Annotated in this window: 44 protein-coding genes and 1 other RNA gene (2 of these 45 cut by a window edge); 12 read left to right on the forward strand and 33 right to left on the reverse strand. The window is 38.6% G+C overall.

Going from position 1 to position 57671, the window contains the following annotated elements; genetic code table 11:
• The 3 genes in view from H4J62_RS04505 to H4J62_RS04515 are tightly spaced (each overlapping or abutting the next) and all read right to left on the reverse strand, a layout consistent with a single transcriptional unit that may run on beyond the window.
• Positions 1-178 carry the 5' end (the start) of a MotA/TolQ/ExbB proton channel family protein gene (locus tag H4J62_RS04505; protein ID WP_146798594.1) on the reverse strand. The gene continues 347 nt to the left of window position 1, outside the view, so only the first 178 of its 525 coding nucleotides appear in the window; it begins with the start codon at positions 176-178; its stop codon lies off the left edge, out of view.
• Positions 178-1521, reverse strand: coding sequence for a MotA/TolQ/ExbB proton channel family protein (locus tag H4J62_RS04510; protein WP_070374084.1), 1344 nt, complete (start codon positions 1519-1521; stop codon positions 178-180). Before H4J62_RS04510 ends, H4J62_RS04505 begins: the two co-directional genes overlap by 1 nt.
• A complete protein-coding gene (locus tag H4J62_RS04515) occupies positions 1521-2303 on the reverse strand; it encodes a DUF3450 domain-containing protein (protein WP_070374085.1) in 783 nt (260 codons plus the stop codon). The genes H4J62_RS04510 and H4J62_RS04515 overlap by 1 nt, the downstream gene beginning before the upstream one ends.
• A gap of 449 nt (positions 2304-2752) precedes the next feature.
• On the opposite strand from H4J62_RS04515, the gene H4J62_RS04520 reads away from it, so the two are divergent.
• From H4J62_RS04520 to H4J62_RS04530, 3 genes are all read left to right on the forward strand, one after another.
• Entirely contained in the window at positions 2753-3538 is a 786-nt protein-coding gene (locus H4J62_RS04520; RefSeq protein WP_182217993.1) for a TSUP family transporter, read from the forward strand.
• A 22-nt stretch (positions 3539-3560) separates the two neighbouring features.
• Positions 3561-4166, forward strand: coding sequence for a primosomal replication protein PriC (priC, locus tag H4J62_RS04525; RefSeq protein ID WP_182217995.1), 606 nt, complete (start codon positions 3561-3563; stop codon positions 4164-4166).
• A 99-nt stretch (positions 4167-4265) separates the two neighbouring features.
• Positions 4266-4529: a late competence development ComFB family protein gene (locus H4J62_RS04530; RefSeq protein WP_070374088.1), complete on the forward strand. Its 264-nt coding sequence runs from the start codon at positions 4266-4268 to the stop codon at positions 4527-4529.
• A 568-nt stretch (positions 4530-5097) separates the two neighbouring features.
• Here the strand turns inward: H4J62_RS04530 and ffs are convergent.
• From ffs to pspA, 11 genes are all read right to left on the reverse strand, one after another.
• An RNA gene (gene ffs, locus H4J62_RS04535) (signal recognition particle sRNA small type) lies at positions 5098-5194 on the reverse strand.
• A gap of 170 nt (positions 5195-5364) precedes the next feature.
• Complete coding sequence (locus tag H4J62_RS04540; RefSeq protein ID WP_182217997.1) at positions 5365-6222, reverse strand: DUF3014 domain-containing protein; 858 nt, start codon at positions 6220-6222, stop codon at positions 5365-5367.
• 145 nt (positions 6223-6367) lie between these two features.
• Positions 6368-7021, reverse strand: coding sequence for a maleylacetoacetate isomerase (maiA, locus tag H4J62_RS04545; protein WP_182217998.1), 654 nt, complete (start codon positions 7019-7021; stop codon positions 6368-6370).
• A 33-nt stretch (positions 7022-7054) separates the two neighbouring features.
• On the reverse strand, positions 7055-8605 hold the full coding sequence (tyrR, locus tag H4J62_RS04550; protein ID WP_182218000.1) for a transcriptional regulator TyrR: 1551 nt from the start codon (positions 8603-8605) through the stop codon (positions 7055-7057).
• 110 nt (positions 8606-8715) lie between these two features.
• Positions 8716-9054: a 4a-hydroxytetrahydrobiopterin dehydratase gene (locus H4J62_RS04555; protein ID WP_146799733.1), complete on the reverse strand. Its 339-nt coding sequence runs from the start codon at positions 9052-9054 to the stop codon at positions 8716-8718.
• A 9-nt stretch (positions 9055-9063) separates the two neighbouring features.
• Positions 9064-9876, reverse strand: coding sequence for a phenylalanine 4-monooxygenase (gene phhA, locus H4J62_RS04560; RefSeq protein ID WP_182214954.1), 813 nt, complete (start codon positions 9874-9876; stop codon positions 9064-9066).
• 230 nt (positions 9877-10106) lie between these two features.
• Complete coding sequence (locus tag H4J62_RS04565) at positions 10107-11150, reverse strand: YcjF family protein (RefSeq protein ID WP_182214952.1); 1044 nt, start codon at positions 11148-11150, stop codon at positions 10107-10109.
• Between the two features lie 259 nt (positions 11151-11409).
• Positions 11410-12840 (reverse strand): YcjX family protein, encoded by a 1431-nt coding sequence (locus tag H4J62_RS04570; protein ID WP_182214950.1) that lies wholly within the window; start codon positions 12838-12840, stop codon positions 11410-11412.
• A gap of 132 nt (positions 12841-12972) precedes the next feature.
• On the reverse strand, positions 12973-13419 hold the full coding sequence (gene pspC, locus H4J62_RS04575) for an envelope stress response membrane protein PspC (RefSeq protein ID WP_182214948.1): 447 nt from the start codon (positions 13417-13419) through the stop codon (positions 12973-12975).
• Positions 13416-13628 carry an envelope stress response membrane protein PspB gene (pspB, locus tag H4J62_RS04580; RefSeq protein WP_182214984.1) on the reverse strand — a complete coding sequence of 71 codons (213 nt, stop codon included), beginning with the start codon at positions 13626-13628 and terminating at the stop codon, positions 13416-13418. Before pspB ends, pspC begins: the two co-directional genes overlap by 4 nt.
• Positions 13629-13684: 56 nt before the next feature.
• Positions 13685-14353, reverse strand: a complete 669-nt coding sequence (gene pspA, locus H4J62_RS04585) for a phage shock protein PspA (protein ID WP_182214946.1) — start codon at positions 14351-14353, stop codon at positions 13685-13687.
• 191 nt (positions 14354-14544) lie between these two features.
• Between pspA and pspF the strand changes: the two genes are divergently transcribed.
• From pspF to H4J62_RS04615, 6 genes are read left to right on the forward strand one after another with little or no spacing between them, the layout of a single operon-like run.
• Positions 14545-15636 (forward strand): phage shock protein operon transcriptional activator, encoded by a 1092-nt coding sequence (pspF, locus tag H4J62_RS04590; RefSeq protein ID WP_182214945.1) that lies wholly within the window; start codon positions 14545-14547, stop codon positions 15634-15636.
• Between the two features lie 9 nt (positions 15637-15645).
• Positions 15646-17271: an ABC transporter substrate-binding protein gene (locus H4J62_RS04595; RefSeq protein ID WP_259364600.1), complete on the forward strand. Its 1626-nt coding sequence runs from the start codon at positions 15646-15648 to the stop codon at positions 17269-17271.
• Position 17272: 1 nt separating this feature from the next.
• Positions 17273-18301, forward strand: a complete 1029-nt coding sequence (locus H4J62_RS04600) for an ABC transporter permease (protein WP_182214943.1) — start codon at positions 17273-17275, stop codon at positions 18299-18301.
• Positions 18291-19184 (forward strand): ABC transporter permease subunit, encoded by an 894-nt coding sequence (locus H4J62_RS04605; protein WP_182214941.1) that lies wholly within the window; start codon positions 18291-18293, stop codon positions 19182-19184. Before H4J62_RS04600 ends, H4J62_RS04605 begins: the two co-directional genes overlap by 11 nt.
• Complete coding sequence (locus H4J62_RS04610) at positions 19184-20173, forward strand: oligopeptide/dipeptide ABC transporter ATP-binding protein (protein ID WP_182214940.1); 990 nt, start codon at positions 19184-19186, stop codon at positions 20171-20173. Before H4J62_RS04605 ends, H4J62_RS04610 begins: the two co-directional genes overlap by 1 nt.
• Position 20174: 1 nt before the next feature.
• Positions 20175-20957 carry an ATP-binding cassette domain-containing protein gene (locus H4J62_RS04615; protein ID WP_182214938.1) on the forward strand — a complete coding sequence of 261 codons (783 nt, stop codon included), beginning with the start codon at positions 20175-20177 and terminating at the stop codon, positions 20955-20957.
• A gap of 76 nt (positions 20958-21033) precedes the next feature.
• Here the strand turns inward: H4J62_RS04615 and yeiP are convergent, their stop codons facing one another.
• The 9 genes from yeiP to H4J62_RS04660 form a co-directional block, all read right to left on the reverse strand.
• The gene (gene yeiP, locus H4J62_RS04620) at positions 21034-21606 is read right to left on the reverse strand and encodes an elongation factor P-like protein YeiP (RefSeq protein ID WP_182174511.1); all 573 of its coding nucleotides are present in this window, start codon (positions 21604-21606) and stop codon (positions 21034-21036) included.
• Positions 21607-21701: 95 nt separating this feature from the next.
• Entirely contained in the window at positions 21702-22622 is a 921-nt protein-coding gene (locus H4J62_RS04625) for a M14 family metallocarboxypeptidase (protein ID WP_182214937.1), read from the reverse strand.
• Between the two features lie 463 nt (positions 22623-23085).
• Positions 23086-25662, reverse strand: coding sequence for an exo 1,3/1,4-beta-D-glucan glucohydrolase (locus tag H4J62_RS04630; protein WP_182214935.1), 2577 nt, complete (start codon positions 25660-25662; stop codon positions 23086-23088).
• Between the two features lie 14 nt (positions 25663-25676).
• Positions 25677-26948 (reverse strand): sugar MFS transporter, encoded by a 1272-nt coding sequence (locus H4J62_RS04635; protein WP_182214933.1) that lies wholly within the window; start codon positions 26946-26948, stop codon positions 25677-25679.
• Positions 26949-27341: 393 nt separating this feature from the next.
• The gene (locus H4J62_RS04640; RefSeq protein WP_182214931.1) at positions 27342-27854 is read right to left on the reverse strand and encodes a tyrosine-protein phosphatase; all 513 of its coding nucleotides are present in this window, start codon (positions 27852-27854) and stop codon (positions 27342-27344) included.
• A gap of 48 nt (positions 27855-27902) precedes the next feature.
• Entirely contained in the window at positions 27903-29525 is a 1623-nt protein-coding gene (locus H4J62_RS04645) for a glycoside hydrolase family 30 beta sandwich domain-containing protein (protein ID WP_259364599.1), read from the reverse strand.
• Between the two features lie 156 nt (positions 29526-29681).
• A complete protein-coding gene (locus H4J62_RS04650) occupies positions 29682-30449 on the reverse strand; it encodes a sugar-binding protein (protein ID WP_182214928.1) in 768 nt (255 codons plus the stop codon).
• Between the two features lie 200 nt (positions 30450-30649).
• On the reverse strand, positions 30650-31471 hold the full coding sequence (locus H4J62_RS04655) for a LytTR family DNA-binding domain-containing protein (protein ID WP_182214926.1): 822 nt from the start codon (positions 31469-31471) through the stop codon (positions 30650-30652).
• A gap of 15 nt (positions 31472-31486) precedes the next feature.
• Positions 31487-32653, reverse strand: a complete 1167-nt coding sequence (locus tag H4J62_RS04660) for a sensor histidine kinase (RefSeq protein WP_182214924.1) — start codon at positions 32651-32653, stop codon at positions 31487-31489.
• A 409-nt stretch (positions 32654-33062) separates the two neighbouring features.
• Here H4J62_RS04660 and H4J62_RS04665 point away from each other — a divergent pair, with 409 nt between their 5' ends.
• Positions 33063-34973, forward strand: a complete 1911-nt coding sequence (locus tag H4J62_RS04665) for a methyl-accepting chemotaxis protein (RefSeq protein ID WP_182214922.1) — start codon at positions 33063-33065, stop codon at positions 34971-34973.
• A gap of 154 nt (positions 34974-35127) precedes the next feature.
• On the opposite strand, the gene H4J62_RS04670 is transcribed toward H4J62_RS04665, so the two are convergent.
• From H4J62_RS04670 to H4J62_RS04700, 7 genes are all read right to left on the reverse strand, one after another.
• Positions 35128-36120, reverse strand: coding sequence for a glycosyl hydrolase family 17 protein (locus tag H4J62_RS04670; protein WP_220465903.1), 993 nt, complete (start codon positions 36118-36120; stop codon positions 35128-35130).
• The gene (locus tag H4J62_RS04675; protein ID WP_182214921.1) at positions 36113-37000 is read right to left on the reverse strand and encodes a glycosyl hydrolase family 17 protein; all 888 of its coding nucleotides are present in this window, start codon (positions 36998-37000) and stop codon (positions 36113-36115) included. Before H4J62_RS04675 ends, H4J62_RS04670 begins: the two co-directional genes overlap by 8 nt.
• Positions 37001-37093: 93 nt before the next feature.
• Positions 37094-40540 (reverse strand): hypothetical protein, encoded by a 3447-nt coding sequence (locus tag H4J62_RS04680; protein WP_182214919.1) that lies wholly within the window; start codon positions 40538-40540, stop codon positions 37094-37096.
• Positions 40541-40639: 99 nt separating this feature from the next.
• A complete protein-coding gene (locus tag H4J62_RS04685) occupies positions 40640-42052 on the reverse strand; it encodes a family 16 glycosylhydrolase (protein ID WP_182214917.1) in 1413 nt (470 codons plus the stop codon).
• 156 nt (positions 42053-42208) lie between these two features.
• Positions 42209-43537 (reverse strand): glycoside-pentoside-hexuronide (GPH):cation symporter, encoded by a 1329-nt coding sequence (locus tag H4J62_RS04690; RefSeq protein ID WP_182214915.1) that lies wholly within the window; start codon positions 43535-43537, stop codon positions 42209-42211.
• A 138-nt stretch (positions 43538-43675) separates the two neighbouring features.
• Positions 43676-46660, reverse strand: a complete 2985-nt coding sequence (locus H4J62_RS04695; protein WP_182214914.1) for a TonB-dependent receptor — start codon at positions 46658-46660, stop codon at positions 43676-43678.
• 76 nt (positions 46661-46736) lie between these two features.
• Entirely contained in the window at positions 46737-49406 is a 2670-nt protein-coding gene (locus H4J62_RS04700) for a glycoside hydrolase family 16 protein (RefSeq protein ID WP_182214912.1), read from the reverse strand.
• A gap of 908 nt (positions 49407-50314) precedes the next feature.
• Here H4J62_RS04700 and H4J62_RS04705 point away from each other — a divergent pair.
• Positions 50315-52474, forward strand: a complete 2160-nt coding sequence (locus H4J62_RS04705; RefSeq protein ID WP_182214910.1) for a putative Ig domain-containing protein — start codon at positions 50315-50317, stop codon at positions 52472-52474.
• Positions 52475-53376: 902 nt separating this feature from the next.
• On the opposite strand, the gene H4J62_RS04710 is transcribed toward H4J62_RS04705, so the two are convergent.
• Positions 53377-54138, reverse strand: a complete 762-nt coding sequence (locus tag H4J62_RS04710; protein ID WP_070374125.1) for an ABC transporter permease — start codon at positions 54136-54138, stop codon at positions 53377-53379.
• The gene (locus H4J62_RS04715) at positions 54135-55061 is read right to left on the reverse strand and encodes an ABC transporter ATP-binding protein (RefSeq protein ID WP_182214908.1); all 927 of its coding nucleotides are present in this window, start codon (positions 55059-55061) and stop codon (positions 54135-54137) included. The genes H4J62_RS04710 and H4J62_RS04715 overlap by 4 nt, the downstream gene beginning before the upstream one ends.
• Positions 55062-55402: 341 nt before the next feature.
• On the opposite strand from H4J62_RS04715, the gene H4J62_RS04720 reads away from it, so the two are divergent.
• The gene (locus H4J62_RS04720) at positions 55403-57319 is read left to right on the forward strand and encodes a S9 family peptidase (RefSeq protein ID WP_182214907.1); all 1917 of its coding nucleotides are present in this window, start codon (positions 55403-55405) and stop codon (positions 57317-57319) included.
• 254 nt (positions 57320-57573) lie between these two features.
• On the opposite strand, the gene katG is transcribed toward H4J62_RS04720, so the two are convergent.
• A protein-coding gene (gene katG, locus H4J62_RS04725; RefSeq protein WP_182214905.1) for a catalase/peroxidase HPI crosses the window boundary here: on the reverse strand, positions 57574-57671 show its end. 2125 nt of this gene lie beyond the right edge of the window; 98 of the gene's 2223 nt are visible here — the last part of the coding sequence; its start codon lies off the right edge, out of view; its stop codon occupies positions 57574-57576.

A 57671-nucleotide genomic window follows, 5' to 3' on the forward strand; every position in this document is an offset into this window, starting at 1 on the left:
CATCCCAACGATTGACGATATCGTCTTTCATTGCAGGATAAATTCTTGATAAGAACCAGTAGCGTTCAATCATCATTACCCACATCAGTAAGAGAGCGAAGGCAACAACATATAATACGTTACCACCTGTCGCAATAAAACTCCTGACAGATTCCCAAAGCTCTATCAGGAATAACATTATTTAGACTCCTTCTCAGCAATGGCAGCAATTAATCCTGCGCTTTGCTCATCAAGCTTTTGCAATACTGACTTACTTTTACCCGCAACAACGCTGTGGATTAAGATAAGTGGTAATGCACAAATTAGACCTAATGCAGTTGTTACAAGTGCAAGAGAGATATCACCAGCCATTATTTTCGGGTCGCCTGTACCAAACAATGTAATCGTTTGGAAAGTCATAATCATACCGATTACTGTACCTAATAGACCCATTAATGGAGCAATAGCAGCAAACATTTTGATTAAGTTGATACCGCGATCGATTTTCGGTGTTTCGCGTAAAATAGCTTCATCAAGTTTAAGTTCAAGTGTTTCAGCGTCAACATTTTTGTTTTCGTGATAAACCTTGATTAAACGTCCTAGTGGATTGTTATCATTAGGCTGTTCAATATTCTTTTCTTGAGTCTTGATGCGAGAGCTAATAGTCGTTAAGAAAATCATACGCTCTAAAGCAATTAAGAAACCAATAACAAGTAATACTGTGATTGCATAACCAACAGTGCCACCTTCATGGTAGAACTCCATAAGAACTTTCTTACGAGTTTCAAGGGCTAAGATACCGCCACGTGAAGGATCTACGTATAGAGGATGATAGCCAGAAGTTTCACCAAAGAAATCAGAAGCTGTGCTAGAAATATAACCCGCTGGCTGTTTAGCCAAAGGTTGAATTTGACCAACTTCATCATTGTAGTTTAAGAAACCGTCAGCAGATACTAAGTTAAAAGTACCAATACGTGTAACAGTTTGCGTAGAGGTTGAACCATCTAAGCTTGTTACTTCAGCGCTAAACTGTGAAATTTTACCCGATTGAGTCATTTCAGTTTGTAAAGCAATCCATAACTCTTCAAGTTGCTCAAGTTCAGGTATTTTCTTAGAGTTGGCAATAACATCTAATGTTGCGCCACGTCCAGGAAATTCAGCACTTACAATTGATGTTACGATTTGACCGTAAGCATCAGCGGCAGCAGCACGAGTAACACCAAACATTTCGCCAAGAGTACCTTTAGCGTTGTCTAATTCAACTGAACGTTGCGCGATAGTAATATCGTTAGCAGCATATTCTTTAGTTAAACGGTCGTTACGTGTATTTTGATTAGCTAATTCTTTCTTAGCTTTATTCAAAAGTGCTTGCTTGTCTGCACGAGCTGAAGTGAACTCTGCTTCGCGCGCTTTATCAAGCTTGCCTTCAGAAATTCGATCGTTTTTAACTTGCTTTAATAAATCATCCAAGTCATTAGCTACGGCTGAAGTTGCTACAGTCATTGACGCAGCAAGCATTACAAAATTAATAATTTTTCTCATTATTTCGCTCCCGCTGCAAATACTGGTAATTTAGTTAAATCTTTTGGTAATTGGTTACGCGCCATAGCGATTGCATCTTTAGTAGGCTTTAAGTATTCATCGCCTAATGCTTCCCAACCGCGTGTTTCATTGTTCCAAACCCAAACATTTTTCATGTCTAGTGATTGAGCAACTAGAGCTACACGGCCCATATGAACGAAGTCAGCAGTAATTGTACGGTCGCCTAAATCAAGCTCACCTTGGTAAGCTGCAAAAACAGTACCGTAGTTTGCTTCAATTTCGTAAGCTTCAAGTACTAAACGAAACTGTTCAGATACCGAAATATCAGAAGCGCCTAGCACGTCACGTAAGTTAGCAACGCGCTCTTTACGGTTTTCAATATTCACAGGAATATCTAACGCTACAAACTTGTCTAACGTATCAATCATCTTATACATAAGAGGAACGATACCTTGTTTAGTTTTGTCAATACCAGCGATCTGATCTTCTAAAGATTTGATATTCGCAAGTTGGTCATTAACCATCAATTGAATGTGATCATTGTATTGAGATAAAGTTTCAGCTTCATCAACAGTTAAACGATATTCACCTAAAAGCTCAATAGTTTGTTCATAAATACTATTGATTTTTTGTTGTGATTTTTTAGAAGCTTGAAAAGTGCTAGCTTCTGCTTTTTGTAGTTCTGATAATGCATCTGCAGAAGCGAAGTTGCTTGCTGTTAATGCTAGTGCGCCAATTATCGTCGAAGCGATAAGGCTTTTCTTGTTGCTAAATTTGGACATAGTTCCCAACCAATTGCTATTGAATGTGGATAACATGGAGATGTTAACGCAAATTTAATAATCTGCCATTTTAAGTTTTTATTTCTCTAGAATAAAACAATGCAATACTCCCAGACGACAGCGTTGCTGTCAACTAGGTACATAAAAAAGGCTGCTAATTACCAGCAAATTACATAAATTTGCTGGTTTCGTTACAAAAAATAAACATTAAGTTAAAAAAATCGTAAGTGATTTGCAGTAACTTTCTGAATAAATTAGGCGACTAAACAAACACAATTTTCTGTAAATATATTTGCTCCTATTAGTTTTACTAATTCATTCGTACTAAGTCAAATTTATTTATTGAAATATTGATAATATTTATAAAAAAAAGGTTGGTAATTTGACATATTTAAAGATTAAAACCGTGCTACTATTCGCCTATAGCACTAATTTACCTATATTTATTTATGTTTATAGATTCAACTTTTAATTTTGAAATTTGGTTTACTTTATGTGCCATTGGATTTATCGCAGGGCTCATTGATGCAATAGCTGGCGGTGGTGGTATGCTAACTGTTCCAACATTACTCTCGGCCGGTTTACCACCACATCTTGCTTTAGGTACCAATAAGCTTGCCGCTACTTTTGGTTCATTAACCGCTTCAGTGACTTTTTATCGTAAAAAGCTATTTGATCCCAAATTTTGGCGTTTATCTATTTTATATACGGCGATAGGTGCTGTTGCGGGCACGTTTGCTGTTGGCTATTTGTCAGGTGATTTTCTAGAAAAATTTATTCCTATTGTTATCGTTATCACTGCCATTTACACCCTGTTTTCTAAAACCATTGTCACTGAGTTAAAGGGCCTACCTGCGTTAACTTTTCGTTTAAAAATCACCCAAAGTATTCAGGGTTTACTCTTAGGATTTTACGATGGCTTCGCCGGCCCTGGAACCGGGGCATTTTGGACCGCATCCTCAAGTGCACTCTACAAAATAAACATATTACTGAGCTGCGGATTGGCGCGTTCAACTAATTTTGTCAGTAATTTCTGTAGTTTATTAACCTTTATTTATTTTGGTTATGTTAATTTTATTATCGGTATTTCGATGGGTATATTTATCATGCTAGGTGCTGCTGTGGGTGCACATTGGGCAATAAAGTTTGGTAACCGCTTTATTCGTCCTGTTTTCATCATCGTCGTTATTTCTATGTCAGCAAATTTAACTTATCATGCGTGGTTCACTCAATAACAAGGTCAAGAGGTCGTCAAATATGCAATTAGCAATCGACAGAATTACAGCTGTTTTAGATAGTCTAGCTGAGCAGGCTAAAATTATTGATACTGAAAATCAGCAGACTAAATCACATTATCTTTTAAAAGATAAAGATATCTTTTCAGAAGCTTTATTTGCCACCAATAGTGATAAAATAGGCGCATATGTTGATGAGGTACGTGGTAAAACTATCGAATTAGCTCGGTTATTAAAGAGTGGAAAAAAAGAACTATCGCAAAATAGATTACAAGGTATTGAGCAACAAATATCATCAATAATCAATGCAATAAGATCAAACAAAGGGCTTCATCAAGAAGCACAATACCGATTAACAGCGATAAACGCTAGGCGCTATAAGAAAGCGGCAAAAGAACTCTTTAAATCCAGTCAAGCGCTCTATCAGCAATTAGCAGAGCACCACGAGTTTGAGCGCCGCTTACTTGCTATGCTCAATGAAAGAGAGCAACTTCGTCAAAGCGCAACGCCTGCCAAAGCAAAGAAAATATTGGATGAAGTCCTTGCCCTTCACCAAAGGTTAGGTCGATGTCGTCAAGCTATTTCAAAAATAGAGCGCGAAATAGAAGTTTCAGAAAAACCGCGATGATATCTGTTAAATAACTCGCTTTTTGCTTCATCTCGCATTAATCTTAAATAATAACAAACAATAAATTAATCTATTATTTAATCGTAAAAGAGGGCTGGAATGAGAATATCTGATGACATTCATAACTATTATGAAAAACTAGTCGTACAACATTTTGCCGCGCTAAAATTAGAAGAGAAATATGAAGCTGATTTTATTGCTGACCTAACCTGTGTAGTGCTAAATCAACTACCCACTCGTTATATTAGACATGAAGTTGATATGTCATTCTACTTACCTGCTTCAGAACGTTTTGAAATGGAAAACAATGTAAAAGTTGCGATTAGTAAGGCAATAGAGTTTATGAAAACTCATAACACTTAACTACTGTTCTTTGATTTATTAAGAAGGCAAGTGGTCAAGTCAATGCTCACTTGCTTTTCTTTTACCCTTAAGCATTCCCTTTAAATGATGACCTGCCCTTATATTAAACCGTTAAAGTTTTAATACCGATTAATATTCATTTTTTAGCCATTAACTAGCTAAATGCTTTTCACTTCATCAGAAACCAGCTAACCCACTCAAATGGCCTTAAAAGTATAAAGACATAAATAGACCTGCATTATCCCTTTGCACTCATTTTTGAGCGTTTCAGTGCTTACAAGTAGGATTTATAAATGTGTGATGACATTAGCAAATAATTTATTAACGGCTGACAAGTATCATACCCCCTTTAAATGACATTGCTGCCAGTAAAATCATCTGTCGGTAAGTTGATATTTTCTTGGCTTGTTTGTTACGGGATATTCTTGGAACTTTAGATGGAATTATTTCGCTAGCGATAAATACCGGCTCGAATGTATAAATGGGGAATTTTAGTCGTAAAGAGTTGGTACTGAAAGTTGCAAGGTAGCTAAAGATTGTAAGTGATTGATAAAAAGAGTGGTGGCAACCCTAGCAGCCACACCTCGGCACATGAGTCGTCTGCTGCGGTTGCTTCCTTCCGGATCTGGCCGAGTTCACAGAGTATCATTGCGAGGGGACCGAAAGGGTCACCATAGAAAGTTGTCGTTCTCACTTCAACGGCGCGAATTATGGCTAAAGATTTAGCTTGATGCAAGCGCTAGTTATATAAATAAAATCGTTCGCTGTTTTTTTAACCACACTAGCAGGTATATAGCTAAAATCACCTTAAAATTAGCTTGGAATTACCTTTAAATTATGGACGCTCGCGTGCCAACCGTTCATTAATTTCTAATAAGACTGATTTAATCACCAATAGGTTTTCTTTACCTAAACGTAATAACAGTTTGTCGGCAGCATCAAGGGCTTCTATTTTTTCATCTTTAAAGCGAAACATCACACTGGGGCGAACTAAGTCTAATGATTCTTTTGGAATTTCCATATCCAAGACCTTGGTAATAGCATCATGTAAAACCTCAGTAAAGTTGTCGTCTGGATAGCCTAGCTCTGCATAAGCTTGATCAATCAAAGGCTTCATTTCAAAGTACGACTGCACCAGTGTTTCACTGTCAAATGAACGCAGTAAATCAACATAAAGTGTAAAACGTCGCGCTGCTGACTCATCCCACTTCCAATCACTACTTGCCCCGTTGCTAACCTCATTTGCTAAAAATTTAGTATTAGGTTTAATTAACGGACTATGAGCGTAAGCGATATTACCTTGTGCAAAATTATCAGTGAATACCACAAAACGGCGGATCATATCTTTATCAATGACCAACTTTAACAGTTCTTTACGCCAGGTAAAACTTGGTAGCTTTTCTTGTAACCAAACATCACTTTCATTTAAGGTTGGTAATATCGGTTCAGGCTCAATAGCAACGACGGGTTCTGTCACAACTAAAGGAAAAACTTCTTCTTCAGTTAATATCGGCTCTACTATAGGCTCGGGCGGAATTTCAGCTTTAACGATAGCCACTGGCGCCACTTCAACAACTTCTTGTTCGGTTGTCGATGACATATATAACCAAACTAAGGCGGCTATCACTATAGCAATAATAACGGCAATAATGCCCCAGGAGGTTTGTTTACCTTTTTGCGCTTGATCTTCCATAGGTACCTAATATTCAATTTATCTAAAGAATGCATGATGAATAACCATTGCAACCCGTTTTCATCTAAGTTGCAAGGGAATACGTGATCTAAAATAACTTTTATTTGAAATTGAGTTTTTATCTTTTTATATTATTACTTAACAATTATAAAATAGCATCGTCTTGATTTTCTGGTAGTGCTTTTATAAAAGCGGGTAACTGGTTGCAACGCTCAACAATGGCATTAATAAGCGGAAATGCTGACATATCTACTTTAAAACGATTTGCATTGTAAACTTGTGGAACAAGGCAAAGATCAGCAATAGTGACATCATCACCATAGCAGTATTTTCCTGATACCTTTTGTAGTTTTTCTTCAAAGGCAGCAAAACCTATGCTCATCCAATGGTGACTCCAAGCTAATTTATCTCTATCTTCAGCACCTAGTGTATTGACGAGATATTGTTGTACACGTAAGTTTGTTACTGGGTGTACTTCACACGCGATATCTAAGGCAAGTGCTTGCACTTGTGCTTTAGCATAAATACTTTCAGGATAGAGCTGTGGTTGAGGGTATTTATTATCAAGGTAATCAAGTATTGCCATACTTTGATTTAGCACCAAGTCGCCATCAACTGTCTCATCAATTAACGTTGGAACTAAATGGGTTGGATTAAGTGCAATATAAGCTGCACTGTGCTGTTCACCGCCATTGTTAACTAAATGAACGGGTACAGATTCACAATCAATGTTTTTCAAGTGCAAAGCAATTCTTACTCGATATGCAGCGGACGAACGCCAATAACCAAAAAGTTTCATTTTATATCTCTATTTGTTATCTGTATGAATTATTTAAATTTTAACGGTTTTTTTATTGATGTCATATTCACGTAATTTATTTGCAATGGCGGTATGGCTTAATCCTAATTTTTTCGCTAATTGTCGAGTACTAGGATAAGCCGGGTATAGTTTTCTAAGTAAATCAGCTTCAAAACTTTTAACCGCAGCATCTAAAGTTCCTTCAAATTCCTTTTCTAGATAACCATGTTCACGTGTATATGCAGGTAATTGCAGATGAGAGGTCATCACAATACTGCCTTCCATTAATGATACCGCACGAATTAATACATTTTCGAGCTGACGAACATTACCTGGCCAAGGATAATGTTCGATAAAATCACGACAGTCATCTGACATAGTGACAATCGTTTTACCAATACGTTGACCAAATTTTACAATAAAAAATTCAGCCAGAGGGATAATATCCGAACGTCGGTCACGTAATGAAGGTATATTTAGTCCAAGTACATTTAAACGGTAGTAAAGGTCTTCTCTAAAATCGCCGGTAGAAACCATGCTAAGCAGGTCACAGTTGGTTGAGCTAATGATCCTGACATTGACCCTAATCTCTTCCTCGTCATTGACGCGACGAAAAGTACCATCTTGAATGACACGCAGTACTTTAGTTTGTAATTTAGGTGACATCTCCCCCACTTCATCTAGAAATATTGTGCCACCGTCTGCTGATTCAAATAAACCCCGTTTAGCTTTATTCTCGCCTTTTGAACCTGCACCAAAAAGTTCTGTTTCTGCATCGTCATCAGGTAATGCTGCACAGCTTAAAGTCATAAAAGGTTTGTTACTGCGATCACTCGCGGCGTGACAAGCATGAGCTAACAGCTCTTTGCCCGTGCCCGTTTCACCAACAATGAGCATTGAAGAGTCAAGGAGTGCCATGCGTTTTGCTTCACGAATAACTTTACGCATCGAGCCACTACTTGCTTGTATACCGGCAAAATTATTTTCATTCGCTTGTTTAAAAGCACTTATTTGTTGGCCTAAACGTGCTTCTGATTTTAAAATTAATACCGCACCCGCTAAAACGGGGATACCGCTTTGATCGGTCACATGGATAGGCATGATATCAGCCACAAAGTCATCATCTTGAAACTTTAAGCGACGCGTTTGAGCAAGTACTTCATCGGCATCTAACCAGCGATTAAAGTTAAAGCCTTTTAACCAATTGCCAACATTATCGCCAATAATTTCATGATCTTTACAGCCCATAATACCGGCAGCTACGGTATTTACAATACGGATATCACCTTTTGCATCAATAGATATAAAGGGATCAGGAAAAGTTTTAATGAGCGTGGAGAGTTCATTGCGCTCACGTTCAGAGGGCATAAAAGGTGTTGTTTTTACATCATTCACGCCTTCAATTAAACGTAAACGTGGCATAAAAGTTTGTAATTGGCTAAATTCTAAGTCAGGTATGTTGATAAAAATTTCGCCTGGCTGCTTTAGTTCAATGCCACGTAAATTGATTTCATGTTCAACAAATATTTCTAATACTTCTCGGGCAATGCCGACTCGATCGCAACAAACAATTTCTAAACGCATTTACCTTACCTTAATAGCCAAGTATTCCTGTTCGGTATTGTAAACTAATTTGTACAACAAAAAAAAGCCCCCTGAGGTAGGAGGCTGCTATTATCTAATGTAAGCAAATATTACAAAAGTTTGTCAGTTTTTGCTGCACAAATAAAATCATTACGGTGTAGCCCTTTAATAGCATGTGTCCACCAAGTAATTTTTACTTTGCCCCACTCTAATAAAATCGCTGGATGATGGAATTCTTCTTCGGCTAATGCAGAGACTTTATTTGCAAATGCCCATGATAATTTATAGTTCTTAAATTTATACTCACGTTCAAGCATCATAACCCCGTCACGTACTTCAGGGATCCAGTCTGGTATTTGTGCTAATAGTACCGGTAACTCTTCATCACTCACTTGTGGCGCGCCAACTTGGCATGCTTCACATTTTTGTACAGATAATTGCTCAGTCATTATTTTTCCTTAACTCACATTATTAATTTCTTTTGCTGGAAACTTCGCTGGGTGTAAGCCTAAGGCTTGTGCTTGCTCAACCAACTCCATAATATCAGCCACTTCAAACTTTCTTAAATCATCTAAATCACTTACTTTATTCAGCATATAATAAATAGGCTGCATAACATCTATTCGATATGGCGTTCTTAATACGTCAAGTATGTTAAGTTTTTCACGTTCAACAATCTCGCTTTCAGTCGCGTGAATGGTTTCGCTCGGTGAAGACAAAATACCACCGCCATAAACTTTAATACCCTCAGGGGTATCTAATAAACCAAACTCGACCGTAAACCAATATAAACGAGCTAAAAATACTCTTTGCTCTTTAGTCGCATTAAGACCCATTTTTCCATAAGCCTCAGTGTAATCAGCAAACGACTTATTGGTTAATAAAGGACAATGGCCAAATATTTCATGAAAAATATCAGGTTCTTGCAGATAATCAAACTCTTCTCGGCTGCGAATAAAAGTAGCTACTGGGAATTTTTTTTCTGATAACAACTTAAAAAACGCACCAAAACCAATCAATGCCGGTACTGGCTCGCACTGCCAACCTGTTGTTTCTTTAAGTACTTTACTAACTTCTGCCAACTGTGGAATTCGGTCATGTGGTAAATTTAATAATTTTGAGCCTAATTTATATTCGTCACACGCTTTGTTTTCAACACATTTTAATTGACGAGTGATCAATTCCTGCCAAACGCTATTTTCTTCATCTGACCAATGAATGTGACCATTTTCATCAGCAACTCGCGAAATATACTTCGTCGCCATCCCCATGATATTACCTTATTTTAATTTTTATCATTATTCACTCACCAATGAGTGAGTCATGTTCTTCACTGATAATAAAACAAGCTTGACGGGAAAAATACCAAACGCTAACTGACTATTATTTAACCAGATAATAATAGCGTATAGAAAAAATTACAAAAATGTAAATACAAAAACAATAACAAATAAAATCAATAAGATAAAAACAACTTATTTATGCCTCACAAGGAATAAAACTACCTTATTAATAATTTTTTTACCTGACTGAGTATTTTTTTCCTCACTTGAGCTATTTTAGGGGTGTTTTCTTCAAAAGGAATGGGTCGACAAAGCTTAATAGTTTGAATACCCAAGCGTGACGTTAACATACCCGCGCCGAGTCCTTGTGCCATGCGCGCAGATAATTTACCTAATAGTTCAGCACCAACCAAGTCAGCTCCTAAATCAATGACTAACTCACTCGCGCCGGCATAAGCCATGTTAATGAAAACTTGTTTAATTAATTTTATTCGACTCCAGTAGCCAATTTTTAAACCATAAAGGCCGGCAATTTTGTCAATCATCCGTAAATTTCGCCAAAACATTAGCATCATATCAACAAGAGCAATCGGGCTTAAAGCAACTAATACTACGGCTTCTGTTGAAAATTTAGCGACTTCATCTAATGCTTTCTCGTCAACTTTTGAGAGTATTTCACGGGAGTATAATTGGAGTAACTCTTCATCACTGTATTCCTCTTTGACCAACGACTGCCAACTTTTTTCATGCTCAGACATCAAATCACAAGGTAAGTTTGCTGAAATACTTTCACATAAAGCTTTTGCGTCAATATGTCGAGGGGAAGCTAAGTCAGTTGCTAATATATCTTTTGCTTTTGCTTGTGTACTTTGCTGGCGTTTAAATTGTCTTAATGCTGAATACTCTCGTATCGCCGTTGAACCAACAATAACTGACAAACCAAAGAGCAGAACACCATACAGACCAGCTAAAATAGGAGATTGAGCAAAGCCCTGTTGAAAAAATGTAAAGGTTTCTACCATAACAACGCCAGCAAAAACAGTGCCTACAACCCGCCATAACCAACGAGGCCTAGTTTTTTCCTGTGGGTTATCATCATTTAAATACCCTTGCTTAATCAACGATAAATCTTCTGATGCCTGCCAATCGTCATTACCGACAATAACTTGTTGGCCATTTGAAGGTAAATGACTTTTCTTTGTCGTTAACTCATCATTTTCAAAAAGAATTTGCTGTTGATATTTTTCATCGAGTTCATTCATCTATTTTATCTCCAAGCAAAATGGTATTACTTGCTTTATTCTTATATTTATCAAGGTCGATCATTTTATTTATCACCGGGTAAAAACTGCATCACTTGATCCATGCGTATCGATGGCTGGTAAGCACTATGCTTAGCGGCCAACACATCAATAATCATTTCATTTCATTTTATCACCAAGTAAAAACTGCATTACTTGGTCCATACGTATCGATGGCTGGTAAGCACTATGCTTAGCGGCCAACACATCAACAATCATTTCATTTCATTTTATCACCAAGTAAAAACTGCATTACTTGGTCCATACGCAGGTGAGGTAGACATTCATGTTGTCCAATCGGATCCATCGGAGCAAAGCTAATAAAATTAAAAGTCTCTTGCTGCCAATAATCTTGTTCGGGTAATTTACTCGGCACCGCCCCCGGAAAAACCGTAATTAGCTCTCCATTTTCAGAGCGTTTGCCACGAAGCACAGGAATGTCTTGCCCTTGGTAACGACTCGTTCCTGCTTGTGTCGTTTTAACAGAAGCTAGTGCCAGTGTTTTCATTTCAATAACATCATAATTTAACTGATGTTTAGTTTGATAAACAAGCTGGTCGAGTAATTTTACTAAGTTATGGTGTTGCTCTGGCGTAACATGGTCAGCTTTGGTCGCAGCAAATAATAACTTATCAATTTTTGGCGCAAACAAACGAGAAAACAAACTACTTTGACCATAGCTAAAGCTTTCCATGATCATGGTCATCGCTGTTTTCAAATCAGCAAAACTCTCAGGACCATTATTTAACGGAGTTAAACAGTCTGCTAATACAATTTGTCTATCGAAATTAACAAAATGTTCTTTATAAAAAGCTTTAACAACACGTTCTTTATATTCAATAAACCTTGCTCTTAGCATACCGATTAAACAGTCATCACTGGCATTTTGATAAGCATTTTTATCCATTGTTTCAAAAGCAGTGAAAGGGAAAAATTGCAAAATAGGCGCATCTGCTAATTCTCCAGGTAAAATAAAGCGTCCAGGCTGAATAACCGACAAACCAAGTTCGTGACGAAAGTGTAATAAAAGCTCAGTATATTCTTTTGATAAATCAGCCAACCTTTGCTCATCGACCTTGGCAAAGGGATCTATTTGATTCACTTTTTCTATAAAGCTTTCTGCTGATTTAAACCTAGGTTCGGTAAGCAATAATGCTGTTGTTTGTTGTGACCACTGTTCAAACGTTTGATTTAACATCGGTAGATCAAGTAACCACTCTCCTGGATAATCAGTAATATCTAGGTATAAAGTTGCTGTATCACTGGCATATTTCAACAATGACTCTTTGGGCTTATAACGAATAGCAAGTCGCATCTCACTAATACCATGGGTCGGCTCAGGCCATGTTGGTTCATTTTGCGAAAAAGCTGACATTGCTCGGTCATATTCAAAACGGCCAATGTGTAAATGCTTTTGAGGCACTCGTTTAGCGGCAATGAAGCGCCCTTGATGAACAACATTAAAAAAACCAAGCTGTGAATGATTGCTTTCATTAACGAGTTGGTTGACTAAAGAAGTAATAAAGGCTGTTTTGCCACTACGACTGAGACCTGTAACGGCCAAAGTAACGTGTTGGTCGAGCGTTCGATTTAATAAATCACTCGCTTTTTGCTTTAATTTATTCAGCTTTTTTTTATTTATAAATGCCATGAATTATCTTACTGAAAGTTATATTAATATTTAATGGATACACTTAATCACAAAGACAAGTCGTACGCTTAACTATTTGTTAAGCGAACAAGCTAAAAAAGCGGCAAAAGCCGCTTTTTAATTTTTTGTTGATCACAACTTATTGATTTCTCGAGAAACAGTAAACTCAGGTGAGGTAACATAATGCTCCATCGCTCGAACTTCCCTTTCTAGGGATTTAAATTTATGTCTAATATCCTGAAAAGCTTGTTTAGGCGGCTCTCCAGATTGCCAAATACGCGACTTCACCTTGATAGACTCAGAAGAAAGTTCTTCTTCTGTGTGCATGGTAGCTGATGCATATTGTGATTGTGCTGGTTGTGGTTTTTTAGCGGTAGCGCCTGGTTTTTTATCTAAAATAAACCAACCAGCAATATAAATAACCACAAACCAACCCATACCTAGTAAAACACCCGAAACCACTAGAATACGCACTAACCATGTTTCCCAGCCAAAGTAATCAGCTAGACCAGCACAGACGCCAGCAATTTTTCCTTGGCTCGAGTTTCTGTATAATTCACCACGGCGCTTGTCTGTCATACCTTGCTTCTCCAGTCAGGTGTTTCAGCATCTAAAATAGCTTCAAGCGTTTTAATTCTCTCGGTCATTTTATCGGCTAATTCAGAAAGTTCAGATAATTGCTTGTACTCTTCTTCACTAAAACCTTGGGTTATCTGGCGCTTACTTCGGTAATGTAAAATCAACCAAATAGGGGCAACTAACAACATAAAAATGATGACAGGAACCATTATAAGTTCTTCCACAGTACTTCTCCTTATAAGTTATTCAACACAAACTGAGTTATTTAGTTTTTCTTATCTGATTTCATTTTAGCTTTTAATTGCGCTAATTCATCATCAATATTTTCATCAGATTCTAAATCAGAGATTTCATCTGCTAATGATTTGCTCCCTAAATCAAGGGACTCAACTTGTGATTCGATATCATCAATTTTACGTTCATAACTATCAAAGCGACTCAGTGCGTCATTAACTCGACCACTATCGATATTCTTTTTAACTTTTAAACGAGACGTCGCTGTTTTTTCTCGCATGATAATTGCTTTTTGTCTTACTTTTGCATCCGCTAATTTTTCTTGTAACTGAGAAACTTCACTTTGTAATTTAGCAATATGATCATCAACGTGGTTCAACTCATCTAAAAGTGACAATGCATTCTCTGCACACTTTTTCTTTTCAACGAGCGCCGCTCTTGCTAAATCTTCACGGCCTTTGCTTAAGGCTAGTTCAGCCTTTTCTTGCCATTGTTGCTCATCTTTTTCAAAACGAGTCGCTTGACGAGATAAATCTTTCTTATCTGCTAAAATTTTAGCAGATGACGAACGTACTTCAACTAAAGTATCTTCCATTTCTTGAATGATCAATCGTACCATTTTTGCAGGATCTTCTGCTTTATCTAACAGGTTGTTAATATTCGAATTAATAATATCTGTAAACCTAGAAAAAATACCCATAACAACTTCCTCATTCAATAATTTAATTTAATGTTACTGATATCCTTTATTCATGTTTTGCGCCAAGTTTTACTATTAACTTAACTTCATGTTTTAAATAAAGTTATTATAATTAAAAAAAACACTTCAAACCTGGTGATTAATAAAATACACTATTTGTTAGTGAAATAAACCAATTATTAGGTCAAGTAATGTCGCGTTTTAACCAAAAGGATAATCTTCTTGGACAAGCAAATAATTTTCTTGAAGTTTTAGAGCAAGTCTCACAAGTAGCGCCTTTGAGTAAACCTGTGCTTATTATTGGAGAAAGAGGGACAGGTAAAGAGCTTATTGCGGCTCGGCTTCATTACTTATCTAAACGTTGGGATCAAAATTATTTAAAGCTTAATTGTGCGGCATTAAATGAAAATTTATTAGAAACAGAATTATTTGGCTATGACAGTGGTGCATTCACCGGCGCGAGTAAACGCCATGAAGGTCGTTTTGAGCGTGCGGACAATGGCACCCTCTTTCTTGACGAAATAGCCAATACCTCGGGTTTAATTCAAGAAAAACTATTAAGAGTCGTTGAATACGGTGAGTTTGAGCGTGTGGGTGGCTCAAGAACTATTAATACCAATGTGCGCTTAATTGCCGCAACCAATGAAGACTTACCCACCTTAGCCGATGCGGGTGAATTTAGAGCAGATTTACTTGACCGACTTGCTTTTGATGTTATCACCCTACCACCACTTCGAGAACGTACTGAAGACATCATGATGTTAGCTGAAAGCTTTGCGATTAACATGGCGCGCGAATTAGAATTTGAGCTCTTTAGCGGTTTTACTGAAAAAGCGAAACGTGCCATGCTTGAATATCATTGGCCTGGAAACGTACGAGAATTAAAAAATGTTGTCGAGCGTAGTGTTTATCGTTGCAATAACCCACATTTACCCGTGCATGACTTAGTCATTGACCCGTTTGAGTCACCTTACCGACCTTCTCAGCGTATTAAAACCCAAGACAGGATATCGGTAGCAGCGCCGAGTGTTGATAAAGAGAACAAAGAGGAAAAACGCCAAGAGGTGATCCATCAACAGTTACCCGTTAGTCAATCATTGGTCTTCCCTTTATCATTAAAAGACCTTTCTCAAGACTATGAGATTGATTTGATTCAATCAGCTTTAGAAAATTGTCAGTATAACCAAAAGAAAACTGCCGACGCACTCAAATTAACCTATCATCAACTAAGAGGTTACTTGAAAAAGTATAACTTATTAGAAAGTGCAGTAGACGAAGGGTAGTTGAGTTATATGTCGATATTCGCTGTTAAAAAACATTTATTGAAGATAATGACCTTGCCATTTTTATGTTGGATAACGGCATGTGATATTGATAATGATCCCTCATTAACTGACCATAGTATTGTCTATTGCTCTGAAGGCTCTCCTGAAAGCTTTAATCCGCAAACGGTTACCTCTGGTACCACCATTGATGCTACGTCTAATCAACTCTATAACCGATTAATTTCATTTAGAGGCGAAGAAAACACTATTGCTCCGTCGTTAGCAAAGTCATGGCATGTGACGCGTGACGGTAAAATGGTTACTTTTTATTTACGCAAAAATGTTGCCTTTCATCAAACCGATTATTTTACCCCAACACGTTTTTTTAATGCCGATGATGTACTGTTCAGTTTTAACCGTATTTTATTACCTAAGCACCCTTTTCATCAAGTTTCAGGTGGAAAGTACCCTTTTTTTCAAAGTGTAAGTTTTTCAAATGTCGTTGAAAGTATTGAAAAAATCAATGAGTACACTATACGTTTTAAGTTCAAATACGCAGACAGTTCAATTTTGGCTAACATTGCCAGTGACTTTGCCGTCATATTATCAAAGGAATATGCTGACACCTTAGTGTTAAAAAATATTAAGCGAGAAATAGACACGCTGCCCATTGGTACGGGTCCCTTTAAACTAAAAGATTATCGTCCCGGCGCCTATATTCGCTATGCCCCCCATAAAACGTACTGGGATCAACCAAGTACTTTAGAGCAACTTATTTTTGATATAACGCCCAGTAATACAGGGCGATTAACAAAATTATTAGCGGGTGAATGTGATGTAATTGCTTTCCCCATTGCTCATAACAAAATAAAAAGTAAACCTGAATTAGAGCTACAAGCGGTGACTTCTTTTAATGTCGGTTATCTTGGTTTTAATACCTTAAAGCCACCTTTTAATAATGTAAAAGTACGTCAAGCCGTTGCATTAGCCGTTAACAAGCAAGCCATTATTGATACTGTCTATCAATCTAGAGCCGATATAGCACATAGTTTATTACCAACAACCTCTTGGGCTTATGATAAGAATACTTTACCGCAAACATTTGACTTAGCTGAAGCTAAAAGATTACTAACTGAGGCTGGCTTTCCTAACGGTTTTACTATGAATCTCTGGGCGTTACCGGTACAACGGGCATATAATCCAGACGCGGTTACTATGGCAAAGTTAATTCAAGCCGATTTAAAGAAAATAGGTATTAATGTGTTAATTGAAAACTCTCTCGATATGGGCTCTTTTCTTGAACAGCTGTCAAAAGGTGAGCATCAGAGTGTTTTATTAGGCTGGTCGGCGGATCACCCAGACCCAGACAACTTTTTTACACCACTGTTGAGCTGTTCATCAGCTAGAAGTGGTAACAACAGAACATTTTGGTGTCATAAAAAGTTTGATAACTTAATACAGCGAGCATTAGAAACAACAAATGTGGCCCAACGTAAAAAGTTTTATAGTCAAGCGTTAGCGATTATTTCAACTGAAGTGCCGTTAATTCCCATTGCTCACTCTAAACGATTTCAAGCAAGGAAAAACATTGTTAAGGGTGAACTATTATCTCCCTTTGGTGGCATCGACTTTAGCAGGGTGAGTAAAAACTAATATGCTGATATTTACCCTACGCCGTCTAAACTTATTCATTTTCACCATGTTTCTACTGACATTACTGTCTTTTAGTTTGAGCTTTTTATTTCCTGGTGAACAATTAATCAATATTTCTGGGCAAATCAATGCGACACCTAAGCAATTGATAGTTTTAGCTGAGCAGTATCAAACAAATAATAATATTGCTCAGCAATACTTTTCGTATATAAGTCATCTTTTCCAGGGAGACTTAGGTATTTCAATGGCCAGCCAATTGTCTATAAGTAACGAGATCATGCGCTTTTTACCCGCGACAATTGAACTGTCTTTAGTGGCACTTTTCATTGCTATGGTCTTTGGTATTCCTATTGGCTTTATTGCCGCCATTAAACACCGTAAAGCTACCGATAATATTATTTTAACTATTTCTATGCTGGGTTATTCAATTCCTGTTTTTTGGTTAGGCCTATTAGCCATTCTTATTTTTTCTATCCAATTAGGTTGGTTGCCATCAGCAGGACAGCTCAGCTTAGTGTTTGAAATAGAACATGTTACTGGCATACAGTTTATAGATATTTTATTAAGTGACAGTCCTTATAAGTGGCAAGCCTTTCAAGATGCCAGCGCACATATATTTCTACCTGCGTGTGTTATCGCCCTAGCTCCAGCGACCATCTTTGTACGCTTAGCTCGCACGGCAATGATGGATGTGCTCGACAGCCAATACATACGTGCGGCTAAAGCAAAAGGGCTAAGCTTTAAGCAAATTATTTATCATCACGCGATACGAAATGCTATGGTGCACGTTATTCGAGATGTTGGTTTACAGTTTGCTAACTTAGTAACTATTGCCATGGTGACTGAAGTTATCTTTAGCTGGCCAGGCATCGGCCGATGGTTAATAGAAAGTATATTTCAGCGTGACCATACTTCAATTCAAGGTGGGCTTTTAGCGCTTTCTAGTTTTATTTTTATTGTGCATATTGTCATCGATTTTATCTATGCAGCACTTAATCCTTTAGCAAGAGAGAGTCGAAATGGCGCGTGATAAAATATACTTAGAGGAAGAGTTTCCTTCACCATTACTGCAACTTTGGCATAATTTCAAAGTAAAACCCGTAGTGATGATAGGTTTTAGCTGTTTTATTTTCTTAACAATTCTCGCTTTATTTGCACCTTTTATTACACCTTATACTCCCGTTGAAAATCACTTAGATTTTTTATTACTGCCACCAGCATGGCACGAAGATGGTAATGTCAGTTTTTTATTAGGCACCGATAATTTGGGTCGTGACATGTTGTCTCGCTTAATGCACGGCACATCACTGACTTTTGGCTTAAGTTTTGTTGTAGTGCTTATTTCTTTAGGTATTGGTGGTGTTATTGGCTCGGTATCTGCTTTAACATCAGGAATAAAATCAAGTTTTCTTAACCATTTTCTTGATGTAATTTTATCTATTCCTTCTTTATTGCTAGCAATTGTTATTGTCGCTATCTTGGGGCCAGGGTTGAGCAATACCTTATGGGCGATTATTATTGTGCTTATCCCACAATTTGTTCATATAACCCGTAATGTCGTTACTCAAGAGTTCAGAAAAGACTATGTTCTGGCTTCACGATTAGACGGAGCAAGTTCATTTAGAATTTTATATCACTCTGTTTTTCCTAATGTTTTAGAGAAATTAATTAGCCAAGCAACGTTAGCCCAATCTGCTGCGATACTCGATATTGCTGCATTAGGCTTTCTTGGATTAGGCGCACAAATTCCCATGGCAGAATGGGGGGCGATGCTAAAAAACGGTATCGATTTATTCTATATTGCCCCGTGGACGGTTTATCTACCTGGTTTGGCGATTCTTTTTGCCGTGGTGGCAACTAATTTAGTTGGTGAAGGCATGAGACACGCCCTTAAAATCAGTAAGGAAGCTTAATGAACCTTCTCGATATCAGAAATTTGTCTATTGTGCTGAAATCAGCGACCAACCCTATTTTAGCGGTTGATCGCGTCAGTTTAACCATGAAAGAGGGTGAAGTTCGTGGTTTAGTTGGAGAGTCTGGTTCAGGAAAATCTTTATTGGCTCAGGCTATTATCGGCGTACTTGATGAAAAATGGCATGTTGACGCTGATAGGTTTCACTGGCGAGGAAAAGATTTAATGCGCTTATCTGTTGATGAACGCAAAGCCATTATTTCAAAAGATGTCGCGATGATATTTCAAGAGCCGATGGCGTGCTTAGACCCAACGATGACCATAGGGATGCAACTTACCGAGGCGGTTGATGGCGAACAATTAACCGGTTATTTTTGGCAAAAAAATCAACAACGTAAAGAAACCGCGATTAGTCTCTTACATAAAGTCGGTATTAAGCAGCATAAAATTTGTTTAAAAAAATATCCTCATCAGCTTAATGAAGCGTTATGTCAGCGAGTAATGATCGCCATGGCACTCGCTAAACGCCCTATTCTCCTCATTGCAGATGAACCCACCGCGGCAATGGAGAGTACCAATCAAGGGCAAATTTTTCGCCTATTGGCGAGTTTAAACCAATTAAAAAACATGTCGATATTATTGATAAGTCATGACCTTGAGAATGTCACACATTGGACAAATACCATTACGGTGATGTACAGCGGACAATTTGTTGAAGCGGGTACCACCAAGCACATATTTGAACAACCGTTTCATCCCTACACTCGAGCACTCGTTGATAGTAGTCCAAAGTCAAATAGTGGCTTGCCAGCAAAATCACGGTTAATGGCGCTACCTGGCAGTATTCCTATTTTACAACATTTACCTATAGGTTGCCGATTAGGCCCAAGATGCCCTAGAGCGCAACAGGCCTGTGTTGTAGCACCTAAGGTAACAAACTATCATGGTCATCAATTTAGTTGCCACTTCTCGCTAAAGGGAAGTTATTAATATGCCAATATTATTACAGGTTAATAACTTAAGTAAGTCGTTTAGAATAGGCAGAAAATGGTTTAATCAAAAATATTTTACCGCACTCGAACCGATTTCATTTGAGGTACAAGCTCACCATACCTTAGCTATTGTTGGAGAAACCGGATCGGGTAAATCAACCTTAGCAAAATTATTGGTTGGTGCGGAACTGCCTTCAACGGGCAGCATAAAACTTAATGGCCAAACATTACAACCTGGAGACTTTAAGCAAAGATGCCAGCATGTACGGATGATATTTCAAGACTCTGGGACAACATTGAACCCAAGCTTAACCATTGGGCAACTACTGAATGAACCTTTGTTGATCAATACCAAATTAAATGAAGAAGACCGCCATTGTCTAATACGAGAAACATTACAAAAAGTAGGTTTGCTCGCTGAACATATGAATTTTTATCCACATATGTTCTCTGGTGGTCAAAAACAGCGCATATCATTAGCTCGCGCGATAATATTACAACCACAGGTGATTATATTAGATGAGGCCTTAGCTTCTCTCGACCCTTCGCTGCGCTCGCAAATGATTAACCTGTTGCTCGATTTACAAGAACAGATGGGACTCGCTTATATTTTAATTTCTCATAACTTAGGTATTGTTAGGCATTTTAGCGATAAGATAATGGTTTTAAGCAAAGGACAAGTGGTAGAGATGGGCGACACAGCAAAAATTCTCAGTCGACCAAAACATCAATATACCAAGAAACTTATTCTCAACCAAAGATTCCAACTGTTACACCGCTAACAACTAACCTAATGGTTAGATCAATAAAGCCAGCAAATGCTGGCTTTATAAAAGTGGAGATAAAGTAAACGAGACTTTATTTCTCAGCGCGTCCCATAAATTTACGTTCTTCAGTGTTCACTTTGATTTTATCACCGATTGAAATATGTTCAGGCACCTGTACGGTTAAGCCCGTAGATAAAATTGCCGGCTTAGTGCGAGCTGTTGCCGAACCACCTTTAATTGATGGGTCTGTTTCAGTAATAACCAGTTCAACACTCGGGGGTAAATCAATACCAACCGCAGCACCATCAACAATAATAATTGATAAACCTAAGGTATCTTCACAAATAAATAGAGCTTCGTCAGCAATACTTTCTTTGTTAAGGTTGTATGGCGTGTAATCTTCATTGTCCATAAAGACATATTCATCACCATCGATGTATGAAAACATCGCGGGACGTCGGCTTAGGTCAGCGAAGTTCAGCATATCTGAGTCTTTAAACGTCTCATCAATCTTACCGCCAGTGACAACATCGTACATACGCATACGGTATAAACTACCACCGGCACGACCTTGAGGAACTGAACGCTCTATATCTCTTACAATAAATACTTTTCCGTTATGCTCTACCGCAGCATTTTTCTTTATATCACTGGCCTTTGGCATGGATAATAATTCCTAAAATTAAATGTCAGAGAAAAATAGCACGAACTTAACATTATGAAAATGTTTTAGTGTGCAAATTTTTCGGTTTTATCAGGTTATTCACTTTTTAAAATATAATCTAAACCACCCGTTATAGCAGCCACTTGCGCTAGAATGCAGTTTTCATCATCAACTTTTGGGCTGTCGGGGTAAACTTCGGTGGTGGTTAAGAATTTAGCATTGGTTAAGCCCATACATAATCCTAACTCGCGCGCAGCATAATTAATAACGCCCGGCTGTTCAAGGGGTACACCGATCAATTTACCGCTTTCGTCAGCAGGCGCTATATGGGTAACTTCTTCAACAGCATCAATAATCGCTTTTTGAAAGTCAGCGACTGGCTTCACGCTATCGGCGACTAAATAAAAGCCATCAGGGATTTGCCATTCTTTTTCTTCTATCGCATCTCGAGCACAAAGTGCTGGTCGAAATGTTGAATTATCGGTGTCAGTCGTTTCGTGTAAATCTATATGTACAAAAATATCACTGTTGAGCTCGGCAACATACTTCATTATCGCTGCTGACTCTTGGGCTGGGCTGTTTTGATAGAAAGAACGATTGGGATCTATCGCTTTGCAATTCCAACGGTTAACTGTTTCATAACCCCAAGGGCTGATACAAGGCGCAACGACAATATTAAAGTGTTCCGCATATTTGCTGGCTTGTGTTTGGGCAAAACGTAATGCCCCCTGCACTCCACTGGTTTCATAGCCATGAACACCACCGGTCACTAAAACTGTTTTTTTATTGTCTTGCCAGTTTTTTGTCTTAATCACATACAAAGGATAACGACTTTCATCAAGCGATAATGCGCCATATTGAAGAACATCAAAATCTTCTTTTAACGCGTTTATCTTTTCAACGACTTCATCTTGATATGAACGGGTTACCGTTTGTGCTTTAAACCACTGAACATTTTCTTTTTCAGTCCATTTTTTGCCTGGCGTTCCAATCGGATAGTTTTCTTCTTGATTCATTTGATTTTCTTTTGATATTGTAAATATTATCAGCAAGTTTACACGCACATAGCGACAACCGTAAGGTCATTATCAATAAATACGCTGATTCGACCAGAAAAAAGGATAAAGCTCAACAATCAGCCTTATCCTTATCCTTATCCTTATCCTTTAAGTTAAATAGACTACTGCGGGCAGTTCAATGGCGCGCTAGTCGCTTTATTTGACACTAATCGAATATGGTCATTATCAATAAATACGCTGATTCGACCAAAAAAAAGGATAAAGCTCAACAATCAGCCTTATCCTATCCTTATCCTTTAAGTTAAATAGACTACTGCGGGCAGTTCAATGGCACGCTAGTCGCTTTATTTGGCATTAATCGAATATGGTCATTATCAATAAATACGCTAATTCGACCAGAAAAAAGGATAAAGCTCAACAATCAGACTTATCCTTATCCTTATCATTTAAGTTAAATAGACTACTGCGGGCAGTTCAATGGCGCGCTAGTCGCTTTATTTGGCACGAATCGAATATGGTTAACAGATAAATTAATCGCGCCCGAGGTACGCAATTCAAAAGGCACAGCAACTTTACTCAGCTGCAGACCTTTTTCAGCAAAGCAATGTAAGCTAATAGCAATATCTTGCCACTCACCCTGCTTAGATGCCGCTAATTGTGCTTGAATATTATAACTTGCCTGACAATTTGCGGTATCGCCAAGCGTTTCACAATTCATGGTGATATAAACAGGCGCATTAATATCACTGTCTCTTTTAACTGAAAATGTTAAGTCAGCATTTTTTTCGAGTTCACTAGTAAGATCTTCTCTAAAACCGTTGCTGTTAATAAATTTAACTCCCGCACTCGCTGCGCCAGTGGTCTTAAGTCGAAATGAATCTTCTTGTATCTCTTTATCAACCGTTCGATAAGAAATTCCTTTAAGTGATTCACTACTCGACTCTATTTCAATGTTTTGTTGTTGAGAAAACAATAACATTTTCCAAGGCGCTATCGCCTTACCTAAGAAAATATCGGTAATTAAATGCGTATTAAGCGCCACATTAGATTGCTCAGACAAGTCAGCTAATAAAGTGTCGTCTTGGTAGGTTAAACCATAGCCATATGAAAATAATGGTTGGTAGTCTTCGTCAAAACGATTGACAATTTGTGTTGGTAATTTAGGCCAAGAGAAAGACAATTTACCGGTAAAGTCGTGTTGGATATTATCAGCTGGGCTTTTCAATAAAACATCTGCGATTGCCTTACCCTCAGAGCCCGGTAGCCACGCAGCGACAAATGCATCGCTAGCATTGAGTTCAGCATTGACCCACATAGGTCGACCACTAATAAAAACAGCAACAACAGGTACTCCTTTTGCTTTAAGTGATGTAAGTAACGCTAAATCTTTTTTATGACCGCGCTGATATTCAAGGTTATCAATATCACCATGCCCTTCAGCATAAGGTTCTTCACCAAAAACGACAATCGCTACATCGGGTTTGTTTGTGTAACTGCCATCAACACTCAAGGTTACTTGACCACCTGCGGCACTGACTTGTTGTTCTATCCCAGAATAAATAGAAGAGCCACCGATAAAGTCTGAATTTTTATTACCAGTTCCTTGCCAAGTAATACTCCAGCCCCCAGACTGTTTACCGATATTATCAGCGGCATCGCCCGCTACTAAGATATGTTGCTTAGGTGATAAAGGTAAGAGCTGTCCGTTGTTTTTTAACAACACTAAGGATTCGCGAACCGCCTGACGAGCAACTTCGCGGTGCGACTCCCCGCCAATTAAAGCGATGTTCCCTGATAAAACACGCTTGGCAGGACTGGGCTTTTCAAAAAGCCCGGCGCGGACCTTTACCCGTAAAATACGCGTTACGGCATCATCAATACGTGACTGCAGAATATCGCCTTGCTTTACTTGTGCAATTATATTGTCATAAAGTGGTCGCCATGCTTCTGTTGGCACCATAAAAATATCTAAGCCAGCATTAACCGCTTGAGCGCAATTTTCTTTGATACAGCCTTTAACTTGCCCGTGACCATTCCAATCACCGACAACAAAGCCGTCAAAACCCATTCTATTTTTCAAGACATCGGTTAGCAAATATTTATGACCATGGACTTTATCTCCATGCCAACTATTAAATGAAGCCATTACCGACTGAGCACCCGCAGTTAAACCGCCAACATAGCCTTGGGCATGCACAGTAAAGAGCTCTTGCTCGCTCGCTATGTTTTCGCCTTGATCATCGCCACCTTGCGTACCGCCGTCACCGATAAAATGTTTAATGGTACTGATCACGCGTTTATCACCTAAAAAATCTTTATTGGCATGACCTTGTAAACCTTTGACGACTGACGCTGCGTATAAGCGAACAATTTCAGGATCTTCTGAGTAGCCTTCATAGGTTCTTCCCCAACGATCATCTCTAACCACGGCAACAGTTGGAGCAAACACCCAATCAATACCGGTAACCATGACTTCGGTCGCGGTTATTTCTGCTATTTTCTCAATAAGTGTCGGATTATTTGCTGCACCCAAGCCAATGTTATGAGGGAAAAGTGTCGCCCCGATAACATTATTATGACCGTGCACCGCATCAGTGCCCCACATCGTTGGAATTGTTGAACCGTCGAGTGAATCATCAACAGATGCTTGATACATTTTTTCAGCCAATAAAACCCAATCTGCAGGGGTAGAATGCTTATTATTATTGGGGAAACCCCCACCACCATTTAAATATGAGCCAAAACCATAGGTTCGCATATCCTCGAGGGTAATATCACGAATTTCTGGTTGGATCATTTGCGCCACTTTTTGTTGCAAGGTCATATTAGCGAGTAAGTCAGCTACTCTTTGCTCGACTTGCGCATCTTTTTTAACGTCACTTTCAAGTTGAGGCCAAATCTTATCGGCTTTATTGCTATCAATAGCTTGTGTCTCTTGCCCCGTTAACGTCGAATTTTCAGCAGGGCTGCAACCAAGAATTAATAACGAAAGCGTGATAAGAAACCAATTTTTTTTGTTAAATTTTAAGTATTTCATTGCGTTCATATTCATTATTTTTCTGTGACTACCTTGCTACCCTTCAAACCGTAAAAGACGATATAGACGTAACAAAACAAAGGTAAGATAAAAGCAAACTGCACACTAACACTATCCGCTAACAGGCCCTGTAATACAGGGACGATGGCGCCACCAACGATCGCTAAGCAAAGGATGCCCGCTCCCTGGCTGGTGTGCTTTTTAAGGCCACTTAACGCCAAACTAAAAATAGTTGGAAACATAATAGAGTTAAATAACCCTACTAATAAAATTGCCCACATCGCTATGCTGCCAGAGCTTAAAATAGTGGTGGCAATTAAAACCACTGAACAAAGCGCATTAAAGGCTAAGGTTTTACCCGCATCAATTTTTTGCATGACTGCAGCGCCAATAAAGCGCCCAACCATAGCTCCGCCCCAATAATAAGTAAGGTACTTTGCCGCTTGAGTTTCTTCTAAACCGGCGATATCAGTTTCGCCTAAAAAGCTCACCAAAAAGCTGCCAATTGACACTTCTGCGCCAACATAAACAAAAATACCGATAGCACCTAAAACTAGATGGCGATACTGCCATGCCGACCCTTCAATTTTTTCTCCGTCAACCACCTCAGCACTTTCAATATGTGGAAGTTTTAAGAAAGCAAAAATAGCAGCAAGCACTAACAAGGCCGCCATCAGTCCTAAATAAGGCAGTTGTACCGATTCAGCACTGTTCGCTGACATTGAATCAGTGACTTCGTTTAAAATTAATAAAGCGCCAAAATAAGGTGCGATAGTTGTGCCTAAAGAATTAAACGCTTGGGTCATGGTTAATCGTGACGAAGCGGTTTCTTTTTTACCCAGTAAGGTCACATAAGGATTTGCAGAAACTTGCAAAACGGTAATACCACTAGCTAAAACGAATAAAGCCGCCAAAAAAACAGGATAACTATGTAAAGAAGCGGCGGGATAAAACATTAAACAACCCAAAGCCGCAATCACTAAACCGACCACAATGCCTTTTTGATAGCCCATTTTTTCGACAAACCATCCTGCAGGCAGAGAAACCAAAAAGTAAGCACCAAAAAAGCAAAATTGCACTAGCATAGACTGTGCATAACTTAACGAAAAAATGGCCTTTAAATGGGGGATCAAAATGTCATTTAAGCAGGTAATAAATCCCCACATAAAAAACAATGATGTCAGTGAAATTAACGCAAAGCGAGTAGAGTTATCTCCACCAAATCCATTAGATGAATTCGCTTGTGAGGTTTTGCTTTGATCTAAAGTAAAAGATGTTCCAGCCATTGTGGTGAGGTCCTATTGCTTAAAAATAAACACAAAGAATTTAGCTACGTCAGGTAGCAAGTTTATTCTTTATATCGCTTAAAATTGGTGTTGTTAATAACAAACCTATATCAGGCTTTATTATTTATCTATTTTTATTATAATTTGTCAGTAAAACCGCGAGACCACGGCTTACTGTCATTAATTTATCTTGAGTGATACAACAAATAGTTGCAATTTAAATGAGGTGTAGTGGGTAATCAATGCGTTAAAAGCGAATTTAAATAACACCGTAAGTTGAATTAACACGATAGCAGACAAAATTAAATCGCTAAAGGGTTTAACTAATTACCTCTGAGCTAAGTTAACATGAAATCAGTACTCTTCTGGCTGCAAAGTGGCTTTATATTGTTATCAAAATAGTGTCTCGGCTTTTGTTAACTGACGATTCAAATAATCTCGTTGTTTTTTAATTTTCAAAGCTTTAGGTTTCACTTTTTGTACTTCTGTAACAATTTTATCGACTGGCCAACCTAGTGCTAATAGTAATAGAGCAATAACAGTTCCCGTTCGGCCTGTGCCTCCTTTACAATGAATAGCGACCGTACCTTTATTCTTCAATTCATCGACTATGGTCGTTTTATTTATTGCCCATTGCGCTTCAAAAGCAGTACTCGGCGCTTCATCATCAATAATTGGCAATTGTAGCCAACTAAGCTGATACTGGCGACAGAGTTCAGGTAAAGAAAGTACCTTGTTACTTGCCATTTCTTCATCAAACATTAATGTGATCAGCATTGAAACACCCTCTTGCTTCAACTGCTTAAGTGATTGTTCAAGGCTAACTAATTTAGTGCCAGGACAAGGGGTAAATATCAGCTTAGCACCGTTATCCAGCGCTATAACTTCAAAGGGATGTTTATTCACTTAATCTTTACTCTTATTAATTATATGGCTTGTTAAAACGATTAAAAACTAAAGCTTAACACGTACTGTTTGCACGGCATTAGCGGCAATAGTTACTTGCGCATATTGACTACCAATTTGTAATGAATAATTTATTGGTGCTTTAGTGGTATTAAGTAACTGTACACTGACCAAACCATTGTCATTAATCGCAGCGCTGGCGTGTAAAGCATCTTTGTCTAAGCCTTCTAACTGCTGATTAACCTGTAATGCCGTATCACCTGGTCGAATGGTTTTACTAAATTGTGCTAATACATAATAAATCGGGGTGTAATAAACCTCACCTGTGTCAGTATCAATCATGATAGGTGCACCACAAAAGTTACCTACGTGATTAGGCCCACCATGCTTATCGAGTACGATATTCCAATCTATCCAGCCCTCTAACCAATGATCTAAACTAACAATAATATTACGTGCATAACGATGAACGGGGGTGTAAATCGGATGATCCTCAGGTTTAGGTGCCCAAGTTGCAGTGTACGCCCAGTCGGTCGCATTTTCGTTCCACCAAAAATCATCATTATTGAACCAGTTACTTTCTTTAAAGCGGACAGGATCTAAGATACCTGCTGGTGCATCTTTACCTAGATCATCAATCGTGCCTTCGGTATGTATAATTGAAAACTCTGGAAATTTTTCATGAACCCGGTCAAACACATCTTCATTAACTTGATTACTGCTTTCGTACCAATGAACGGCTGTACCATAAACATACTCAGACGTTTCTTTATCCCCGAGTATTTCATCAGTCCAATGCTCCATTTCATCACGATTTTGGTCATAAATAAGTAATTTAACCGCTTTGTGCGCACTCGCTTTTAATTTTGGTCCTAAATGGTCCTTAATAAAAGTATTTTGGCTTTTAGGCTTAAAATGCATACTTTCCCATTGACCACTGTTGCCATGCGGTTCATTTACTGGCGTTAGTGCCCAGAGTTCAATACCTTCTTGCTGATATGCATCGAGGTACTTAATAAGATAGTCTGCATAAGTAGCGACGTACTGTGGTTTTAATTCGCCGCCCGTCCCTTGGTGATTATTTTCAGGTGTTGGCTTAACATAATAGTCTTCAATTGTTTTCATCCAAGGTGGCGCAGTCCATGCGGAAGCGACAATTTTTAAATCTTTATCTACTTGCTGATTTTTTATCGCGTAAGCTTCTTTTATCATTGGCAACAAATCAAATTGCTCATCTTTAATACCAGGGTAATCTTGAGCGCTAAAACCATCGCTATCTACCGCGATACTGAATGATGTTAAGTTAGCGTCATCTTTACGTTCTGCATATGAATAGCGACCGTCCACGGCAAAGTCTGTTGCGCCAATATGCGTGCGTGCTATTGAAAAATTAGCGCCCTTTTCGCCATAAATATTTTCCATCACCTCTGCTCGCTTATCTTTAGTTAAGTGTGCAAGCACAAAAGCGGAAGATTCAGTGAACGATGTACCAATACCAACAATCTTTTGTTTTTTAATATCTGGTCTTACAACAATAACCTTGCCCGTAGCTGTACCTTGTTGAAAGGTTAAATTCTGCTGTGGCGCTATTTTATCACCGGCTTCGCTAGTCAGTAATATTTCTTGGGTCATTAAAAGCTGGTAATTAATATCGGTGGTGTCTTTATTCATTTGAGTTGCCTGATTTACCGGTGCACAACTCATTATGGTGAGAGAAGTGATTGTTATAACAAATAACTTATGGATGAATTTTTTTTCAATATTGTTCATTTTATAATGCTCATGTCTAGGAGAGGGAAAAGAAAAACTTAACGCTTATCTAAGCGATTATTTAGCCAAGATAAGCTTACCGAACATACCCGCATCTATCCAACCACGATCGGGCGCTCCACCCTCTGCAGACTCAGAGCCAATAAAATTTTCACGTAGTTCACTGCCGTCGTTATCACAATAAGCCACCATGAGTCCCATCACTTTGCCAGCAAACAAGGCGACTGGTTTGTTAATACTGCTTGAGTCTGTTGTGGTATCTTGATATTCATCGTTATAAATATCGATGCTTAGTTCCCAAATAACCGTATTGCCTTGTTGTTTCCAGTTGCTTTGAACATGATGTGAATAGTTCTGCGGCTTTTTGTTGGTGCCTATATCTATGGCTTGGTTATCAAGAGACATATGGTAGGCAAGTGCATTATGGTTATATTGGTGATCACCGCCAGAGAAATCTTCATCAATAAAAATCTCTAAGCAATCGTCATCCCAATATTGGCTCAAGGGGTCGCGATGGGTATCAATGAGAATGTCATCAATAATTTCAGCCATAATATATAATTTAGCTTGCGTCCAAACCACTTTGTATCGGCCTTGAAAGTCTTCTTTTGAAAATTCTGGACCTAACCAACGTTGATCTAAATTTTGCCACTGTGCCAATTGCCAAACACTTTCATTGGCAATACCATCAACACTTGGTGCTTTTTCAGCATGTGGTGCATAATAATTAAGTCGATTAGCCGCGTGACTATCGGCTGCATAGCAAGGCACTATTAATGCCATAGAAAAAATGGACGCAATAATTATCTGTTTAATACTTAACATTTAATATCCCTTAATTAACAATGACTGTTTACCCAAGTGAGTAACATCTACAGTTATATCAATCATCTAATGAGCGGCTATTTTTAACAACCGTATTACGATAAAGGGGATTTTAGAAGCGGTAGGCTGGTCAATATAAGGCAATAACAAGATCACTTAGATAAAAAATGGCATATTGACCACGAGTCGTCGTCAATATACTACATGTCAGTTAAAAAACTCTTGATCACTTCTCGATAATTACGGCTCACTTTAACTTGGTCATATTCACCTAATTTAAGAAAAAACTCACCTTTGGTATGCGGGATCACTTTTTGAATATAATTAAGATTAACAATCGTTGAACGGTGCACACGTTTAAACATTTCAGAGTCTAAATCTTCTAGCAAATTTTTCAAGGTGCAGCGTTTAATATGAGTAACGCCTTGCGCATGAACACAAACATAATCTCCTGCTGCGTCAACCCATTCAATATCGGTTTGTTTTAACAAGGTTATATCGTCTCGGTCTTTAATGACGATTTTACGCTCAACTTTGTCGGTATTAAGCTTAGGAAGGCTGATACTCTGCGAAGAAGCATTATCAGGGTTTTCCATTTCATTGATTGAGTCTATCGCACTAATAATGCGAGATTTGTTTAAAGTGTCTTCATCACTTTCACAACGAACCAACGCACGCTGAATGGCGCGCTGAATTCGTTCGTCATCAATAGGTTTAAGAATATAGTCAACGGCATGCACATCAAACGCATCTAAAGCATATTGCTCAAATGCGGTCGTGAAAACCACCATAGGAACAATATCAGATTGTAATTTTTTAATAACGCCAAAACCATCAACACCTGGCATCTGTATATCTAAAAAGAGTAAATCAGGTGCTAAGGCCATCGTCGCTTCAATCGCTTCACGGCCATTTTTACATTCTGCAATAATTTCTATTTCAGGAATTTTATTTAACTTTGCACGCAAGAGATTAAGCGCTAAAGGCTCATCATCAACAATAATTGTTCTTAACTTATTCATAAATTTAACTCACCGTCATTGAGTTTGGTACTGGCTAGCAGGTGTTATTTCATCAAGCGTTTCAAAAGGCAGCTTAATGATAGTTTTTAAACCACCTGATGGGATAATATTAAGGTTAAATACGTAGTCATCTGTATATAACACTTTAAGTCTTTCATCGATATTACGCAAGCCGACACCTCGACTCCTTTTTCCTTTCATTTTACTACCGTCAACCGCGGTTCCAGAACCGGTATCACTTAACTCTAACACCAACATTTTATCAACAACGTCAGCCCATAGACTAATAGTGCCACCCTCTTCATTTTGAGCGATAACATGTTTCATTGAGTTTTCAATAATAGGTTGTATTAATAAACTCGGTATTAAAGCTAACTTTGCTTTATCAGAAATTTTAAAATCTAATTTAAGTCGCTCGCCAAAACGGGTTTTCTCTATTTCTAAATATAAGTTAAGTGCGATAATTTCAAATTCTAACGCAATTTTAGTATCAGGGTTATTGTCTAATGAATAACGTAAAAACTTACTTAATTGAACGGTCATCCGCTGAGCTTTCTCTGGAGCTTCGCATTCGATCAGAGAATTAATGGCATTGAGGGTGTTACAAAGAAAATGAGGGTTGAGTTGGTAACGTAACATTTTTATTTTTGCATCTCGGGCTACCGATTGCGCGTTCACTCTTTTTAATTGCTCTTCTTTAGCTTCCGCTGCCTTTGAAAGCAACATTTTATGCTCAAATTGCAACAATTGATAATAGCGAATACCATGAAAAAAACCGGTCCAACAAAAGAAAATAAAAATACTACTAAAATACCAGCCGCCAAACTCGTCCCAATTACCGGCAGAGCTGGTCAGTTCTATATAAAGTTTGACTCGGATAAGTGTCCAAATAAAGGAAATACAAATCACTGAAACGATGGTTATCAGTACGCGGGTAAAAATAGGTGAGTGCCAACACCTCATGAAAATCCAATACAGTGGCAATGAACAAAATATCCCCACAACAGACTGCCAAAAAGTGTGATTAAGGTGCTCGACATCGATTTGGACATACCAAAGTGTCAGTGATATCAGGCTAATTAATGAAACGAAAGACCAAAAGCAGATTTGTAAAACCCAAAATAGATACTCTGGCTTTTTTGAAATAAATTTATTGAAACGTAATAGTGGGTTGTCAGACATATTTGCTCCGAAATCATCTGATATTATACTACCCCTTCCACCACTGATGGTCGAATAAAAATTTCCTTACTATCGTTGCTAAAGACCGTTTCATCTCATTAAGGTAAAAATAGCTTAACTTAACTTAACTTACTGAGTCATTAAGTCAGTAAGTTAATCGATAGTTCATTGCCATCAAAAAATATTTTTGCTATTCAAATAAAGTGATTTTATATTTAATCAGCTGAAATAATTAGCTATCTTGAAAGAAAGTTAAATTGTTGTGGTTTTAAATGGTGCGACTACATGGATATGTTAAGCTCAAGCAAATTGAGAGCGAATCTATTTTAAAACCCTTATAAAAAGGATTTTATGGACAAATCGCCGTAACCGAAAAGTTTGTGGAAAACTTGCAAATAGGATCTATTTAATGAGATTTTTAACCACCCTTTCTATCCGATCTAAGTTAGTCATTGCTATGTTAATGGCCGTTATCATATCGACCAGTATTGTTGGCTTTGTTGGCCACTCAAAAGCCAAAGAACTGCTTATATCCAGACTACAACAATCAGATTTACCTAATCTCCTGCTGCGCGTTCGTAATGCAGTCGACGGTGAAATTTCTGAAATGAAAGTGTTAACAAAATCTATTGCCACTAACCCTTTTCTACTTGATTGGATAGAGTCTGGTGCCAGCAAAGACAATGAAGCTAACGTTATTAGCATGCTGAGTAACATCGCTAAAGATAACAATTTAAGTAATGCTTCCTTCGCCGATCGAAAAACAGCTAAATATTGGAACCAAGATGGCTTTCTTCGTGTTCTCAAAGATGACAGTCTTGATGGTTGGTTTTTTGCATTTACCAATAGTAATAAAGAAGAGTCGGCAAGTACCTACGCTTATCCGAATGGTAATGTAGATGTTTTTATCAACTATCAACAACTTAATGGACGAGGTGTTTCTGGATTATCTAAATCATTTAATGACATGGTTAGTTACCTAAACAGCTTTAAAATTGAAGAGTCAGGTTTAGTGTATCTTGTTGATCACTCGGGGTTGGTAAAAATTCATCAAGATAAAGCAAAAAGTGAAAAGGCGAACTTGACTGATATATATAAAGATATAAATTTTCAAACGCTGTTATCAAAAGAACAATTTTCTTTTCAAGAAACAGAAAGTTTAATCGTGGCGACAAGCTATATCTCAAGTTTGGGTTGGTATGTTGTTGCAGAAGTGCCAAAGGCTGAATTGTACTTAGCGTTGAACGAGTCACGAAATTATATGCTGATTTGGTTTGCCATTATTGTCGTAGTGTTTATTTTGATCAGTATCATTTTTGCAAAAAGTTTAACGCAACCTATCAATGACCTCGCTGGATTATTTAAAGCCTTGGGGGATGGTGAAGGCGACCTTAGTTACCGACTAAGTGAAAGCGGCAGCGAAGAAGTCTCACGTTTGGCCCATGGTTTTAATACTTTTATCAGTAAAATACACTCGGTAGTTAATGATGTCGCTAAAACATCAAAAGATGTCCGCCAAGCATCGTTAGATGTTTCCCAAGATGCAGAGCAGTCAAAACTCGATGCTGAAGGTCAGCGTGACATCGCCACACAAGTTGCAACGGCTATTAGTGAAATGGGTTCAACCATTACAGAAATTGCAGCAAACGCCGCACATGCGGCTGACTCGACCAGCGAAGCGATAACCCAAGCTAAAAATGCACAAGTTGTTGTTAAAGAATCAACTGAGAATATTTACCAGATGGCACAAAATATGGATTCTGTGTCTGTTACCATTGAATCTTTAGCGAATAAAAGCAACGCTATTAGCAGTGTGCTTGATGTTATACGAGGAATTTCAGAGCAAACAAATTTACTGGCATTAAATGCCGCGATTGAGGCTGCTCGTGCAGGCGAACAAGGTCGTGGTTTTGCGGTGGTCGCTGATGAAGTTCGTAACTTAGCGAAGCGCACCAGTGAGTCCACTGATGAAATTAATAAAATGATCAACCTTTTGCAATCAGAGTCTCAGCGAGCCGTTGATAGCGTGAGGGAAAGCAAAGTGACCGCCGAAGTTGGCGCAACGGATGCTCAACAGACAACAGAGGCACTTGAGGAAATTGTTGCTAATATTCAGCTCATTTCAGATCTAAATACTCAGGTGGCCACAGCAACAGAAGAGCAAGCAGCCGTTGTTGGTGAAATTAATATTCACGTTCATACGATAAGCGATAGCACAGAAAACAGTGCGCAAATATCAACCCGTATAGCCTCTTCAAGTGAATCACTTACTGCAATGGCAATGAATCTTGATAGCTTGGTCAAACGCTTTAAAATATAAGGGAAAGGTTAATGGCTTGGGTGAATAAGGGATTTTCAATCATTTAGTCTTTAATTTGACCAATAAAATAAAACCCAACGACTTTGACCGAGCAATATTTGCTGACAAAATCCTTGGGTTATTACTTTTATTGACAGTTAAACTTTAACGAAAACTAAGCAACAGCATTGTTTTTGTTAATGTTTATAACCTCGTTTGGATAAATATTTTTCATCACTAACTTAGGCGTACGGTCGACTTTAAAGAGTCCCCAATGTTTTTCAGGTTCTAATTTATCAGGAGATCCTTTCCATGGTTCATCAAAGGCTTCAAAGACAAAGGTCAGTATTTTTTCTTCTGTCGTCCAAGCAAGTAGTTGCTGATAATATTCTGCCTGTAGTACTTCGTTAGCATTCCAAGGCTCTATGCCCCGTCCATTTGATGCCGTTGTCCAACCCGCTTCGGTAATTATCACCGGTTTGTCAGGATAATGATGGGCAACACTGTAATAATTTTGTTTGGTATATTCGAGTGCATCTTCCATCGTTCTGTATTCCCAGGCAGGGTAAGTATGAATGGAAATAAAATCTAGTTCAGCAACCAAGGGCTCAAGTTTGTATGTCCAAGGGACATAGTTTTCACAAAAAGTTACCGGTTGATGAATTTCTTTTTTAATTTGTTTTACATAGTTTACTAAACTATCGACAGGTACCATATGGTCTGTCCATTCGACACTCGCTTCATTACCGACAGAAACTGAAAATACGATATCATCATACTTTTTGGTAAGTGCGATCATACTATGAATTTCATCACAATTTTTCTGACGATTAGCATTAATAACTTCTTGACTAAAATCAGCGCCCCAAGGACAGTTAGGGTTACTCATTTCTGCTGCCATATCGACGCCTAGCATTACTTTGAAATGCAGTTTTTCAGTTTTAATAACATCAAGAACAAGTTCGGCGTGTGGTCCACAATCGTAAAGTCGAAGGTAGCTCCAGTTTTTTTTCAAAATAAGTAAGTCTTCTTTAACTTCATTATAACTTGGGTAAAGACCTTCTCTTGGATTTTGCCCGTCACGATAGCCAGAATAACAAATAGCATTTTCATGAAGCAATTTCATCGAACTGATTGTTGCTATTTTATCACTGTGTTTTTTAAACATACTTTAATTTCCCGTTTTTATCCCAAAGACCCCAATGCGCGCCAACACCGCCTTCATCTTTAACTTTCCAAACCTCATCAAATGATGAAAAATAGAAGACCGCTATATTTTCTTCTTCTGCCCACTGATAAGTACCTAAAAAGTACTTAATGGCGTTTTCATAAGATGGCACAGCACCCCACTCTGCTGGACCTTCGTTCGGCCAGCCAGTTTCAGTGATAATAACTTTTTTACCCTTGCCAGCTTTAATTGCACGGCGATACATGTCTTTCATGTAAAGAATGGAGTACTCAAGGGCACAGCCTTCCCAAAAAGGATAACAATTCGCTAAGATCAAGTCGCAGGCGTCGGTAACCTTGGGATGTTCTTCAAATTCATAGTAAGCGTCAACATAGCCTACTTCGATACCCGGTAATGCTGCTTTTACACGATTAATGTAAGCGATTAATTGTCCTTCACTTAAGTCTTCACGCAGTAGGACTTCATTGCCAACGGCAACAATATCGGCATAACCTTGTTGTGCAACCGCTATCAGGTTGTTGATTTCTTTCTCATTATTTTCTAAATCATCATCTAGCCACGCACCGACTAAGGTTTTTAAACCTTGCTGCTTTGCTATCTTGGGGATATTTTCATTACCATCAGTACAAGAAAAAGAACGGATCCAGTTAATACTAGGAGAAATAATCGCCATACGTGCCGATATCTGTGCCTCGCTTATCTTAGTGCCAGGCCCTTGCCCTTCGGTATAAGGGCTAAAGGAAATACCATGAATTTTATTATCAAGTACCCCATTAACAGCACTTTGTAAGTCTTCTCTAGAAGAATGACCAAGATTCATTCCAGCCAATGACATATGCTTATTGTATTTACTCGACATGCTCGTCTCCGATAACCATCGTTATATATAATTGACGGGGTATTGATACCCCGCCTTTAATCAAACAACCAAAAAATTTATGCTAAATCATGATTAATAGAATAAATTATCAGTTGACATCGTTAAGGTTAATTGCTGTATTTGACCGCTTCTAAGAAACAGCTCAGTGCTCTCTTTAGCAGGTAAACTCAACGCTGAAAATGTGTGCTGTTTACCGTCTTTATAAGTCACCATTAACGAAGGTTCAACTTCATCGTTAAGCTGGTAAACAATTGGAACCTGACACCAAGTAAAGGCGAGTCCCATTGCTGGCACCGTTATTTCTTGCCAATTTTTGTTCACATCTAGGTAGCGAAATGGCTTGGCTTGTTGAATAAATTCACATGATTGCAATAAGCTTGGTTCAAACGAGACAACGCCTGCGTTAACGCGAAGACCTAACTCGCCAAAACGTGAAAGTATTTCTTCTTTCACTTGTCCGGTCATACCCGGTTGTTGCGCACCCGAATGTTTAGGGGTATGAGAGTATGGGTCCATTGGAAATGCCCCATATTCAAGTGGCGTTTTGTTAAAACCAATACCGTCACGAACTCGATAGTATAAACTGGCAATTTGTCGCCTTACCTCGTCACTTTCTCCTTGCTCAACACAGTTAAAAAAGTTTTCTTCTACCGCTAACATCAGCTTAGAAACCATGTGCCAATAGATACAGCCCAAACCTTCAAAACCAAACATACCACCAGAGCGGCCAGTAAAAGCTTGATGATTAAAGGTTTGCTCATAAAGATCAAAAATCGCTGTTTTATCAGTTGTCAGTGCTTGAGGATATTCTTGACTAAGCTCTGTTAATTTATCTTGTAGAACATTGCTATTAGTAATATCAGCATTGAAGCGATATTGACCATCAATATCTTGCAAGATGATACGTTCATCAGCCTGTTTAAGCATCTGTTGCAGCGAAGTGTTTTCTTGTACCTGCTGGGCATCAACACAATTTTTTTCTAAAAAGCTTGGTAGCTTTCTATCGGGGTAAAGCATAAAACTTTTTTGATCGGGGCGATAAACATCACTCGCAAAAAGCGCTTCGAGTACATCAACCACTTGTTTTGGTTTAAGTGCACCAGAACTTAAGGCAGCAACCTGTCCTTCGAGCATTGGGTACAGATTTTTAACCTTGGAGGTCTTATTTTCTAGGCTCAATAAATTATAAGCGTTATATAATCCGTCGGCGCGTTCATTGGTCTCAATCGTATGTTCAATCGCTTGTAGGGCATCACTTAACATCGCACTGATCTGACTAATCTGCTGATGCGTCTTACCACTAAAACCTTCTTGGCTATAAATAGCTTGACGGTAATGGCTTGCTGCCATGCCTAGTTCTGCAGTACTTTGATAGCGTACCTCAGCAGTTACTGGCTCAGGGGTTAACGTTGAAACTAAATGTGTTAATGCGTTTGCCGTATCAGTCAACCATAAGTTAACTTCAATAGACAACTCAACATCTTGTGTTTCATTAGCAATTAACTCTTGGAAAAAACAAACATAACGACGCAAGTAACATAAGGTCACCATAGATAAACCTTGCCCAACTAAAGCATTGTTTGCATCATTCCACTCGGGTCTTTGGGTATTTAACCAAATGCCGCCATCAACCACTAAATTACCCAATTTAGACAATAAGGGCACTAATAATTTTTCCAACAAGTTAACTTGATAAACATCACCCTTGGCGTCAAGGACCAGTTTGCCATCAGCCCCCATTGTTTTAACACGTTGCTCAATGTTAAGCGCGAGCGACTCATCATAGGTGACGGTGCTTTTAGCATCTTTAACCAAGTCATCAAATGACTTAATGCGATAAGGCACATTGGCATAACTGAAAAGTGTTTGGCGCAGCATCGCAGTCAATTTTTCTGGATGAAATTGCTTCGACAGCTCAAGCATCTTTTGTAAGTAAATTATTTGATGATCACCCCAATAGCCAATATAGCTCCACGGGTCATCAGGTTCTTCTACTTCCCAGTCGATGCCTTCTTTGGTAATTCTATAAGGATTATAACCATCCATCGTCGAAGCATTAACAAACTTGGCAACAACACTTTCAATAAATTGCGGGTAGCTATAGGTTAATGCCTCCCAGTTTTGAAAAATATCTCGCCAATTTCCTTGGTAAGTTAACAAACGCTTATTGTTTTCATCCACTAATTTAATAGCGAACTGGTTCCATGGACGACTCGGATCGCCATGACGACGACCAAATGATATAGGTAAATATTCAGAAGCTAAGCGCTCAAGTTGGCTATCGCCAGACGTTTTAATTTCTGTCAGTAATTCCACAAAATCTAACTTTTCCGGCAAGCTGTCTAACAGCGCTTGATTGCGTTGATAAACCTTATGGTTAAATAAATTAATCGTCTTGGTAAAATCATCTGCAGAGATCTGATACTGATCGTCGAAAATACCACCACGCAAGGCATTAAATAAAACATTAGCATAGTGATGCTCGGCAACACTCTCTTCACCCGTTAATTGAAAACCATCAACAGAAGCCATAATACGTGCTAATTCATCAGAGCCATTCGCTATAGAATCGTTGATATTATCGTCAAGTTTATTTCGTTCGCCTAGCTGACGACGCAAGACAACAGATTGACTTTGAGTCTGCTCAATATTAGCAATAAATTGCCATTTTTTATCACTGTGCGGCTTAAGTTCAAGGGTAGTATTCACTAAATATGCGCCACGAATACCTCGCTTTGTTGTTTCCTGTTCAACCTGTTCGCCACGTCGAAAAGCACTTAATTGCTCAGATGAGAGTAAAATATTAGTGTTATCTAAACCAAGGCAAAAAACCGTATTCGCTTTTAATGACTCACAAGGCTCTGCTCTATCGGTGATGCCCGAAAACAAAGTAAAAAAGGCAAGACCTGAACTTTCATCTAACTCGGTCCACTTATAGGCATCCACTAAATTACTTGAATTTGTTTGCGTAAAGCGCGGTGTACCTGCAGGTAATACATTCTGAAAACCATCAATAATTTCAACACTTAAAGGTTTATCTGATAAGTTCTCTAATTCACATTTTCTTACAAAACCATAGGTGTCGCTCGTTGCCCAGGTATAGCGAAAGGCTAACTGCAAATCATTATGAATTTCTTCAAAACACAGTTTATTGCCTAATACGTTCTTGTATAAGTTTCTGGTGATATTAAAACGAAGTTCATGCTCACGATTAAAGGGTTCCCAATCAACCTTTTCACTACCCGTATCAACACGTAATAGGGTTTTACACCCCGTATTTAACTCACTTTCATGAATTTTGTCTACGGTAATATAAGGAAATAAAGGCGTCTCTGGCGATACACGCCCTGCGGTTAATCCACCCGTTGATGAAACGAATAGCCAATGGTCACTATTAGAAATAACGCTAACAAAAAAAGGAGCCATCTTATTAACATTGTTAATGGCATAAAAACGTTCGTCAGCGATAGTGACAAATTCACCGGTCACTTGATTGTTGTGGGTATTACATATTTTCATTTTTAATTCCTACCTAAACTCAAGGTACTTTACTGTTCTAAATAATTGAATAAATTGATAGATGAATGTTTAAATTCATCTATTTCTAAAATTTACGGTTTACTGATTTAAAGGTTTAAATATTCTGACAAAGTCAACTTCCATTGATACCGGAAAAATACTGTCATCTATGGGTCCACCTGCTTTGCCCCACATACCGCCAATCGCAAGATTTAGAATAACGTGGTAAGGATGATCGTAAGGCCAAGCGCGCCAGCCGCTAGATTCATTGCTATAAAAGAAATAAGGCACATTATCAAACAATACGGTAATACTCTCTGGCGTCCACTCAACGGAGTAAAGATGAAAGGCTTTTTCAACATCTTGACCTTCGATACTGCCCTTTCGTTGTTCCCAATTCGCCCAATAATAAGCTTTATTATGTACGGTGCCATGAATGGTTTGCATGTCGTAACCAACGTGTTCCATGATGTCTATTTCACCCGAGTTAGGCCAAGCATCACAGGTTGCACTGCCTTGCCAATCGTCGTTTTCTTGACAGGTGCTTGAATATTTAAAAGGATCACTAGGTAACATCCAAATAGCTGACCAAGTGCCTTGCCCTGCCGGTAACTTAGCTCTAACGTCGACACGTCCGTAAAGAAAATCGCCTTTACCTTGTGAGTGAATACGGCCAGAGGTATATTTTGCATCATCTAAATTTTCTTTATAGGCGGTGATCACTAAATTACCGTCTTTTACATGGACATTTTTGAGGTTATCGGTATAAGTTTGATCTTCACTGTTCACCTTACGAGCAGGCCAAATATCATAACTCCATTTATTTGGATCTGGCTTACCTTGATAATTAAATTCATCACTCCAAACTAATTGCCATTGCTTTGACTCAATTTCTTTTTTACGGACAATTAGGGCACTAAGGATTGGCTGCCCATTGATCGCTTCAAAGTTTATATCTAGTTGTCCATCGGTTACTTCAACATTATAAACAGCTCGTGCTAAGGCCGATAAATGCTTACCATCTCGAGCAAGCCTGACATTTAAATCACTAATAACCAGCTTATTCTCAGCAAATACATTGAAGACACGAGCATCCATAGCGTTGTCTTCGGGTTCAGCAAATTTAAAAATGATATCGTACAGGCCATTTTCCATGGGTTGCTTAATGCCGATATTACCAAAGCGAAAAGATTGATAAATAAAACTATCTTGTGAGCCTTTGATATTTTCAATCGTACCTATATCACCGGTAGTTATCGATTGATCTGCTTGATAGCTTATACCGTCAACGCCAACATATTCACTACCACCAACATTAATTGCCCAGACTACCGTGTTATCTTTTTCACTATGATCACTTTGCTTGTCGCCCTGATGAACAGAAGATAAATGAGCTTCATCGAGCTGATAACGTTCATCGTCGCTTACCAGTTCTCGGCCAACGAGTAATACGGGGATCAAAATTAAGACCAAGACCAGTAGTGATTTTTTGTTACTTTGTTTATTCTTCATCTTATTGAAGCTCCAAATTCATAACGTTATCTCAGCTACGTAGCGTTATTTATTAGCAATATTAAGAGCAACAATAAGGGAACTAGAATGTATCGCAATCAAAACAAGGCAAGATGGACTAGCCTTGCGGTAAAAACGACACTTATCGCTTAACGACTAAGCCCCGTGAGTCTTTAAGGCTAAATGTATTTGTTCAACTTTTTCTTTGTTAAGCACGTACTTTCGCATGACCCAGGCAACAAGTATTGAACCTAATGCGGGGTAAACAGTGAATGATAGTAAAATCCCCTCTTTAGCCGTTTCTGTTTGTTCAACGTCTGCTTGGTAGCCATAATAAGCCAGTAACCAACCAGCGAAAGCGCCACCAAAAGCGACACCTAATTTGATAAAAAACACCACCGAAGAATAGACCATGCCGGTTATGCGAACACCCGTTTTCCAATGACCATAATCAATGGTGTCAGCCATCTTTGCCCACAACAAAGGGGTTGCCATTTGTAAAAAGAAGCTCCATAAAAAAAACAATGCAAAAGCGGTGTTCACTTGATCTTTGGGGACAAAATAACTGATCACACAGATAAAAGCGGCGATGAGCTGTAAACTAATATAAGCCTTAATCTTGCAGACTCTTTTTGCAAGAGCTTGAGCACAAGCGCAGCCTAAAATGCTACCAATCATGCCCAGCGACATAAATAAAGTAATTTGCGCTTCGAGACCGAGCACATATTTAACATAATATATCGCTAATGTGGCTCTTAATACTTGGCCTGTTAATAAAAATAAACCTGCCAGCGACAATATTCGCCATTGATCATTTTGCCACAGTGCTTTTAAATCGTCGAAAAAGGATGTTTGCTGATTTTCAGGTACGCAAACACGTTCTTTAGTACCACTAAAACATAATAGAAACATCGCCACGCCTAAAAGGCTCATCGCGACCATAGTTAGCTGATACCCTTTGGCTTTATCACCATCACCAAAATACTCAACTAAAGGCAAAGTGCCTGCGGCAACAATTAATCCACCGAGCATCCCTAAGACGAATCGATAAGTTTGCACTGATACGCGTTCAGCAGGCTGCGTTGTTAAAACACCACCTAACGCAGAATATGGGATATTAATTGCGGTATAGACCATCATTAACAAGGTATAAGTAACAAAGGCGTATATAACCTTAGCGTTACCCGTCAAGTCTGGCGTAGTAAATGCCATAATAGAAATAATGCCAAACGGCACAGCGAGCCAAAGTAGATAAGGTCGAAATTGTCCAAAACGTGTTTTAGTACGGTCAGCAAGTGCCCCCATCAGCGGATCAGTTATCGCGTCAAATAAACGCACCACTAAAAACATAGTGCCAACAACAGCTGGCGAAATACCCACCACATCAGTATAAAAAATCAACAGGAACATCATTACCGTTTGGAAAATAATATTACTGGCGGTATCACCTAAGCCATAAGCAATTTTTTCGCGAATTGTTAACATAAAACGTCTCTTTTGATTATTAACTCAAGTAACGAGCTTATACACATAAGGTTATAAAATAAAAAAACCTATAAACAAAAAAGGCCTATATCGCAAAACAATATAGGCCTATTAATTGAAACTCACTAGATTACAGGTTTACTTAAAGCTGTAACGAACACCTACAGTATATCTAGTACCGTATTGTCTAGCGGATAAAAACTGCTCTTCGTAACGACCAAAAGATTGCTCAGTTTCGTTATTAAGATTTAACCCTTCAACAAATATCGTAAAGTTTTCATCAATGTCGTAGTTAATACTCATATCGACTTGACCAAACTCTTTAGCAAATTGTGGTGGCGCATCAGAAGAACCTTGAGCTTGTCCTACACCAATAAGGTATTCGTCACGCCAAGCGTAAGTGACTTTTACTGACAAACCTTCTTTTTCATAGAACAATTGAAAGTTAGCCGAATCACTTAAACCGGTTAGTGGTGTTTGTGGTTCTAAATCAGCAACACTATCAACTTTAGTTATGTCCTCAACATCGAATTTAACATCACCATCAACAAAGGTCGCATTAGCACCGAAACCAAAACCACTCTCGCCAAAAAAATGTTGAACAGCGACTTCTATGCCGTCAACCATCTTGTCATCAGGGGCATTGAATGGACGGGTAATATCCCATTGCATTAAAGGATCATCACCTGCTGGTTCAATAAAGCCTTGAGCGTTTAACGTCGCTCCATTTGCTTGCATTTGTGCGAAAATTTCATCACTGGTTGGCGTGCCACCGAGGTCAGATACCGCTTGATTCCAACGTGGTCCCTGATAAATATCACGCATATCATCAACTGATGTCGTTATTGTTTGGCTACTAATAAAATTCTTTACATCTTTTCTAAAGTAACCAATAGCAGCATAACTGCCTTCTGCGTAATAATATTCTAAAGAAATATCAAGGTTAGTAGACTCATAAGGGTCAAGATTAGTGTTACCTTCACCACCTATACGAGAGTTAGGACGCGTACTTGCCCCTAATGAACGGCCACCAGCTAAGCTGCCTAAAGGAGCACGAGCTATCGTTTTCCCCCAAGATGCACGGGCAACAAGTTCCTCGCTAAGATCAATTTTGGCATCAATCATAGGTAAAAAGACGTCATGCTCACCTTCAAGCGATAAAATAGTATTTTCACCTGGTTGATATTGAGTAAGCCACTCACTGCCACCTTTCCACCAAACTTCGGTAGGTATAGGTTGCAAGACATTACTAGTTACATCGGTTTGCTCATATCTAAAACCAACATTCACCTGCACGGGTAATTCAGCAACTTCAAATTCAAATAAAGACGACGCATAAACACTCGTTGTATCTTCATCTACTGAAGATTGTGATTGAACACTACCAGGGCGGTAAGCGTCGGTACTAAAAAAGTCGTCGCCTAATACATCACTGTTTAAATAAGACGTTGAACGAGCAACCGCTTCATCAAAGTCAAAACTATAATAGTATCCAGCACCCATAGGGTTGTCGCCATTTGAAAATTCATCCAAAAAGCCATCGGTTGTATTGTACTCAAACATGCCATCAGGAAATGCCGCTGAATAATTGGGGTTAAACAAGAAACCACCAATCAAACCACTCCATGAACGTGAGCCACCCATGGTTTGCTCAGTACGAGCAACACCAAACTTAGCTGACTTTAATGGCGAGTCATCTGGATTTTCCCATGAACCATCGATTTGCAGTTGATCAATTTCAGACTTTCCAGGAGTATGCTCAAATTGGCTAAAATGTGAATCCATTTCACTAGGTGCAAGCGTTGTAGAGCCATTTTTCCAGAAGATTGTCCCTTGTGGAATATCACCTTGTCTGAAGTCATAATGTTTATTAACTAATTGATCTGAACCAAAAACTAATGATCCCGTGCCATTCATGCCTTTATCTTTGCCATTATCAGCTTTATTTTCTGAACTATGGTAATCGACTGAAAAAACAAAGTCATCTGACGGTCGCCATTCAACATTAAAACCTAATGAGCTTTCATTCGTTTCAGTTGTATTTCGATTGGCCGTATAAGAACCATCGTTACCAGACAAGTCGGCAAAAATAACTGTACCATTTTCATCTAATTCGTAAGCATCAATGTTGCCACCAAAATCGTGCCATTGACCCCAACCAATAGAATTAGTGCCCGTGGTTGACTCTCCCATCGTATAATCAAGTGTCATAATCACACTTTCAATAGGCGCATATTGAAAAGTAACATTGGCATTAGTTCTTTCACGCTCAACATTAGCAATACCATAGTTCATATCACGAGGGAAAAAAGCACCCGCTGCCGCATTTGCATCACGATTATCAATGACTTTGTCATCATCTAAAGTCGGAAGCTGTGCGTCTGGCTGAAACTGCCAACCTTGAATATTTGCCGATTGTTGTTGAAAGTCACGTTGTTGATGAGAGAACGACAAAGCAAAACCAAAGGTGTCATCAGCAAAAGTATTACTGTATAAGCCTGAAAATTCTGGTGTTACATCATCACCTTCAACATTAGACGAGTCATAAATGCCTTTTCCTGAAAGAACAAATTTCTCACCTGGGCTAGCAAAAGGCTTCATGGTAATAATATTAACTGTCGCGCCAAGACCACCACTTGGGTTTTCTGCACGCGCAGTTTTATGTACTTCGATAGCACTAACACCATCAGAAGATAAATTTTCTAAACTGTATGAACGTGAATTACCCGTACCCGGCATTTGACGACCGTTAAGTGTAATTAGGTTAAACTCTGGACCAAAACCACGCACGGTGATCTGGCTGCCTTCGCCATTAGAACGACTGACCGAAACACCGGTAATACGTTGTAATGACTCGGCTAAGTTAGTGTCTGGAAATTTACCCATATCTTCAGCAGATATGACGTCGACAACGCCAGAAGCGTTTCTTTTTACTGACATAGAGCGAGACAAACTGCTCATGATACCAGTTACTTGAATAACTTCTATCGCAGCGTCTTTTTCACTATTATTGACTTTATCTGTTACTGCTTCTTCGGCATAAAGCTGACTGCTCAAACCGGTTGCTAAAACCGCTGATATACAAACGGCTAGGCGCTTTTTATTAAAAATTGAATGTTTCATGGTTACCCTACTTTCTTAAAATTAGTTTTAATGACGGCGGCTGTTTAAAGCCGCTCAACCTTTGCTAATATCGTGGTTACAGTGCCGTTATCATCACATTGTCAAGACGAAAAACAGCCCCTTCTCCAGTTCCCCAAGCAGGGAAAATCATTAATACATCTATCTGACTAATATCCAAACCCGCATCAAATAATGTTTGTAGTGGGAATGTGTAGGTTTGCCATTCACCCGTAGTCGGTGCTTTTCCTTCTGTGCTGCCTGTTAAAGGAAGCTCTGCAAAAGTTTCGGCTTTATTTGACTCGATTTTAAACATCCAAACACTTGCCGCATCATTTGGTGGTGTAACAACTTTAACATCAAATTTCACCACACCGTTGGCTAAGATAGCTGATGCATCAACAAAAACGCCATCTTCAGCATCAAGCCCAACAACCGTTGGCTGTGAACCAATAACATATTCAGCCGTTACGCCATGCGCGGTATCATCGTTTTCAAGTGTTGGTGTTGTGCCACCACAACAATCCCACATTGACCAACCTGTAGCAGGTGCATCAGCAAATAAAACATCATTGTTGACAGTTGTTGCTGTTGGGTCATAAATTTTAACGTTATCTAAACGGTAAATAGCACCTTCGCCAGCACCCCATGCAGGGAAAACCATTAAGACATCAATCGCACTGACATCTAAACCAGCATTTGCTAAGTCAGATAAGTTAAAAGTATAGGTTTGCCATTGGTCTAGAGCAGGTGAAACACCTTCAACAGAGTCAGTTAACGGAAGTTCTGCGAAGGTCGCATTATTGTCTGCTTCAACTTTAAACATCCAAGCCGCATCACCAGGCATAGCCGTTACTTTCATTTCAAATTGAATTACACCGTTAGAAAGAATCGCAGAGGCATCAAATGGCGCAGGTGAATCTGTGTTATCAGCTCTTGAAATAAAGCCCATTACAGTTGGCTGACCACCGATAGAAAATTCAGCTACGTTACCGTGAGCATCATCGTCTAACTCAACAGTAGGCATAGAACCGCCACAACAATCCCACATTGGCCAGCTTGGATTTTCGTCATCGGTAAAGACCACTAATTCAGGCGCTCCACCAACGTCACCTTCAATCGCGATATTAGTAATTAAGTATTCAGCACCTTCGCCTGTTTGCCAAGCTGGGAATATCATCACAACATCAATTGCACTAAGATCTAGACCTGCGTCTTGTAAGACTGATAATGGGAATGTATAAGTTTGCCATTGACCAACAACAGGATCTGCACCTTCATTACTGGTGTTAAGCGCAACATCGCCAGTATTAGGTCCGCCGTCACCGGCTTCGACTTTTAATAACCAAGTAGTCGCAGAAGATGGCGGGGTAACCACTTTCATTTCAAATGACAAAGTACCATTTAAATCAACTAATGGTGATGCATCAAAAGGGCTAGACTCACCAGAAAAATCATCGCCAAAATGTCCGCCTCGCGTTGAAAAACCTAATACGGTGCCATTGTTATCATTAATATTAAATTGAACAGCATCGCCTTTATCGGCATCAGCGATAATTGCAGGAGAAGTACCACCACAGCAATCCCAAGCAATCCAGTTAGCATTTAAAGTACCGTTAAAAATATCTAGGTTTTTAGCAACACCATCACTTGGAGGCAATGGAACTGGCGCTTTACCTTCAATTAGACCATCTTCTAAACTATCGTAACCAGGTCTTACTGTTTCACAGCCTTTACCGGTATCAATATTTTGCTGACATTGGTAAACACGTACATAGTCAATTTCAAATTTGTTATCTGCACCAAAAGCTGTTGCATCAACACCTAAGTTATTAACATTTTCAGGCCAAGTGCCACCAACAGCAAAGTTAAGTACTAAATAAAATTCTTTGTCGTAAGGAGCCTTGCTCCAATAGGTTTTTAATTCACCCGATAATTGGTCGTAGTATTCAGTAAACCAACCTCGATGTGCTAAGCCTACTGCTTCATCTTTAGAGTTGTAGCGAATTTTGGATTGTCGCTGTGTTGCATATAAATGGTCATCCATGTACCAACGAATTTCACCTTCTTGCCACTCAATGGCGTAAGTGTGGAAATCATCAGCTGGGTTAGCGCCACTTGCTAGGCTATAAGCTTGTCCTGATTGAGAATTGTTAGGCCAGCTCTTACCATAATGAAGTGTTCCGTAAACATGGTTTTCTGCGGTACCGTCTTCTCTCGCGACACCTAAGTTAACTGATTCAAAGATATCAATTTCACCCGAACGTGGCCATTCGCCATATTCTTCATCGGTAGGCATCATCCAAAATGCGGGCCAGCTTCCTTGTCCTGAAGGCGCTTTAGCACGCATTTCCATACGTCCATATTTAAAATCGGCTTTGTAACGCGTCATCATGCGTGCCGATGTGTAAGGTAAAGCGGCGCCCTCGGCTGCGGGTAAGGCTACAATGTTTAATATACCATCTTGTATATATGAGTTTTCAGCGCTGTCGGTGTAACATTGTTTCTCTTGGTTACCACCACCGTCACAGTTAACTTCATGCGTCCAGTTTTGACTGTTTATTGTGCTTGCATCAAACTCATCATTCCACACCATTTTCCAATCAGAGACAGGTTGTTGTGGATCAATAATATCTGGTTTAGTTTCGGTGGCTGCACCACCACAGCCAGCAAGTCCTAACGTAACCGTTAGCCCTATTAACGCGGCCAAGCCTTGTGTTTTAAATTTAACACTGCTTTTAGTTTTCATGTCTTCTCCCCTAGAGATATCCAAATCAAATATTTATAATCATTTTTATAATGTCTATACGCTGCTTTTATCTACAAAGCTCACGTGAATACAAATACAATCGTAAACAAAATACTGTTATTAACTAAATATCTTTTAGCACAACGATTTACTAATTAGCATTTAAATACGGTCAGATGGGATAGTGCAAAGTTGAAATGGACAAAACAGGGTCAAACGACTTTTTTTGATGACCTTTTTGGCTTTTATAATTACCGCTTTACTTGGGTTTTGTATTAAGAGGCTAATACAACTTTAAAGCAAGGTGAGTCATCATCTATATAATATGATAAAGACTAAGCTCAGTGCTCTCTTTACCCATTAGCTTTTAAGAATGAACACCAAAAGACACCCAATTGATAAGTGTTAAACCTTAGCCTCTTGCCATCACACTAATAAATACTCCGCATTATTTCAAGGGTTGATTGCCCGATAAAATCGCCCGTCACGTGTAAAACACCGCTAACAATTAGCGGATAAAAGCTATTATTTATCTCCCTACCACTAACAATCTCGTACATTTTAAACTCAAAGCGTTCAACAAAAGTACGATTTCAGTACAAATTTAATAAAAACCCACTTGACCATGAAATTAGGGACGACTCACCGTTTCCTGATTGTTTGTATCACTTTTTACTGTAGTTTATTTTTGGCTTTTCTACGATTAATCTCAGTTAAATTTAACTAGAAATGCATCATAAAATAATAAAAGAAGAACAAGTTTGGCTATTTAATTAGCCAAGTGAGTACCTTCAACTAAGCAGCACGGCTGCTATATACAAACCTAAGTATAACGACACAAGCTTGGTTTTATATTGCCAATACTGCAAATAATCAAATGACAATTGAACAGTTTATAGGGGATCTAAATGACTAATATAAAAAATAAAAAAAGCTTCAACAAAAACATAATCGTCCTAAGCCTAGGTTTAGCTTTATCTGCATGTGGGGGAAGTTCAAGCGATGATAAAGTTGCTGACGTTATAGAAGTTAACTCCGCACCAACTATTAGCAGCACAGCGGTCACAACAATTGAATCAGGTTCCACTTATAGCTACTCACTAGTCGCTGCCGATGCCGATGGTGACACTTTAACAATGTCAGCCACAAATTTACCCGCTTGGTTAACGTTTGATAGTGCAACCGGAAGCTTAACGGGTACGCCAGCGGATAGTGATGCCGGAGATACGGCAATTACTTTAACCGTAAGTGATGGAACTGATGAAATCACTCAATCCTTTACTGTTTCAGTCACTGTTCAAGCACAAGCTAACAATGCTGCTGTTATTACAAGTACTGGCGTTACAAGTGCTACTGTTGGTGAGTCATACTCCTACACACTTATGGCAACCGATGCTGACAGCGATACATTGACAATGTCAACAACTGTCCCAGGCGCGCTTTCTTGGTTAACGTTTGATGACAGTACAGGCATATTGTCAGGCACACCGGCATCGGGTGATGTTGCTGCTACAGAAATCACCTTAACAGTGAATGATGGCACTGTAGATACAATGCAAACATTTACCATTACCGTTGCTGACGCTGCAGTTGAAAACACCCGTAATATGATTGCTTTTGAAGGTGCTGCAGAGACCTATGCTTTCAATAATTTTGATGGCGGCATGTCAACTGTGATGGCTAATCCACAAGCAATGGGCATAAATACCAGCAACCAAGTCGTAGAAATGCAAAAATTGGCTGGACAACCTTGGGGAGGCAGTACACTAACCTTGCCTACAGCATTAACCTTGGCTGCGGAAGATAACACCTTCACAATGAAAGTTTGGTCGGCGCGTGCAGTACCTGTGTTATTTAAACTTGAAGGCATTAATAAAGAAATATCAATGGATCATGCAGGCACTGGCTGGGAAAATCTTAGTTACGATTTTGCAGATGATGTAACCGGCGCCTTAGACAGCGTTACGGTAATATTTGATTTAGGCACTATGGGCGACGCAGAAGGAAACGCGGCAGATTGGACCTTTTATTATGACGAAATAACAACACCTGCAACCGCTGAAGAAGAAGTCGTAGTTGGTGGCTCTACAAGTACCACTGATTTTGAAGCTGATCCACAAAGCTACACCTTTAATGATTTTGATGGAGGTGCAGCCGTTGTGCTAGCCAACCCAGATGCAACGGGTATTAATACCAGCGCTCAAGTGGGTCAAATGACAAAATCTGCGGGCCAAACTTGGGGTGGTTCAACAATGACATTGGCTACACCAGCGGCAATTCCAGCTAATAGCATGATTACCATGAAAGTTTGGGCTTCGCGTGCTGTACCCGTTTTAGTTAAATTTGACGATATGGATGCAGAAAGAACAGCAAACCATACTGGTTCAGGATGGGAAGAGTTGAACTTTGATTTTACTGGCGCGACCAGTACAAGTGAAACCAGACTTACCCTAATTTTTGATAATGGCGTGATGGGCGATGCCGCGAGCGATGCCGCTAACTGGACTTTCTACTTTGATGATTTTACCACCCCTGCTGCTGAAGAAGTCTCTGCAGGTAACTTTGTTGCCGTTGGAACTCCATATGACTTTGAAGCCACAGGTTTAGGCAGTGATTTTGTTTGGGCGGTATTTGAAAATGATGATAACCCTGCACTCGAATTTGTTGCTAACCCGGCTTCATCAACAGTGAATGACTCAACAACAGTTGCTATGTTTACCGCTAGAATGGCAGGTCAGCCATGGGCTGGTACTGAAACAACGGCGGCCAATACCACACCATTTACGATGGACGCAACCAATAGCATTGTTAAAATAATGGTTTATAAGTCTGTTATCAGTGATGTGGCATTAAAGTTCTCTGTAGGCGCTGCGGCACAAGCAGAAATCAAGGTACCTAATACTAAAATCAATGAATGGGAAGAGCTTACTTTTGACTTTTCTAGCCGTATTGGTATGGCTGAAACCATTAATATTGACTCGGTAATAGTTTTCCCTGAATTTACTGACGGCAGAGCTGCCGATACCGTAAGCTATTTTGATAATATTACTTTCGGTCATAATGAATAGTGTTGATAAAAAAATAAAACTTAGCTTGTGTTTTAATTAGCTAAGTTTTACATTAATTGTTAGTAAAATAAAAAGGGTTCTGGTTTACATTGCTAAGCCCTTTTATCTCGTTTTAATAGACTTATTTGAATAAGCGGAGAGGTTTTATGAAAATATCAAAAATGTTACTCAAGAGTGAACTCGTGTTGAATATAGGATTTGGCTTAACCGTATTGTTAATTGGCAAAATAACCCTATATTTTATCGCCTAAGAAAAGCACTAAAGGTCGTACATAATGGACAAAGCCTTTAGTAACTTTTAAATAACTCCTTTTAATCTCCGCAAAAAAAATAGAATCTAGCGATGTAAAAATCTTTCAGCGATGATGACTCTTCCCAAAATAAACAGTAAACCCAATATTTTTACCGTCAGCTAAGATATAAAATTCATTACTTTATTAACAGATAACAGCTTAAATATTATTGACTCGTTTTTATCGCCCAATGAATATTAAGTGAAACTATAGCATTTATCAGCAAGTAGTCAGCGTTAGGCATTTAATGAAAGACTGACTTAATCAGTTCGCATTATCTCATCATTAATTTATTTAGTTTTAATTGAAAGTAAACCATCATCCAACACATCTCGTACTACTTAATAATAACTTCTCGACACTATCTATTAATAATAATTAATGTTGAGGAGAGAATAAAGTTATTCGAATAAGTGGAGAGATTTTATGAAAACACTAAAAATGTTACTCAAGAGTGAACTCGTGTTGAATATAGGATTTGGCTTAACCGTATTGTTAATTGGCAAAGTAACCCTATATTTTATCGCCTAAACAAAGCACTAAAGGTCGTACATAATGGACAAAACCTTTAGTAACTTTTAATTAAACAGTTTAAACAGCCTATCTCTATTATTGTTTTATCTGATAACCACTTTTAAATATCCAAGTAACCGCTAATAAGCAAAAAGCTAAAAAGCCACTCATCACAAAAAAGCTTGTTAGTAAACTTACGTCAGCCACTTCATAAAAACTCCATCGAAAGCCACTAATCAAATAAAAAACTGGGTTAAATTGCGTTACTGTTTGCCAAAACGGCGGCAGCATACTGACAGAATAAAAAGTGCCCCCTAAGAAAACCAAAGGCGTAATAACAATAAGTGGGATCACTTGTAGTTTCTCAAAATTATCTGCCCAGATGCCAATAATAAAACCAAACAAACTAAAGGTTATAGCGGTCATCACTAAAAAGAACAACATCCAAAATGGATGGGCTATTTCCAGAGGCACAAAGAAATGTGCTGTTGCGAGAATAATCAATGCTAGCAAAATAGATTTTGTCGCTGCCGCACCGACATAACCGAGCAGCACCTCAAAGGAAGATACCGGAGCAGAAAGTAGTTCATAAATAGTGCCGGTAAATTTAGGAAAATAAATACCAAATGAGGCGTTGGAAATACTTTGTGTTAATAACGAGAGCATAATTAACCCAGGAACAATAAAAGCACCGTAGCTCACGCCATCTATTTCAGTAATTCGAGAGCCAATGGCAGAACCAAAAACAACAAAATAAAGTGACGTCGAAATCACTGGAGAAATAATACTTTGAAAAATAGTACGTTTAGTCCTGGCCATTTCAAACTTGTAAATAGCCGCAACAGCATAACGATTCATGTTTTTTCCCTTACTAATGAAACAAATATATCTTCTAACGAACTTTGATCTGTTTTGATATCTTTAAAAGCAATACCCGCTAATGACAATTGCTGAAGTAAAGCAGATATTCCTGTGTGTTCATTGGTGGTGTCGTAACTATAAATTAATTGCATCCCTTCATTTTGTAGCTGTAAATTAAAATCAGTCAATTGCGCAGGCATTTCAATTAACGGTTCTTTTAAATCGAGGATCAATTGCTTTTTACCCAATTGATTCATTAACGCTATTTTATCTTCAACTAAAATGAGCTGGCCGTTTTTGATCACACCAATACGGTCTGCTATTTCCTCAGCCTCTTCAATATAGTGTGTCGTTAAAATAATGGTGACACCGTCGTTGCGTAATTCTCTAACCAGTTGCCACATATCTTTGCGCAGCTCTACATCGACACCTGCGGTTGGTTCATCTAAAAACAAAATAGCAGGTTCATGAGAGAGCGCTTTAGCTATCATCACTCGTCGTTTCATACCACCGGATAACTCAATCATCTTGTTATCTTTTTTATCCCAAAGTGATAATGATTTTAGCGTTTTTTCTATAAAAGCTGGATTCGGTTTTTTGCCGAATAAACCTCGACTAAATGAAACTGTTGTCCATACTGTTTCAAAGGCGTCAGTGGTTAACTCTTGTGGTACTAAGCCAATAAGACTTCGGGTATGTCGGTAACCGGTGACGATATCTTTGCCATCAACGGTGATTTGCCCAGACGTGGCATCAACTATGCCGCAAATAGCACTGATCAGTGTAGTTTTACCTGCGCCGTTTGGTCCTAGCAAGGCAAAGATTTCAGCAGGTTTTATTGATAAGTTAATATTATTAAGTGCTTGAAAACCACCCGCATATACTTTGTTAACATCTGTGATTTTAATAATGGGTTGCAAGGTTATTTCTCATCAGTATTTGAATACTACTAAGGTATACGACATACCCTATTGATGGCTAGGAAAATCAATAAATTAGTTGCCCCGTTTTTGTATTAGCTGTATTCAGGTCTTGTTTGGCATAGCTAATATCGAACGCTTGGTTAGGTGTTACGCTAAAACGGGTTAAATAAAGTGAAATTTATATGAATAAATGTCGCTTGTTAACGTTTATATTTTTACTACTTTGTCATCATTGATTAACGTATCTGTAATCTTTATTTTATGCACTATACTGGTATAGAACAAAAAACAAGCAACTGACTTAGTTTCTTGATCATCGCAACAAAAGGATTTCACCCATGATAAAGTTTCCGCTATTGATTACAATAATTTGCACAGGACTATTACTCTTTGCCTGTTCTAAACCCGTCGAAGAAGTAGCTAAACAAGCCGTTATCGAAGAAAAAAAACCTGTCTTTGAGACCTATAGCGCAGAAGAGTTCTTTAAAACAACCTCAGTCTCTGGCTCATCAATTAATGCTGATGCCAGTGCGGTTTTGATCAGTAATGATAAAACAGGTATTTTTAATGCCTACAAAATGCCACTTGATGGCTCAGCCCCAATACAGTTAACTCAGTCAACAGTTGACTCTGTTTTTGCAGTAAGTTGGTTCCCTAAAGACGACAGAATTCTTTATACCGCAGACAAGGGCGGTGACGAATTAGATCATTTATATGTAAGAGAATTATCAGGCAGCATAAAAGACCTTACCCCAGGTAAAGACTTAAAAGCTTATTTTGTTGGTTGGCATGAAGATAATAAACAGTTTTTTGTTGCCTCTAATGAAAGGGACCCTAAGTTTTTTGATGTATACCGTTATCAAAATGATGATTATTCAAGGGAGCTTATTTATCAAAATGCTGCCGGCTATTCAGTCGAAACTATCAGCCCAAATGGTCAGTATATTGCTTTGAGTAAAACGAATAGCAATGCAGACTCCAACTTATATTTAGCCGACTTAAATAAAGCAGACGAGTTAACTGCACTTATAACTGAGCATCAAGGTGATGTTGAACACAGTGCCTACACTTTTACTCGTGATAGTAAGCGGCTGATATATTCAACAGACGAATTTGGCGAATATAAACAGGCTTGGGCTTATGATATAAAAGCAAAAACACAAGCACTAAACTACGCTGCAGATTGGGACGTTAGTTTCACTTACTTCTCTAAAGATGGCCGTTATAAAGTCACTGGTGTTAATGCCGATGCGCAAACTAAAATAGAAATTATCGACCTGAAAATAAAACAACCGTTAACACTTCCTAAATTGCCCAGTGGCGATTTACGTGGCGTAAACTTTTCAGCTGATGCCAGTTTAGTTATTTTTTATATCAATTCAGATACGTCGCCTTCTAACCTCTATGTTCATCAATTAGGATCAAAGCGTATTAAGCGCTTAACTAACACAGGTAATCCTAATATTATTGAAGAGAACTTAGTTGTTGGCGAAATTGTCCGCTTTAAAAGTTTTGATGGTTTAGAAATTCCTGGGATTTTATATAAACCCAAACAAGCCGCTACACAAAAAGTCCCCGCTTTAGTATGGATACATGGAGGCCCAGGAGGTCAAAGTCGTAAGGGTTATTCCGCTACCATTCAGCATTTGGTCAATAACGGCTACGCTATTTTTAGAATAAATAACCGTGGTTCAAGTGGCTATGGTAAAACCTTCTTTCATTTAGATGATAAGAAGCACGGTGACCATGATTTAAAAGATGTTGTCTATAATAAATATTATTTACAGACTTTAGATTGGGTCGACAAAGATAGAATAGGGGTTATTGGCGGAAGTTACGGTGGCTATTTAACCATGGCCGCAATGGCATTTACCGATGAATTTACTGTCGGTGTCAATATCTTTGGTGTCACTAATTGGGTCAGAACGCTAGAAAGTATTCCACCCTACTGGGAGGCATTTAGACAGTCTCTTTATGATGAGTTAGGAGATCCCAGTACAGATAGAGAACGTTTACGCAGTATTTCTCCAGTATTCTTCGGTGATAAAGTCAAAAGTCCGGTACTTGTTGTACAAGGTAAAAATGACCCTAGAGTATTAAAAATTGAAAGTGATGAAATGGTTGAGTCTATTCGAAGCGGTGGGACTTTCGTTGACTATTTGGTCTTTGACGATGAAGGTCACGGCTTTAGTAAAAAAGCTAATCGCATTGAAGCATCTAATAAGTACTTAAGCTTTTTAAAAACCTACTTATAGTCTGTTAACCTAAAACTCGTATGTAAAGGTAAAGTCTGTTGTAGACTTTACCTTTTTTATAAGATGTTATTGCTAAAAAAAGCTAATACAGCCTTAGCCGTATTAGCGATATAGTTTAAAAATAAACAAGTTTACTTTAAATCAAACCGGCCTAGTTGCATCACTTTAATCCAGGTTTTGAATGAGATGTTATTGCTAAAAAAAGCTAATACAGCCTTAGCCGTATTAGCGATATAGTTTAAAAATAAACAAGCTTACTTTAAATCAAAGCGGTCTAATTGCATCACTTTAACCCAGGCTTTAATAAAGTCATTAATAAACTTTTTGTCAGCATCATCTGAGGCATACACTT

Source organism: Colwellia sp. BRX8-5, assembly GCF_014077325.1.
GTDB lineage: Bacteria > Pseudomonadota > Gammaproteobacteria > Enterobacterales > Alteromonadaceae > Colwellia_A.

Excerpts from the sequence above, each read along its gene's own strand:
- H4J62_RS04510 (WP_070374084.1), bottom strand. The coding sequence starts at position 1,521 with ATGAGAAAAATTATTAATTTTGTAATGCTTGCTGCGTCAATGACTGTA.
- H4J62_RS04515 (WP_070374085.1), bottom strand. The coding sequence starts at position 2,303 with ATGTCCAAATTTAGCAACAAGAAAAGCCTTATCGCTTCGACGATAATT.
- H4J62_RS04520 (WP_182217993.1), top strand. The coding sequence starts at position 2,753 with ATGTTTATAGATTCAACTTTTAATTTTGAAATTTGGTTTACTTTATGT.
- priC (WP_182217995.1), top strand. The coding sequence starts at position 3,561 with ATGCAATTAGCAATCGACAGAATTACAGCTGTTTTAGATAGTCTAGCT.
- H4J62_RS04530 (WP_070374088.1), top strand. The coding sequence starts at position 4,266 with ATGAGAATATCTGATGACATTCATAACTATTATGAAAAACTAGTCGTA.
- H4J62_RS04540 (WP_182217997.1), bottom strand. The coding sequence starts at position 6,222 with ATGGAAGATCAAGCGCAAAAAGGTAAACAAACCTCCTGGGGCATTATT.
- maiA (WP_182217998.1), bottom strand. The coding sequence starts at position 7,021 with ATGAAACTTTTTGGTTATTGGCGTTCGTCCGCTGCATATCGAGTAAGA.
- tyrR (WP_182218000.1), bottom strand. The coding sequence starts at position 8,605 with ATGCGTTTAGAAATTGTTTGTTGCGATCGAGTCGGCATTGCCCGAGAA.
- H4J62_RS04555 (WP_146799733.1), bottom strand. The coding sequence starts at position 9,054 with ATGACTGAGCAATTATCTGTACAAAAATGTGAAGCATGCCAAGTTGGC.
- phhA (WP_182214954.1), bottom strand. The coding sequence starts at position 9,876 with ATGGGGATGGCGACGAAGTATATTTCGCGAGTTGCTGATGAAAATGGT.
- H4J62_RS04565 (WP_182214952.1), bottom strand. The coding sequence starts at position 11,150 with ATGAATGAACTCGATGAAAAATATCAACAGCAAATTCTTTTTGAAAAT.
- H4J62_RS04570 (WP_182214950.1), bottom strand. The coding sequence starts at position 12,840 with ATGGCATTTATAAATAAAAAAAAGCTGAATAAATTAAAGCAAAAAGCG.
- pspC (WP_182214948.1), bottom strand. The coding sequence starts at position 13,419 with ATGACAGACAAGCGCCGTGGTGAATTATACAGAAACTCGAGCCAAGGA.
- pspB (WP_182214984.1), bottom strand. The coding sequence starts at position 13,628 with ATGGTTCCTGTCATCATTTTTATGTTGTTAGTTGCCCCTATTTGGTTG.
- pspA (WP_182214946.1), bottom strand. The coding sequence starts at position 14,353 with ATGGGTATTTTTTCTAGGTTTACAGATATTATTAATTCGAATATTAAC.
- pspF (WP_182214945.1), top strand. The coding sequence starts at position 14,545 with ATGTCGCGTTTTAACCAAAAGGATAATCTTCTTGGACAAGCAAATAAT.
- H4J62_RS04595 (WP_259364600.1), top strand. The coding sequence starts at position 15,646 with ATGTCGATATTCGCTGTTAAAAAACATTTATTGAAGATAATGACCTTG.
- H4J62_RS04600 (WP_182214943.1), top strand. The coding sequence starts at position 17,273 with ATGCTGATATTTACCCTACGCCGTCTAAACTTATTCATTTTCACCATG.
- H4J62_RS04605 (WP_182214941.1), top strand. The coding sequence starts at position 18,291 with ATGGCGCGTGATAAAATATACTTAGAGGAAGAGTTTCCTTCACCATTA.
- H4J62_RS04610 (WP_182214940.1), top strand. The coding sequence starts at position 19,184 with ATGAACCTTCTCGATATCAGAAATTTGTCTATTGTGCTGAAATCAGCG.
- H4J62_RS04615 (WP_182214938.1), top strand. The coding sequence starts at position 20,175 with ATGCCAATATTATTACAGGTTAATAACTTAAGTAAGTCGTTTAGAATA.
- yeiP (WP_182174511.1), bottom strand. The coding sequence starts at position 21,606 with ATGCCAAAGGCCAGTGATATAAAGAAAAATGCTGCGGTAGAGCATAAC.
- H4J62_RS04625 (WP_182214937.1), bottom strand. The coding sequence starts at position 22,622 with ATGAATCAAGAAGAAAACTATCCGATTGGAACGCCAGGCAAAAAATGG.
- H4J62_RS04630 (WP_182214935.1), bottom strand. The coding sequence starts at position 25,662 with ATGAAATACTTAAAATTTAACAAAAAAAATTGGTTTCTTATCACGCTT.
- H4J62_RS04635 (WP_182214933.1), bottom strand. The coding sequence starts at position 26,948 with ATGGCTGGAACATCTTTTACTTTAGATCAAAGCAAAACCTCACAAGCG.
- H4J62_RS04645 (WP_259364599.1), bottom strand. The coding sequence starts at position 29,525 with ATGAATAAAGACACCACCGATATTAATTACCAGCTTTTAATGACCCAA.
- H4J62_RS04650 (WP_182214928.1), bottom strand. The coding sequence starts at position 30,449 with ATGTTAAGTATTAAACAGATAATTATTGCGTCCATTTTTTCTATGGCA.
- H4J62_RS04655 (WP_182214926.1), bottom strand. The coding sequence starts at position 31,471 with ATGAATAAGTTAAGAACAATTATTGTTGATGATGAGCCTTTAGCGCTT.
- H4J62_RS04660 (WP_182214924.1), bottom strand. The coding sequence starts at position 32,653 with ATGTCTGACAACCCACTATTACGTTTCAATAAATTTATTTCAAAAAAG.
- H4J62_RS04665 (WP_182214922.1), top strand. The coding sequence starts at position 33,063 with ATGAGATTTTTAACCACCCTTTCTATCCGATCTAAGTTAGTCATTGCT.
- H4J62_RS04670 (WP_220465903.1), bottom strand. The coding sequence starts at position 36,120 with ATGTTTAAAAAACACAGTGATAAAATAGCAACAATCAGTTCGATGAAA.
- H4J62_RS04675 (WP_182214921.1), bottom strand. The coding sequence starts at position 37,000 with ATGTCGAGTAAATACAATAAGCATATGTCATTGGCTGGAATGAATCTT.
- H4J62_RS04680 (WP_182214919.1), bottom strand. The coding sequence starts at position 40,540 with ATGAAAATATGTAATACCCACAACAATCAAGTGACCGGTGAATTTGTC.
- H4J62_RS04685 (WP_182214917.1), bottom strand. The coding sequence starts at position 42,052 with ATGAAGAATAAACAAAGTAACAAAAAATCACTACTGGTCTTGGTCTTA.
- H4J62_RS04690 (WP_182214915.1), bottom strand. The coding sequence starts at position 43,537 with ATGTTAACAATTCGCGAAAAAATTGCTTATGGCTTAGGTGATACCGCC.
- H4J62_RS04695 (WP_182214914.1), bottom strand. The coding sequence starts at position 46,660 with ATGAAACATTCAATTTTTAATAAAAAGCGCCTAGCCGTTTGTATATCA.
- H4J62_RS04700 (WP_182214912.1), bottom strand. The coding sequence starts at position 49,406 with ATGAAAACTAAAAGCAGTGTTAAATTTAAAACACAAGGCTTGGCCGCG.
- H4J62_RS04705 (WP_182214910.1), top strand. The coding sequence starts at position 50,315 with ATGACTAATATAAAAAATAAAAAAAGCTTCAACAAAAACATAATCGTC.
- H4J62_RS04710 (WP_070374125.1), bottom strand. The coding sequence starts at position 54,138 with ATGAATCGTTATGCTGTTGCGGCTATTTACAAGTTTGAAATGGCCAGG.
- H4J62_RS04720 (WP_182214907.1), top strand. The coding sequence starts at position 55,403 with ATGATAAAGTTTCCGCTATTGATTACAATAATTTGCACAGGACTATTA.